Origin of the sequence: Micromonospora haikouensis, from assembly GCF_900091595.1 — a bacterium.
Classification (GTDB): Bacteria; Actinomycetota; Actinomycetes; order Mycobacteriales; family Micromonosporaceae; genus Micromonospora; species Micromonospora haikouensis.
This window is the reverse complement of sequence record NZ_FMCW01000012.1, coordinates 1-56,919: the sequence shown is the minus strand read 5'-3', so window position 1 is coordinate 56,919 and position 56,919 is coordinate 1. Positions and strand designations below refer to the sequence as shown.

Annotated in this window: 50 protein-coding genes, 1 tRNA gene and 1 pseudogene (1 of these 52 only partly in view); 32 read left to right on the top strand and 20 right to left on the bottom strand. The window is 73.1% G+C overall.

All coding sequences use genetic code 11. The features are described 5' to 3' along the window. Nucleotides 1–1,697, bottom strand: partial view of an acetate--CoA ligase gene (acs, locus tag GA0070558_RS13915; protein ID WP_091279461.1) — the 5' portion only. The gene continues 268 nt to the left of window position 1, outside the view; only the first 1,697 of its 1,965 coding nucleotides appear in the window; it begins with the start codon at nt 1,695–1,697; the stop codon falls past the left edge of the window. A gap of 213 nt (nt 1,698–1,910) precedes the next feature. Here acs and GA0070558_RS13910 point away from each other — a divergent pair, with 213 nt between their 5' ends. Next, nucleotides 1,911–2,657, top strand: a complete 747-nt coding sequence (locus GA0070558_RS13910; RefSeq protein ID WP_043961454.1) for a Fic family protein — start codon at nt 1,911–1,913, stop codon at nt 2,655–2,657. A gap of 60 nt (nt 2,658–2,717) precedes the next feature. Here GA0070558_RS13910 and GA0070558_RS13905 read toward each other — a convergent pair whose 3' ends face one another. The 3 genes from GA0070558_RS13905 to GA0070558_RS13890 all read right to left on the bottom strand — a co-directional run bounded on the left by GA0070558_RS13905 (nt 2,718) and on the right by GA0070558_RS13890 (nt 4,562). Beyond that, complete coding sequence (locus tag GA0070558_RS13905; RefSeq protein ID WP_077935689.1) at nt 2,718–3,521, bottom strand: HAD family hydrolase; 804 nt, start codon at nt 3,519–3,521, stop codon at nt 2,718–2,720. 437 nt (nt 3,522–3,958) lie between these two features. Next, entirely contained in the window at nt 3,959–4,168 is a 210-nt protein-coding gene (locus GA0070558_RS34320) for a PIN domain-containing protein (protein ID WP_256091927.1), read from the bottom strand. A gap of 193 nt (nt 4,169–4,361) precedes the next feature. Next, nucleotides 4,362–4,562 (bottom strand): hypothetical protein, encoded by a 201-nt coding sequence (locus GA0070558_RS13890; RefSeq protein WP_091279454.1) that lies wholly within the window; start codon nt 4,560–4,562, stop codon nt 4,362–4,364. A gap of 145 nt (nt 4,563–4,707) precedes the next feature. On the opposite strand from GA0070558_RS13890, the gene GA0070558_RS13885 reads away from it, so the two are divergent. Continuing rightward, nucleotides 4,708–5,178 (top strand): NUDIX hydrolase, encoded by a 471-nt coding sequence (locus tag GA0070558_RS13885; RefSeq protein WP_091279450.1) that lies wholly within the window; start codon nt 4,708–4,710, stop codon nt 5,176–5,178. On the opposite strand, the gene GA0070558_RS13880 is transcribed toward GA0070558_RS13885, so the two are convergent. The 3 genes from GA0070558_RS13880 to GA0070558_RS13870 all read right to left on the bottom strand — a co-directional run bounded on the left by GA0070558_RS13880 (nt 5,166) and on the right by GA0070558_RS13870 (nt 8,077). Beyond that, entirely contained in the window at nt 5,166–5,345 is a 180-nt protein-coding gene (locus GA0070558_RS13880; RefSeq protein ID WP_256091926.1) for a metal-dependent phosphohydrolase, read from the bottom strand. The two genes, GA0070558_RS13885 and GA0070558_RS13880, sit on opposite strands and share 13 nt — an antisense overlap. Nucleotides 5,346–5,843: 498 nt before the next feature. Then, the gene (locus tag GA0070558_RS13875) at nt 5,844–6,566 is read right to left on the bottom strand and encodes an NUDIX hydrolase (RefSeq protein WP_091279441.1); all 723 of its coding nucleotides are present in this window, start codon (nt 6,564–6,566) and stop codon (nt 5,844–5,846) included. After that, nucleotides 6,563–8,077 carry a hypothetical protein gene (locus GA0070558_RS13870; protein ID WP_091279437.1) on the bottom strand — a complete coding sequence of 505 codons (1,515 nt, stop codon included), beginning with the start codon at nt 8,075–8,077 and terminating at the stop codon, nt 6,563–6,565. Before GA0070558_RS13870 ends, GA0070558_RS13875 begins: the two co-directional genes overlap by 4 nt. Before the next feature lie 436 nt (nt 8,078–8,513). Here GA0070558_RS13870 and GA0070558_RS13865 point away from each other — a divergent pair, with 436 nt between their 5' ends. The 7 genes from GA0070558_RS13865 to GA0070558_RS13835 all read left to right on the top strand — a co-directional run bounded on the left by GA0070558_RS13865 (nt 8,514) and on the right by GA0070558_RS13835 (nt 18,328). Beyond that, on the top strand, nt 8,514–9,641 hold the full coding sequence (locus GA0070558_RS13865; protein WP_256091925.1) for an endonuclease domain-containing protein: 1,128 nt from the start codon (nt 8,514–8,516) through the stop codon (nt 9,639–9,641). Further along, the gene (locus tag GA0070558_RS13860; RefSeq protein WP_077935693.1) at nt 9,628–10,281 is read left to right on the top strand and encodes a hypothetical protein; all 654 of its coding nucleotides are present in this window, start codon (nt 9,628–9,630) and stop codon (nt 10,279–10,281) included. Before GA0070558_RS13865 ends, GA0070558_RS13860 begins: the two co-directional genes overlap by 14 nt. Beyond that, nucleotides 10,281–13,505, top strand: coding sequence for a helicase HerA domain-containing protein (locus tag GA0070558_RS13855; protein WP_091279433.1), 3,225 nt, complete (start codon nt 10,281–10,283; stop codon nt 13,503–13,505). Before GA0070558_RS13860 ends, GA0070558_RS13855 begins: the two co-directional genes overlap by 1 nt. A gap of 205 nt (nt 13,506–13,710) precedes the next feature. Further along, entirely contained in the window at nt 13,711–14,004 is a 294-nt protein-coding gene (locus GA0070558_RS13850; RefSeq protein WP_091279430.1) for a hypothetical protein, read from the top strand. Next, nucleotides 14,001–14,624, top strand: coding sequence for an RNA polymerase sigma factor (locus tag GA0070558_RS13845; RefSeq protein WP_256091924.1), 624 nt, complete (start codon nt 14,001–14,003; stop codon nt 14,622–14,624). The genes GA0070558_RS13850 and GA0070558_RS13845 overlap by 4 nt, the downstream gene beginning before the upstream one ends. Further along, on the top strand, nt 14,611–16,512 hold the full coding sequence (locus tag GA0070558_RS13840; protein WP_091279427.1) for an EAL domain-containing protein: 1,902 nt from the start codon (nt 14,611–14,613) through the stop codon (nt 16,510–16,512). The genes GA0070558_RS13845 and GA0070558_RS13840 overlap by 14 nt, the downstream gene beginning before the upstream one ends. A gap of 358 nt (nt 16,513–16,870) precedes the next feature. Further along, complete coding sequence (locus GA0070558_RS13835; protein ID WP_176734209.1) at nt 16,871–18,328, top strand: endo-1,4-beta-xylanase; 1,458 nt, start codon at nt 16,871–16,873, stop codon at nt 18,326–18,328. Between the two features lie 56 nt (nt 18,329–18,384). On the opposite strand, the gene GA0070558_RS33840 is transcribed toward GA0070558_RS13835, so the two are convergent. Further along, nucleotides 18,385–19,269 carry a VHL beta domain-containing protein gene (locus GA0070558_RS33840; protein ID WP_091279421.1) on the bottom strand — a complete coding sequence of 295 codons (885 nt, stop codon included), beginning with the start codon at nt 19,267–19,269 and terminating at the stop codon, nt 18,385–18,387. Nucleotides 19,270–19,674: 405 nt separating this feature from the next. Here GA0070558_RS33840 and ssd point away from each other — a divergent pair, with 405 nt between their 5' ends. The 8 genes from ssd to GA0070558_RS13790 all read left to right on the top strand — a co-directional run bounded on the left by ssd (nt 19,675) and on the right by GA0070558_RS13790 (nt 26,594). Beyond that, nucleotides 19,675–20,730 carry a septum site-determining protein Ssd gene (ssd, locus tag GA0070558_RS13825; RefSeq protein ID WP_176734214.1) on the top strand — a complete coding sequence of 352 codons (1,056 nt, stop codon included), beginning with the start codon at nt 19,675–19,677 and terminating at the stop codon, nt 20,728–20,730. After that, nucleotides 20,727–21,977, top strand: a complete 1,251-nt coding sequence (locus GA0070558_RS13820; protein ID WP_091279414.1) for a TadA family conjugal transfer-associated ATPase — start codon at nt 20,727–20,729, stop codon at nt 21,975–21,977. The genes ssd and GA0070558_RS13820 overlap by 4 nt, the downstream gene beginning before the upstream one ends. Beyond that, a complete protein-coding gene (locus GA0070558_RS13815) occupies nt 21,974–23,146 on the top strand; it encodes a type II secretion system F family protein (protein WP_439709597.1) in 1,173 nt (390 codons plus the stop codon). Before GA0070558_RS13820 ends, GA0070558_RS13815 begins: the two co-directional genes overlap by 4 nt. Next, nucleotides 23,146–23,883 (top strand): type II secretion system F family protein, encoded by a 738-nt coding sequence (locus GA0070558_RS13810; protein WP_091279411.1) that lies wholly within the window; start codon nt 23,146–23,148, stop codon nt 23,881–23,883. The genes GA0070558_RS13815 and GA0070558_RS13810 overlap by 1 nt, the downstream gene beginning before the upstream one ends. Nucleotides 23,884–23,933: 50 nt before the next feature. Beyond that, entirely contained in the window at nt 23,934–24,101 is a 168-nt protein-coding gene (locus tag GA0070558_RS13805) for a DUF4244 domain-containing protein (protein ID WP_077935702.1), read from the top strand. Between the two features lie 128 nt (nt 24,102–24,229). Further along, entirely contained in the window at nt 24,230–24,547 is a 318-nt protein-coding gene (locus GA0070558_RS13800) for a TadE family type IV pilus minor pilin (RefSeq protein ID WP_043961485.1), read from the top strand. Between the two features lie 91 nt (nt 24,548–24,638). Then, on the top strand, nt 24,639–25,037 hold the full coding sequence (locus GA0070558_RS13795) for an Rv3654c family TadE-like protein (RefSeq protein ID WP_091279409.1): 399 nt from the start codon (nt 24,639–24,641) through the stop codon (nt 25,035–25,037). A gap of 186 nt (nt 25,038–25,223) precedes the next feature. After that, the gene (locus tag GA0070558_RS13790; protein WP_091279777.1) at nt 25,224–26,594 is read left to right on the top strand and encodes an eCIS core domain-containing protein; all 1,371 of its coding nucleotides are present in this window, start codon (nt 25,224–25,226) and stop codon (nt 26,592–26,594) included. 337 nt (nt 26,595–26,931) lie between these two features. Here GA0070558_RS13790 and GA0070558_RS13785 read toward each other — a convergent pair whose 3' ends face one another. Then, on the bottom strand, nt 26,932–27,156 hold the full coding sequence (locus tag GA0070558_RS13785; RefSeq protein WP_091279774.1) for a helix-turn-helix transcriptional regulator: 225 nt from the start codon (nt 27,154–27,156) through the stop codon (nt 26,932–26,934). 420 nt (nt 27,157–27,576) lie between these two features. On the opposite strand from GA0070558_RS13785, the gene GA0070558_RS13775 reads away from it, so the two are divergent. Then, complete coding sequence (locus GA0070558_RS13775; protein WP_256091922.1) at nt 27,577–28,809, top strand: helix-turn-helix domain-containing protein; 1,233 nt, start codon at nt 27,577–27,579, stop codon at nt 28,807–28,809. A gap of 50 nt (nt 28,810–28,859) precedes the next feature. Here GA0070558_RS13775 and GA0070558_RS13770 read toward each other — a convergent pair whose 3' ends face one another. The 3 genes from GA0070558_RS13770 to GA0070558_RS13760 form a co-directional block, all read right to left on the bottom strand. After that, a complete protein-coding gene (locus tag GA0070558_RS13770) occupies nt 28,860–29,438 on the bottom strand; it encodes an LURP-one-related family protein (RefSeq protein WP_077935705.1) in 579 nt (192 codons plus the stop codon). Nucleotides 29,439–29,582: 144 nt separating this feature from the next. Further along, a complete protein-coding gene (locus tag GA0070558_RS13765; RefSeq protein ID WP_043961488.1) occupies nt 29,583–29,789 on the bottom strand; it encodes a hypothetical protein in 207 nt (68 codons plus the stop codon). A 140-nt stretch (nt 29,790–29,929) separates the two neighbouring features. Then, on the bottom strand, nt 29,930–32,347 hold the full coding sequence (locus GA0070558_RS13760; protein ID WP_091279405.1) for a DEAD/DEAH box helicase: 2,418 nt from the start codon (nt 32,345–32,347) through the stop codon (nt 29,930–29,932). Nucleotides 32,348–32,488: 141 nt separating this feature from the next. On the opposite strand from GA0070558_RS13760, the gene GA0070558_RS13755 reads away from it, so the two are divergent. The 6 genes from GA0070558_RS13755 (at nt 32,489) to topA (ending at nt 40,579) form a co-directional block, all read left to right on the top strand. After that, the gene (locus tag GA0070558_RS13755) at nt 32,489–32,845 is read left to right on the top strand and encodes an STAS domain-containing protein (RefSeq protein WP_043961490.1); all 357 of its coding nucleotides are present in this window, start codon (nt 32,489–32,491) and stop codon (nt 32,843–32,845) included. Beyond that, nucleotides 32,845–33,279, top strand: a complete 435-nt coding sequence (locus GA0070558_RS13750) for an ATP-binding protein (protein ID WP_043961491.1) — start codon at nt 32,845–32,847, stop codon at nt 33,277–33,279. Before GA0070558_RS13755 ends, GA0070558_RS13750 begins: the two co-directional genes overlap by 1 nt. 376 nt (nt 33,280–33,655) lie before the next feature. Beyond that, nucleotides 33,656–36,040 carry a sodium-translocating pyrophosphatase gene (locus tag GA0070558_RS13745; RefSeq protein WP_091279403.1) on the top strand — a complete coding sequence of 795 codons (2,385 nt, stop codon included), beginning with the start codon at nt 33,656–33,658 and terminating at the stop codon, nt 36,038–36,040. 125 nt (nt 36,041–36,165) lie between these two features. Next, nucleotides 36,166–36,708, top strand: a complete 543-nt coding sequence (locus GA0070558_RS13740) for a hypothetical protein (RefSeq protein ID WP_077935708.1) — start codon at nt 36,166–36,168, stop codon at nt 36,706–36,708. After that, nucleotides 36,699–37,370 (top strand): hypothetical protein, encoded by a 672-nt coding sequence (locus GA0070558_RS13735; protein ID WP_091279400.1) that lies wholly within the window; start codon nt 36,699–36,701, stop codon nt 37,368–37,370. The genes GA0070558_RS13740 and GA0070558_RS13735 overlap by 10 nt, the downstream gene beginning before the upstream one ends. A gap of 362 nt (nt 37,371–37,732) precedes the next feature. Beyond that, nucleotides 37,733–40,579 (top strand): type I DNA topoisomerase, encoded by a 2,847-nt coding sequence (topA, locus tag GA0070558_RS13730; protein ID WP_091279397.1) that lies wholly within the window; start codon nt 37,733–37,735, stop codon nt 40,577–40,579. 18 nt (nt 40,580–40,597) lie between these two features. On the opposite strand, the gene GA0070558_RS13725 is transcribed toward topA, so the two are convergent. Further along, the gene (locus GA0070558_RS13725; protein WP_256091921.1) at nt 40,598–41,464 is read right to left on the bottom strand and encodes a DUF559 domain-containing protein; all 867 of its coding nucleotides are present in this window, start codon (nt 41,462–41,464) and stop codon (nt 40,598–40,600) included. Between the two features lie 261 nt (nt 41,465–41,725). Next, the gene (locus GA0070558_RS13720; protein ID WP_091279394.1) at nt 41,726–43,042 is read right to left on the bottom strand and encodes a D-arabinono-1,4-lactone oxidase; all 1,317 of its coding nucleotides are present in this window, start codon (nt 43,040–43,042) and stop codon (nt 41,726–41,728) included. A 147-nt stretch (nt 43,043–43,189) separates the two neighbouring features. Between GA0070558_RS13720 and GA0070558_RS13715 the strand changes: the two genes are divergently transcribed. Next, nucleotides 43,190–43,864, top strand: a complete 675-nt coding sequence (locus tag GA0070558_RS13715; RefSeq protein WP_386969731.1) for a TetR/AcrR family transcriptional regulator — start codon at nt 43,190–43,192, stop codon at nt 43,862–43,864. A 16-nt stretch (nt 43,865–43,880) separates the two neighbouring features. Here GA0070558_RS13715 and GA0070558_RS13710 read toward each other — a convergent pair whose 3' ends face one another. Beyond that, nucleotides 43,881–45,089 (bottom strand): amino acid deaminase/aldolase, encoded by a 1,209-nt coding sequence (locus GA0070558_RS13710; protein WP_077935722.1) that lies wholly within the window; start codon nt 45,087–45,089, stop codon nt 43,881–43,883. Between the two features lie 179 nt (nt 45,090–45,268). Between GA0070558_RS13710 and tmk the strand changes: the two genes are divergently transcribed. The 6 genes from tmk (at nt 45,269) to GA0070558_RS13680 (ending at nt 51,160) form a co-directional block, all read left to right on the top strand. Then, nucleotides 45,269–47,554 carry a dTMP kinase gene (tmk, locus tag GA0070558_RS13705; protein WP_256091920.1) on the top strand — a complete coding sequence of 762 codons (2,286 nt, stop codon included), beginning with the start codon at nt 45,269–45,271 and terminating at the stop codon, nt 47,552–47,554. Next, the gene (locus tag GA0070558_RS13700; RefSeq protein WP_091279388.1) at nt 47,554–48,828 is read left to right on the top strand and encodes a DNA polymerase III subunit delta'; all 1,275 of its coding nucleotides are present in this window, start codon (nt 47,554–47,556) and stop codon (nt 48,826–48,828) included. The genes tmk and GA0070558_RS13700 overlap by 1 nt, the downstream gene beginning before the upstream one ends. Before the next feature lie 123 nt (nt 48,829–48,951). Then, entirely contained in the window at nt 48,952–49,281 is a 330-nt protein-coding gene (locus GA0070558_RS13695; protein ID WP_043961499.1) for a YbaB/EbfC family nucleoid-associated protein, read from the top strand. Nucleotide 49,282: 1 nt separating this feature from the next. Further along, a complete protein-coding gene (locus GA0070558_RS13690) occupies nt 49,283–49,588 on the top strand; it encodes a hypothetical protein (RefSeq protein ID WP_091279386.1) in 306 nt (101 codons plus the stop codon). Then, a complete protein-coding gene (locus GA0070558_RS13685) occupies nt 49,588–50,265 on the top strand; it encodes a hypothetical protein (RefSeq protein ID WP_091279383.1) in 678 nt (225 codons plus the stop codon). Before GA0070558_RS13690 ends, GA0070558_RS13685 begins: the two co-directional genes overlap by 1 nt. Nucleotides 50,266–50,320: 55 nt before the next feature. Continuing rightward, entirely contained in the window at nt 50,321–51,160 is an 840-nt protein-coding gene (locus tag GA0070558_RS13680; protein WP_077935724.1) for a PSP1 domain-containing protein, read from the top strand. A gap of 6 nt (nt 51,161–51,166) precedes the next feature. Here GA0070558_RS13680 and GA0070558_RS13675 read toward each other — a convergent pair whose 3' ends face one another. Continuing rightward, on the bottom strand, nt 51,167–52,921 hold the full coding sequence (locus GA0070558_RS13675) for a metallophosphoesterase family protein (protein WP_439709596.1): 1,755 nt from the start codon (nt 52,919–52,921) through the stop codon (nt 51,167–51,169). Nucleotides 52,922–53,074: 153 nt separating this feature from the next. Here GA0070558_RS13675 and GA0070558_RS13670 point away from each other — a divergent pair. Next, nucleotides 53,075–53,148 (top strand) — tRNA-Thr (locus GA0070558_RS13670). Nucleotides 53,149–53,261: 113 nt separating this feature from the next. Here the strand turns inward: GA0070558_RS13670 and GA0070558_RS13665 are convergent. The 4 genes and pseudogenes from GA0070558_RS13665 to GA0070558_RS13650 form a co-directional block, all read right to left on the bottom strand. Beyond that, nucleotides 53,262–53,906, bottom strand: a complete 645-nt coding sequence (locus GA0070558_RS13665) for a response regulator transcription factor (protein WP_091279380.1) — start codon at nt 53,904–53,906, stop codon at nt 53,262–53,264. Beyond that, the gene (locus tag GA0070558_RS13660; protein WP_091279377.1) at nt 53,894–55,249 is read right to left on the bottom strand and encodes a sensor histidine kinase; all 1,356 of its coding nucleotides are present in this window, start codon (nt 55,247–55,249) and stop codon (nt 53,894–53,896) included. Before GA0070558_RS13660 ends, GA0070558_RS13665 begins: the two co-directional genes overlap by 13 nt. Before the next feature lie 299 nt (nt 55,250–55,548). Further along, nucleotides 55,549–56,478 (bottom strand): alpha/beta fold hydrolase, encoded by a 930-nt coding sequence (locus GA0070558_RS13655; RefSeq protein ID WP_091279374.1) that lies wholly within the window; start codon nt 56,476–56,478, stop codon nt 55,549–55,551. A gap of 252 nt (nt 56,479–56,730) precedes the next feature. Continuing rightward, nucleotides 56,731–56,919: pseudogene (locus GA0070558_RS13650) on the bottom strand (IS1380 family transposase); the annotation flags it as partial.

Sequence of the window (56,919 nt, the reverse complement as noted above, 5' to 3'; positions counted from 1 at the left end):
CCGCGCGGGATGGCGAACGCCACGATCGCCTGCCCCGTCGTCGGGTCCGTCGCCCCCACCACCGCCGCCTCCGCCACCGACGGGTGCGACACCAGCGCCGACTCCACCTCCGTGGTGGAGATGTTGTGGCCCGACACCAGCATCACGTCGTCCACCCGGCCCAGCAGCCAGATGTGCCCGTCGTCGTCCTTCTTCGCCCCGTCCCCGGCGAAGTACATGCCCTCGAACCGCGACCAGTACGTCTCGACGAACCGGTTGTCGTCGCCCCAGATCGTGCGCAGCATCGACGGCCACGGCTCGCGCAGCACCAGGTAACCGCCGCCGCCGTTCGGCACCGACTGGCCCTGGTCGTCCACCACGTCGGCCACGACGCCCGGCAGCGGGGTCATCGCCGAACCCGGCTTGGTCTCCGTGACCCCGGGCAGCGGCGAGATCATGATCGCGCCCGTCTCGGTCTGCCACCACGTGTCCACGATCGGCAGCTCACCCCGGCCCACGTGCTGCCTGTACCACATCCACGCCTCGGGGTTGATCGGCTCGCCGACGCTGCCCAGCAGCCGCAGCGAGGACAGGTCGTGCCCGGCGGGGATGTCGTCGCCCCACTTCATCATCGTGCGGATCAGCGTCGGCGCGGTGTACAGGATGCTCACCCCGTACCGGTCGACGATCTCCCAGAACCGGCCCTTGTGCGGGGTGTCCGGGGTGCCCTCGTACATGACCTGGGTGACGCCGTTGGCCAGCGGCCCGTACACGATGTAGGAGTGCCCCGTCACCCAGCCGATGTCGGCGGTGCACCAGTAGACGTCCGTCTCTGGCTTCAGGTCGAACACCGCGTGCGCCGTGTACGCCGCCTGCGTCAGGTAGCCGCCCGTGGTGTGCAGGATGCCCTTCGGCCGGGCCGTCGTGCCCGAGGTGTAGAGGATGAACAGCGGGTGCTCGGCGTCGAACGGCTGCGCGGTGTGCTCCGCCGACGCGGTCTCCACCGTCTCGTGCCACCAGTGGTCCTTCGCCGACCAGGCGACCTCCTCACCGGTGCGGCGGACCACCAGCACGTGCTCCACCGACGGGCACTTCGCCACCGCCTCGTCCACGGTCGGCTTCAACGCCGACGGCTTCCCCCGGCGGTACCCGCCGTCGGCGGTGATCACCACCTTGGCGGTGGCGTCGGAGATGCGGTTGCTCAGCGAGTCGGCGGAGAAGCCGCCGAAGACCACGCTGTGCGTCGCGCCGATCCGGGCGCACGCCAGCATCGCCACCGCCGCCTCCGGCACCATCGGCAGGTAGATCGCCACCCGGTCACCGGCCACCACGCCCAGGTCGGTCAGCGCGTTCGCCGCCTGGCAGGTCATCCGGTGCAGGTCGGCGTACGTGATGGTGCGGGTGTCGCCCGGCTCGCCCTCCCAGTGGATGGCCACCCGGTCGCCGTTGCCCGCCTCCACGTGCCGGTCCAGGCAGTTGTACGCCACGTTCAGCCGGCCGCCGACGAACCACTTCGCGAACGGCGGGTTCGACCAGTCGAGCACCTGCTCCCACTGCTGCGCCCAGGCCAGTCGCCCGGCCTGCCGCTCCCAGAACGCCAGCCGGTCGGCGGCGGCCTCGGCGTACGCGTCGGCGGTCACGTTGGCGTTGGCGGCGAGTGCGGCCGGCGGCGGGAACTGCCGCGTCTCGTTCAGCAAGTTGGCCAGTGCCTCGCTCATGCCGTGACTCCCTCGTCGCTCGCGTGACCTGCGTCTCCTACCCCCGCAGAGGTTAGTCGGGGCGGCCGGAGGCCGCGACAGCTCCCCGAACCCACGCGCGCCGAGCGGCCCCCGCCACGCGCCGAGCTGTAAGGAAGGGCCCCCTGTTAACGCATATGGTAGAGAAGGGTCCCCTTCTTACCCGCCGTCCCCGCAGGTGGCTAGCGTGGCAGCGTGACCGCTGATCCGCTCGCGCCCCTGCTCGCGCTCGCCGACATCGCCCCCGCCGTCGAGCGGGCCCGCGACCGCGTCGACCAGGCGATGCGGCACCGCGCGCTGCGCCGGCACGGCGGCCAGGTCGCCGCCGAGGTCAGCCTCCGCTCCGCCGTGGCCAGCGCCGCCCTGGAGGGGTACGCCCACGACCGCGAGTCCGTCCGGGCTGGCACGGTCACCGACCCGGTGAGCCAGGGCGCGCTGCGGGTCGCCGGGGCGCTGCCCGGCCTGACCGAGCGCTGGCCGACGTCGCCCCGGCAGGTCCTCGCCCGGCTGCACGTGCTCGCCGCCCGGGACGTCGTACCCGAAAACGAGCTGGGGCGGCCGGTGGCCGACCCGGTCGTCGCCGCCCGGCTCGACGGCCTGGCCGGGCTCGTCGCCGGCGGCACCGCCGTGCCCCCGCTCGTGCTCGCCGCCGTCGTGCACGGCGAGCTGCTCAACCTGCGCCCGTTCGCCGGGCCGTCCGGCCTGGTGGCCCGGGGAGCCGCCCGGCTCGTCCTGATGTCCACCGGTTTCGACCCCCGCGGGCTCGTCGGTGTCGACGTCGGCCACCGCGAGCGCGAACCCGAGTACGTCGGCGCGGCCGGGGCGTTCGCCACCGGCACCCCCGACGGGCTGCGCTCCTGGCTGCGGCACTACATGGCCGCCGTCGAGCTCGGCGCCGACCAGCTCACCGCCGTCGGCGACGAGATCCTCGCCGCCGCCTGACCCGGCTGGCTGACCCGGCTGGCCTGGCCCGGCCGCCCTGACCGCTCGTGGGGCTGCCGGTCAGGCCACGGGAGTGGTGCGCGTGCGGCGGTGCCGGCCGTACCAGGCGATGCCGATCGCCACCCCGACCCCGACGCCCAGCGCCGCCGCGGCGACCGGCACCGCCGGGCGCTCCCGCAGCCGGCGGCCCAGCGGGATCGGGTGCCGGAACTCCAGCACCGGCCAGGCGTTCTCGGTGGCCAGCCTGCGTAGCGCCCGATCCGGGTTGACCACCGACGGATGCCCCACGCACTCCAGCAGCGGCCGGTCGCTCATCGAATCGGAGTACGCGTACGAGTCGGCCAGGTCGTAGCCGCGCTGCCGGGCCAGCTCGCTGACCGCCTCGACCTTGCTCGGACCGGCCGCGTAGAACTCCACCTCACCGCTGTACCGGCCGTTCGCCACCGCCATCCGCGTGGCGATCACGTCGGTGATCCCGAGCAGCTCGCCGATCGGCCGGACCATCTCCTCCCCGGAGGCGGAGACCAGCACGACGTCCCGCCCGGCGGCCTGGTGCTGCTCGATCAGGGCCGCCGCCTCGGCGTACACGTAGGGGTTGATCAGCTCGTGCAGTGTCTCCGCGACGATCTGGCGGACCTGCTCCACCTGCCAGCCCTTGCACAGCGCGGCCAGGTAGTCCCGGGTCTTGGCCATGGTCTGCTCGTCGGTGCCGCCCAGCCGGAACATCAGCTGCGCGTACGCCGACTTCACCACGTCCCGCCGGGTGATCAGCCCATCCCGGTAGAACGGCCGACCAAACGCCAAGGCGCTCGACTTGGCGATGACGGTCTTGTCCAGATCGAAAAAAGCGGCACTTCGGCCCACGGCGCGAAAGTCTAGCCGGATGGTCTATGGTCGGCGGGTGCCTGGGGTACGGACTCCGGCCCGGCCCCTACGGCGACCTCCTCCACCCCCTGCCGTCAGTGACGGCAGTCACACTCTCCGGCGATGATTTCGCAGGGAGTGGAGGCGACACCACTCGACGTATACCGGTTTGCTCAGGCATGCTTGTTCTTGCGACGCACATTCGCGTTGTCGTACGACAGCAGGCCCTCGGCGATCGCACCCCCCCGTGACCGCCGAGCCGGTTCGGCTCAACCCCCCCGGAGCCGAACCTCCCGACGACCCCCGTCTCCCCCCGACGGGGGTCGTCCCTTTCCCGGTCCCGTTTCGGCCGGGCCGAAGGTCGCCGGAGCTTGCTGGCTGGCGCGTACGAGGATCTGGGTTTGCGGAGCCCCGGCGGTCGTCCGCGTTGCCGGAAGCTAGGAGACGTCGAAGAGGCGAAGGCCGTCGTACTCGGCGAAGTCGGCATAGTCCTTGCCGTTGAACGTCGCCAACGGCAGCCGGTCGACCAGGCAGCACGCCGCAATCCAGGAGTCATTCGTCGGCCGGGGCCGCCCGCGATGCTGCGCCCGAGCCTGGAGCTGTCCCCAGGTTGTTGTCGCCACCGCCTCGTCGAAGGGCAGCAACACGACTCCGGACCGCCACTGGGCGAGATCGGCCAGCTTGCGTGGCCCCCAGCTCCGCAGCGCGGTCCATTTGTCAGCTCCCCGAGCGTCACGAAGGTGATGCAGAGGGTCTTACCGGCCAGACGAGCACGGAGACGGTCATGCAGCCGCCCCCGGAGGATCACCGACGCTACGCCGGTGTCCAGGACGACCAGGCTCACGCGGCGCCAGCTCGCCGGGAGGTGTAAAGGTCGGCGAGGAAGTCGTCCAACTCCTCGTCCGACTCGAACAGGCCGGGCCGCGCCAGGTCGTCGACGGAGGCGACAGGCCGAATCCCCTGGCGACGCGCCAGCTCCTCAGCCGGTACGTGCTCAGCGGTCGGCCACTCGGGCATCTGCTCAGCGCTACTCGACGTCACAGCTCACCTCCTGCGTCTCGAACCATCGTCAATTCTCGCACCTCCTACGCCGAGGCGGCGTACATCGTGAGTGCCTCCGGCCGTTTCCGGCGGGCGCAGCCCGTTACACGAGAGTCAGCCGGCGGCTAGGTGGCAGCCTCTGGCTGTGGCGAGAACCGAGCATTACCACGATCCGAACGCGCCGAAGGCCAACAGCATCGTCGTGGCCGTCTCCGTCTTCGTCCGTGACGAGGGCGGCCGGGTGCTGCTCATCCAGCGCACCGACAACGGCCTGTGGTCGCTGCCCGGCGGCGGCCAGGAGATCGGCGAGTCGGTCGCGGGGACGGCGGTCCGGGAGGCCCGGGAGGAGACCGGCGTACGGGTCGAGGTCACCGGGATGGTCGGGGTCTACTCCGACCCCGGTCACGTCATCGCCTACTCGGACGGCGAGGTGCGGCAGCAGTTCTCGCTCTGCCTGCGAGCCGAACCGGTCGGCGGCACTTTGACTCCGAGCGACGAATCAAGCGACGTCCGATGGGTCGCCCGCGACGAGCTGGGCGCGCTCGACATCCACCCGTCGACCCTGCTCCGCATCACCCACGGCTACGAGGACCGCCCCGAGCCCTACATCGGCTGAGCGACACTGCCGGAGAGCCGGCGCTGAGTCCGCTGCACGGCGGCGACCATCTCCGGCTCCGCCCGGCAGATGAACCGGGTCACCAGATGCTCCGGCCCGTACCGCGACCGGATCTCCGCCAGCCGCTCCAGCACCTCGAAGTCCTGGCCGTCGGGCCCGGTCGTCATGTCCGAGAAGCAGAGCGCGTCGGTTACCGGCGTCTCCTCCCGAGGAAACTCGGCGGCCAGGACGTCACCGAGTCCGCGTTCTTCCGCTTCCAACCAGGCACAGGAGTGTGCGCCGTCAGAACGGCGATCCGCTCGCGGCGGAGCCGTCGGCCACAGCCAAGGAGGCGGAAGCCGGTGTCGAGCAGGTCACGGCTGTAGCCGATGTCATGCAGCCACGCCGACGCTACGAGCACCTCCCGATCCTCGGCCGGGGCCCCGCGGATCCGGTCCGTCGGTGGCTTGCGGTCGGTGGGTGGTGGCGGTGGGAGCGGAGCCATCCCGCCCGCCGTCGACCCGGGCGAGCCGAGCAGACCGCCGCCCGACCCGCCAGCGTCCGTACGAGCCGTCAAGGCCGTCTTGACGTGGCGGGCCGGGCGCCGGCCCGCTCCACAGGAGTTCGGAGCGACGGCAGACAGTGGCAAAGGCGCCACGCGGCACTGCGCCTTCTGGTGACCAGCCCTACTCCGGTTCAAGCTGCGGACCGGTTCCGGGCAGCAGCCCTCGCAGCCAGGCTCGGGTCCAAGCGGCAATGGTGAATGAGTCGGTGATCACCCCGTCGCGGACAAGCTTGCCGACCTCGGCGGGCGTGCAGGTGTGCACGGCGCGGATGCCCTCCCCGGTCTGCGGCGCGCCTACGGCGGCGATCTCGACCAGATACAGCCGGACCTCGTTGGTGGAGGTGCCTGTGTCGGGATGGAACAGCCCGAGGTCGATCAGGCTGACCAGTTCGGCGGCGATTTCCTCTTGCAGTTCCAGGAGGGCCTGCTCGTCGGCCGGCACCCCGGGAACCCCGAAGCCGCGTGGGGCCTCCAGGTGCCAGCGCCGGGTTGCGTGCCGGAAGTGCTCGACCAGGACGACCGCGCCATTCAGAACGGGCAACAGCACCACCCCGGACGCGCCGCCTGCGGGGAACGAGCGGATGTAGGTGCCGAAAGTGCCGTCGGGAAAGCGAACCGGCTCGCGTACCAGGGTGAGGTACTGGTCCTGATACGCGACCCCTGTCCTGCTCCACTCCATCGGCAGGCCCTGTGCCGCCAGTTCCTCGGCCTTCGCCCGCTCCGCAGCCGCCACGTCCGTCGGGTCGTCGAGGATCTTCACAGCCGCGTCGGGTGGGTTGTCGAACAGTTCAGGCAACTGAGCACGGAGATCCTGGTAGCGGCTCCGATCCGGGCTGCCGTTCACTCATCGTCCCGGGGTTGGTCCATGTTCGGCTCGGCGTCGCGGACGGCGGGCCCCTCGGTGATCGGGAATCCGCCCTCGCGCATCCGGCGGACGAGTTCCGCCCACTCCTCGCGGGCCCGTTCCAGCCGCACCTTCATCACGTCGATCCCGGTGGACACTTCGTCCTCGGCCCGCCGCTGATCCCGACCGACGACGGCGAACCGGACGATCGCCTCAGCGCCCCGGGCGGCGACCTCGGTGGCCACCTCGCCGAGAACCTCCAACCGGGGATTGCCGTCGTAGATCAAAGAGACCGAGGCGCCCAGGACCTCGACGGTGATCCGGATCGCCGGTTCCCAGATCCGCATCTGACTGGTGCGGCGCCTTCCGACGATGTCAGCCAGCCGTCGAGCTAGCGCGACGTACTGGTCGAACACCTTCTGACCGCGGTCCACGAAGTCGGTCGGGTCGTCAAGGAGCGCTTCGAGAGCAGACAGATAGCTGCGCCACTCCTCCGTATTGCGGGCCTGGCGGATGTGGTCCAGCGTCAGGCCGGTTAGGTCGAGCCGCAGGGGTGACTGGGCTAGGTCGAAGGCTTGGGGCCGCAGTGCTGCAAGCAGGTCGAGCAGTTGGGGCAGGCCACCGGCCGGTGCGCCCGCCCCGGCGGCGGGCTTCCTTCTGATCGGTGGCCGTTCCTGCAGGGCCGTCCGGCGCAGGGAGTCGGTGGGGATCAGGGCATACCGCTCCACTGCGTCCGGGACGGTGGTGTTGTACCGCAAGTCGATCAGCTGCTTCAGCTCGGACACCAGGGGCTCCGAGCGGAACCTGCCCTGCGCCGGGAACGTGCCCGGTTCGACGAGGAACTCCCGATAGAAGCCCTCCCTGTCGGCGCGATCGATATCGGCGGCCCAGAGGGTCACCTCCCGCAGCCGCTGCTTGAGCAACGAAGTGCTCGCCTCATCGAGCCCCAGATCCCGCCGGAGGGCGTCGAGGTTGAATCCGCGTAGTTGCAGGAGGAAACGGTGAAACTCCTCGTACATCAGCCGCTGGGTGCACTCTTCGTTCTCGGCGTCGTCCCAGCTCAGCCTAAGACAAGAGATGGTGTCGAGATCACCGAGAAGTTTCCGCCAGGCCGGCCAGCCGACGCTGTCGAGGGTGAAACCTGGCTCGTCCTCGGGGGACCTCTCTCGCAGCAGGAAGGGAATCAGCGCTCTCTCGTTCATCAAGGTCCGGAAGGCGTCCCGCTGCACGTTGTATTTAAGGAAGTCCTGGTAGACGACGGGATTGTTGAAGAAGTAGGCCCGGTTGACGATCACCTGCTCGGCGTTTAGGAGTGAACGCAGGTACTCCGCCCGGGCGTCCTGTTGCCGTCGGCCCTCGACGTCTTCGTACGACAGCCGGCGCGTGACCATGTGGTCGAGCAGGTCCCGGGTGACCCACTGGTTGTCGAGGCATTGGGCGACGACGGTGATTTTCGCGAGGTTCCGATTGGTGAGAGGCTCGAAGCCGCCAATGACAGTCCTCTGGGACATCGCACTCCAACCATTCCAGAGCTGAGTGTCGGGCCCTCAGGGTAGTCACTCGATGCCAAGCGGTGCGTACCGCGAGCGGAGCGGGATTCTTGTGGGCGTCAAGCGAAACGTTAGGCGGGACCGAGGCAGCGGTAAGGCAGCTCTGACCTCGATGAGGGCCGATTCCGAGGGGTACCCGACGATGGCCGACACCTGCTCGCTGAGGTGAATCGAGGCCGGTTGGCAGCAGCCGACAGTCTGAGACCGCATCCCCGACGGGGTCCTTTCCCCCGAGCTCACCCCCCCACGGTCCGAAAGCCGACTCTGCGGCGGCACCTGAGCATTCCGCCGCTGGTGGGAGGGCCTTTCCGCCCTCCGACGCCCTACGTAGCGGTCGCGCGACGGTGTGGCGTCACCCGAGGCGCGTTCGTACTCTGTCCGGGACGTCCCGTCGACCGTGGGGGAGGGCCGGACGCTGCTGGTTAACCGGAGCCTCGCCGACGTCCCCTCCGACCGGGTCGTCGCGTTGCCCGACGCGGACACCGACGCGCTGGCCATGCTGATCGCGCGGGACCACGCGGTGCTGGCCGCCGTGGTGCACCGCCCGGCTGCCCGGATCACGCTGCCGGTGGACTTCGTGTACGCCGCGTTGGACCGGCTCGAACAGGTCGCCGTCGAGTTGCTGCCCGCCTGGCTGCCCGAGGCTGCGGACGGCGTACGCCCGGACACGTCCGGCCTGGCGGCGGTGCGGGCCGCCGCTGCGGTGCGGTCCCGCCGCGACCGTTATCCCGGTTCCTTCCTGCCGGACCTGGCCGTCTTCGCGGTGACGGCCCGGCGTCCCTCGGGCACGCAGTTGCCGTTGCGCACCCGGGCGGCGGCGCTGGCGCGGCTCGTCGCGGGGGCGTTCGGCCGGCGTCGGGTGGTGCTGCTCGTCGAGCCGGCCGCCGGAACCGGCGCGGTTTCCGCGGCGGGGGCCGCCTGGCTGGTGCAGCACGGCGGCCCGGTCACCTGGCTGCTCGGTGCCGGCGCGGCCGGGCTGGAGGCGGTGCCGGAGTTCTCGGTCGCGCTGCCGCCCGCGCCACGCGCCGCGTCGCTCGCGCCGCCACACACCGTGCCACCCGCGTCGCTCGCGCCGCCGCGCACAGCGCGCGCCGTGCCACCCGCGCCGCCAGCCGCGCCGCGCGGACTGTGGTCCGACGCGGGGGCGGTGGTGGGCCGGCCGCACCCGGCGAGCGAGGCCGAGAAGAGGCTGGAGGCGGCGCTCGCCGCCGAGAGTTGGGCCGTCGGGCGGCGGTGGAACCAGAGCTACCGGTCGCACGATCTGGCCACGCCTATCCGGCTGGATCTAGTGTGGCCCGACGAACGGTGCGTGGTGGAGATCGACGGGCCGGAGCACTGCCGTCCGGTCCACTTCGAGGCCGACCGGCAGCGCGACGTCCAGTTGCAACTGGATGGTTACGCCGTCCTGCGCTTCACCAACGCCCGGGTGACCCACGACGTCGGTGCCGTGGTCCGGCAGATCGGCACGTATCTGCGGGAGCGTCGGCGGGACATGGCGGAAGGACGGCAGCATGGCCGGCGATGATCTGACGGCATCGGAGAGCGCGATCCTCGTCGTGCTCATGGCCGAGGCGCGCGAGGTGCTGAACACCGAGCTCCGCGAGCGCTATAACCTCGACGTACGCAAGCCGCAGCGCGACAAGCTCACCCGCCTGCACTACGTCGCCAGCCGCAAGAGCGGATCGACGTACGCCCTCCAGCTCGACGACAAGGGCTGGGTGCGGATGCAGAGCGACCTCGACTTCGCGCTGCGCGGCGCGTCGGCGCTCGGCGCCGCGTTGACCGCCCTCCAGGCCAACCTGCGCGACCGGGTCCTGGCGCGCAGCGGCTGCGCCACGCTGGCCGAGCTGTTCGCCGTGACCGACGTACGCGCGTCGGCTCCCACGGCCGCCGCCGACCCGGCGGGTGCGCTGACGGCGCGCGTGGTCAGCGCGTACCGGGCGCTCGCCGACGCGCCGGGGGCCTGGGTGAGCCTGCGCCGCCTCCGCCCGTTCTTCGCCGACGTGCCGCGCGAGGACCTGGACGAGGCGCTGCGTCGGCTCAGCCGCTCCGAGGGCGTCGCCATCGCGCCGGAGTCGAACCAGAAGACGCTCACCGAGGCGGACATCGCGGCCGCGCTGCGCCTCGGCGGGCAGGACAATCATCTGCTGGCGATCGGCGTGTGATGGACGAGGCGGAGCGGAGCGCGCTGGCGGCCCTGCGGTTCGACTGGGCGCCGGTCCCCGACGACGTGTGGCGTCCGCTGCCCTTCCACGTCGAGGGCCTGCACGTCCCGGTCGTCCGGGAGGTGCTCGCCGGGGTGGACGAGGCCGCGTCGAACCCGCACGGCAGCCCGCTCGGCCTGGTCGTGCAGGGGCAGCGGGGGTCCGGCAAGACCCACCTGTTGGGCGTGGTCCGCCAGCGGGTGCAGGAGGCGGGCGGCTACTTCTTCCTGGTCGGCCTGCTCGACGCGGGCAGCTTCTGGGACAACGTCCTCGCCGCCCTGCTGGACGGCCTGGCCCGGCCGGTGCCCGGCAGCCCCGAGACGCAGCTCAAGCTGCTGCTGCGGCGGCTGTCGGCGCTGGTGGGCGCGCCCCGGACGGCCCGCCGGGCCGTGATGGGCGACACCGAGCTGACCCGGCCGGCGCTCGACGCCTTCCTCACGGGGCTCGGCGACTACGACCGGCACGCGGCCCGGACCTGCCAGGAGACCGCCCGCGCCCTCGCGCTGTCCGCCTCGGAGGACATCGCCCACCGCGACCTGGCGGAGAACTACTTCCTCTCCGGCGAGGAGGTGGTGGCCGGCGAACGCGCGGCCTGGGGGATGCGGCGCGCGCCCCGACCGGCCCAACAGATCGTGCAGGACCTGTCCTGGCTGCTGGCGCTGACCGGCCCCTCGGTGGTGGCGATCGACCAGGTCGACACGCTGATCGCCCAGTTGGCGATCCAGAGCGACCCCGCCGTGGTGGGTGCCGCCGCGATGAGCCCGGACCAGTCGCTCATGCTGGCCCGGATGGCGGACGGCCTGATGTCGCTGCGGCAGGCGACGCGGCGCACGTTGACCGTCCTCGCCTGCATCCCGAACTCGTGGACGATCATCCGGTCCACCGCCGCCGACACCGTCGCCGACCGGTTCCGGGAGACCCCGGTGCTGCGCCGGATCGACGATGCCGACCTCGCGCGGGCGATCATCGAGAAGCGGTTCTCCGTCCGCTACGGCGAGGTCGGGTACGTGCCGCCGTACCCCTCGTGGCCGGTGTCCCCGCGCGCCTTCTCCGAGGCCGGGGCCTTCACCCCGCGCCAGCTGCTGATCGAGATCGACCGGCACATCCGGGGCTGCCTCGCCGCCGACGAGGTGCGGGAGATGACCACGCTGGGCGAGCCGGCCGCCGCCGAGCCCCGGGCACCCCGGCCCGCCGCCCCGGTCACGGCCACCACCGAGGAGATGGACCGCTACGACGCCCGCTTCGCCGAGCTGCGGGACGCCGCCGACGTCGCCGCCCCGCTCGGGCGGGCCTCGGAGGACGAGGCGATGCCGCCGCTGCTCGCCGCCGGGCTCACCGCCTGGATCCTGGAACGCGGCGACGCGGGTGCGGCGTTCAGCGTCGACCCGCCCCCGAGCACCGACCCGCCGCTGCACGCCCGGCTGCGCCTGACGCTCGACGAGCGCACCGAGGACCAGGCGCACTGGTGTTTCCGGGCGATCAGCGACGATCACCACGGCAACGCGGCGCTGGCCCGGCTCCGCAAGGCGAGTGTGGCGGCCGCCCTCGACACCGGCTCGGCCAAGCGCACGCTGTTCCTGCTGCGCAACCGCGGCTGGTCGACCAGCGCCGCCACCCGGAAGGCCGTCTCCGCGTTCACCGCGGCGGGCGGGCAGACCATCGGCGTCGACGAGGAGGACCTGCGGATCCTCTCGGCGCTGCGGGTCATGCTCGCCGAGGCCACGATGGACTTCCAGGGCTGGCTGGTCGACCGCCGCCCGACCCGGGACCTGAAGTTCCTCCAGCACGCGCTGGCCGACGTCGACCGTTGGACGACGGACGCCGCGCCGACCCCGGTCACCCCGACCCCGGTCACTCCGGCCCCGGCCGCCAGCGAGCCGGCGCGGTCGGGCGAGCCGGCCCAGTCGGCCCCGGCTGCCGCCGTCCCGGCCGAGCCGGCATTCGTCGTCGGGTACGGGTACGACGACAACGCGCCCGTGCCGCTGGCCCTGGAGGCGCTCCGGAAGCACACCACGATCTTCGCCGGCTCGGGCTCGGGCAAGACGGTGCTCATCCGCCGCATCGTCGAGGAGTGCGCCCTCGCCGGTGTCTCCGCCATCGTGCTCGACCCGAACAACGACCTCGCCCGCCTCGGGGAGGAGTGGCCCGAGCATCCCGCAGGGTGGCGGCCGGGCGACGCGGCCCGGGCGGAGGACTATCTGACGTACACCGACGTGGTGGTCTGGACGCCGCGCCGCAACTCGGGCCGCCCGCTGAGCTTCCAGCCGCTGCCCGACTTCACCGGCGTGCGCGACGACCCGGACGAGTTCGGTGAGGCCGTCGAGGCGGCGGTCGCGGCCCTCGCGCCGCGCGCGATGGTCACCGGCCGGGCCACCAGGGCGCACCTGGGGCTGGCGGTGCTGCGCAAGGCCGTCGAGCACTACGGCCGGCGCGGCGGTTCCCGGCTGAGGGGCCTCGTCGACACGCTGGCCGACCTGCCGGACGGGATCATCGACCTCGACGACGCCGACAAGATCGGCCTCAGCCTGGCCCAGAACCTGACGGCGGCCATGGTCAACGATCCGCTCTTCGGGGGCGAGGGCACCCCGATGGATCCCGGCGTGCTGCTCACGCCCGCACCCGGCAAACGGGCCCGGGTGTCGGTGGTCAGCCTCGTGGGCCTGCCCTCCGACGACGTACGCCAGAGCTTCGTCAACCAGCTCCAGATGGCGCTGTTCGCCTGGATCAAGAGGAACCCGGCCGGCGACCGGCCGCTGCTGGGGCTGCTCGTCATGGACGAGGCGCAGACGTTCGCCCCGTCGGGGGCGATGACGGCCTGCACCCAGAGCACGCTGGCGCTGGCCGCCCAGGCGCGCAAGTACGGGCTCGGGCTGGTCTTCGCCACGCAGGCGCCGAAGGGGCTGCACAACCGCATCCCGGGGAACGCGGCGACGCAGTTGTACGGCCTGATGAACAGCCCGATCCAGATCGAGGCGGCCCGCGAGATGGCCCGCGCCAAGGGCGGGGACGTGCCGGACATCTCCCGGCTGACGGTGGGCGAGTTCTATCTCGCCGCCGAGGGCGCGGCACCGCGGAAGATCCGGACCCCGCTCTCGCTGACGCATCATCCCCGCAGCCCGCTCACCGTCGAGGAGGTGCTGGATCGGGCGCGCGGGACGGGCCGGTCCGGAGTGGCGGGACGATAGCTGAGAGTGATTTAGGGCGGTGTGCAAATTGCCCCGATGGGATTGTCACGCACCCTTCGCGCAGCGTCCCGCGACCACTACTTTGTGCCGTACTGCCAGGTAAAAGGCTTGATCATTGATCTTCCCGAACATTGTGGACGCTGGGGCGTCTACAACCGCTGCCCGCCACGGATAGTAATTGTCGACCGAGAGGGGCAGGGGAACGATGAACGAAGCGCTGGCGGAACCGCTCACCGGATTCCAGGTGATGGCCGTGGCCGTCACCGTCGCGGGGGTACTGGCCGGCCTGGTGCGCGCCTGCGTCGCGTACCGGGCCCGGATACAGCAGGAACGGGAGCTGACGACACGTACGACAGCCCGGGTCACGTGGCTGACCAGGCTCGCGGAGGCCGACCACGACGTGGTGCGGATCGTGGAGCGCGACCGCGACGGGCACCGCGAGGTGGAGCTGGGCGGCCGTGGCGGGCCGAACTCCGGGGTCGCCGGGGAGGCGGCGTGATCGAGTTCGAGGGCACCGCCGCCCTGACACCGGAGCAGGCCGACTGCGAGGCGACGCGCGAGGCGGAGGCCGCACGCATGAAGGCCGCGCACGACCAGGAGTTCGCCGCGTTCACCGAGGCCTCCTACCACCAGGTGGAGCGGATCCTCAGATCGGCGTGCCGGGACCGCGAGGTGGTCGAGGACGCGCTCAACGAGGCGTACCTGCACGGGCGCGTCCAGTGGTCCAAGCTGCGCGTCCACGACCGGCCGATCGGCTGGATCATCGTCACGGCGCGCCACAAGATCCGCAAGGACCGCCAGCGGCACCTGCGGGAGGCCGCGATGGCACCGGAGGACCTGCCGACGGCGCCGCACTCGAACATCGCCGACGTGTGGGAGGCGCAGGAGCTGCTGCGGGGCTGGTTGCACCGGCTCCCGGCACGGCACGCCGAGGTGTTCCAGATGGCGCAGGAGGGCTTCTCCAACCAGGAGATCGCCCGCATTCTCGGGCTGACCGAGAACAGCGTCCGCTCCTACAAGGTCGCCGCGAGGCGAGGGCTGCGCGAGCTGGCCGAGGAGGCCGGCTACGTCGCCCCGGACAGCCACCGGCGGCAGGGAGCCAGTCGTGGACCTCGATGACATCCTGGCGCTGGCCGAGACCAGGCCGAGCCCGCTGGAACTCGCCCGCGCGCGCCGCGTCGCGCGTGCGGCGCAGAGTCGGCACGACCTCTCGCTCGCCGAGGGCTACAAGATCATGGTCGACACCGCCCTCGTCGACCCGCTGACCTGGGACGTCGACGAGGCGACCAGGGTCGCGCGCGCCGCCCAGCTGGCGAAGTTGGGCACCATCACCTGGGTGGCCGGCGGGCGGGACGGCCTCGGCCGGATCCACTGGTCGGACGAGATGGCGATGATCTTCGGGCAGGCGCCGGGGACACTGCGCCTCACGCCCGAGACGTTGTTCGGGCTCGTCCATCCCGCCGACGCCGAGCGGGTCCGCAGGGCCGTCCGGACGGCGTGGACGCGGTGCCGGCCGGGCGAGGTCGGCTTCCGGGTGGTCCAGCCCGGCGGCAGCATCCGCCACGTGCACTGCCACCTGGAGATCACCACCCGCGAGGGCGGACCGTCGGGGATCATCGTGACCGGCGAAGACGTCACCGCGCTCGAACTCGCCCGGCAGGAACGCCGCCGGCTCGCCATCCGGAGCCAGATGCTCGGTGCCGACCTGGCCGTGCTGGACGGCCTCACCGGGCTGCCGAACCGCGGGTACGTCATCGACGAGGTCGACCGGGCCCGCCGTACCACCGGCGGAGCCCTGGTCGTGGTCGCGACCGAACCCGCCACCCGGCTGCCGGACGCGCTCACCGACGCCGACCGCGACCGCCTGACGGCGTCGGTCGCCCGGCTGCTGCGCACGGTCGTCGGCAACGACGTGACCGCAGGTCTGGTCGGCTCCGGACTGTGGGGGGTGCTTCTCGCACCGGCCGACGGGCGCACGGAGGCCGCCGAGAGCCTGGCGGCCCGGATCGTGGAGACGTTCCGGAACCACCTGTTCGGCATCCGGCAGAACACCCTGCGGCTCAACACCTCGGCGGGCGTGGTGCGCTTCGGCAGCGGCGTGCTCGCCACCGGCTTCGACCTGCTCGTCGACGGCGAGCACGCGGCCCGGGACGCGCGCCGCGACACCGCCTCCGTCGTCGTGCTCGACCAGCCGGTCGCGGACGGCGAGCGGACGGCCCGGTGCCGCTCCCGCGTCCGGCACGCGGTCTCGGCCAGCAGGTTCGCCCTCTACGCCCAGCCCATCGTCGACCTCAACCTCCACCAGGTCACCCGCCACGAGATCCTCCTGCGGGTGCGCAGCGACACCGGGGAGCCGGTCGCGCCGGTGGCCTTCCTCGACATGGCCGAACGCGTCGGCGAGATCCTCGCGGTCGACAAGTGGGTCGTCCACCACGCCCTGGAGTTCATCGGCCGGGGCGCGCAGACCTCCCACTACCAGGTCAACATCTCGGGGAAGTCCCTCGCCGACCCGGGACTGCTGACCTTCGTGACGGAGGCGATCGACCGGTACGGGGTCAAGCCGGAGCGCCTGACGTTCGAGATCACCGAAACGGCGCTCATCGAGAACCGGAACGAGGCGCTGGCCTTCGCCCGGGGGATCAGGGCGGCGGGCTGCCACCTGGCGCTCGACGACTTCGGCACCGGATACGGCGCGCTCGCGCACCTGAAGTACCTTCCGGTGGACCTCGTCAAGATCGATGGAACGTTCATCGTCGACCTCTGCCGGTCGCCGGCGGACCAGGCCGTGGTGTCGAAGCTGGTGGAGCTGTGCCAGACGCTCGGCATCCGCGTCGCGGCCGAGTACGTGCAGGACGACGCGACCGTCGAGCACCTAAAGAGCTACGGCGTCGACTTCGCCCAGGGCTACTGGACCGGCCGACCCGAGCCGATCACGGTGAGCCAGGACGCGGTGCAGACGGTCGAACTCGAACTGCGGTTCCCGCCGCAACACACCGCTCTCGGCTGAACCGAGGCGCGCGGCCCCGCGCCTTGCGTCTTGCGCCGCGCCGCATGGCCCCGCGTCTTGCGCCGCGCCGTGCGCCCCGCGCCGCGCGGCCTCGCGCCGAAAGTTTCGGATTCTGGCGGCGGGATCGCCGTGCCCGGCAGGGGTCGTGCCGCCTGTCGGGCTTCCGGCATGCCGTGAGCAAGGTGGAGCGGCTGCACCGCCCTGGACTCGCGGCGGGCCCCATCGACGTTGACCGATCATGTGGTTGCGGGTATGTTGCAGTCCAGTTACGGCAGTTTCCGAAAGTTTCGGAAACGGGCCGTGAATCCGCGCTTCCTTCCAACTTTGCGCATCGTCGATGGATATGCAAAGGAGTGTCATGAAACGTCTACTGAGCAACGGCCGCCGCCGCGCGGTGGTGGCCACCGCCGCCAGCGCGCTGGTGCTGGCCGGTGCGGCGCTGGTGGTGCCCAGCCTGGCCCAGGCCGCCACCACGCTGGGGGCCGCGGCGGCGCAGTCGGGCCGCTACTTCGGCACCGCCATCGCCGGGGGTCGGTTGAACGACTCCACGTACAGCACCATCGCGGCGCGTGAGTTCAACATGATCACGGCCGAGAACGAGATGAAGCCGGACGCGACGGAGCCCAACCAGGGCCAGTTCAACTTCTCGGCCGGCGACCAGATCTACAACTGGGCCACCCAACGTGGCCTGAAGGTCCGGGGGCACACCCTGGCCTGGCACGCCCAGCAGCCGGGCTGGATGCAGCGCCTGAGCGGCAGCGCGCTGCGCACCGCCATGATCAACCACATCAACGGCGTGATGGCCCACTACAAGGGCAAGCTCGCCGCGTGGGACGTGGTCAACGAGGCGTTCAACGAGGACGGCAGCCGCCGCAGCTCCAACCTCCAGGGCACCGGCAACGACTGGATCGAGGTGGCGTTCCGCACCGCCCGGGCCGCCGACCCGTCGGTCAAGCTCTGCTATAACGACTACAACATCGAGAACTGGAGCTACGGCAAGACGCAGGGCGTCTACCGGATGATCCAGGACTTCAAGTCCCGTGGCGTGCCGATCGACTGCGTCGGCCTGCAGACCCACTTCACCGGCGGCAGCTCCCTGCCGAGCAACTTCCAGACCACGCTGTCCAGCTTCGCCGCGCTCGGCGTCGACGTGGCGCTGACCGAGGTCGACGTCACCAACGCCTCCACCACCCAGTACGCCGGCCTCACCCAGGCCTGCCTGAACGTGCCCCGCTGTATCGGCATCACCGTCTGGGGCGTCCGCGACAGCGACTCCTGGCGCTCAGGCGAGAACCCGCTGCTGTTCGACGGCGGGGGCAACAAGAAGGCCGCGTACACCTCGGTCCTCAACGCCCTCAACGCCGCCGGCCCCGGCCCGACCGGCGGCCCGACGTCCACGCCGACCGCCACGCCGACCACGCCGCCGCCGTCCGGCGGTGCCAACCGGATCGTCGGCAGCCAGTCGGGCCGGTGCATCGACGTGCCCAACGTGTCGCAGAACGACGGCACCCGCGTGCAGCTCTACGACTGCCACGGCCAGAGCAACCAGCAGTGGACGTACACCGCGAGCAAGCAACTGACCGTCTACGGCAGCAAGTGCCTGGACGCCAACGGCTCCGGCAACGGCGCGGCTGTCCAGATCTACAGCTGCAACGGCCAGGCCAACCAGCAGTGGAACGTCAACTCCAACGGCACCATCTCGGGTGTCCAGTCCGGCCGCTGCCTCGACGTGTGGGGCACCGGCAACGGGCAGCAGGTCCAGCTCTACGACTGCCACGGGCAGGCCAACCAGCAGTTCCGCCTCGTCGCCAACTAGCGAGGTGCGGTGGCTCACCGCCGTGGCTGATGCCGCGACGGTGAGCCACCGTCGTTTCAGCGCACCACGGCCCGGCGCGTCTCGGGCTCCGGCTGGAAGCAGGCCAGCGCCCACCCCCGGTCGTTCGTGACCACCCACGGGTGCCCGACATAGGTCTGCTGCCGGTACGACTCGCCCGGCCCCAGCGTCCGGTACTGCCGGCGGCGGCCGTCCCAGTCGAGCCAGTACACGACGACCCGCTCGCGCCGGGCGTTGACGAAGTCGACGTACGTCGAGCGACCGCCGCTGGTCGACCGCAGGCGCGACTCCGCAGACGGCGGAAGCGCCTGCAGCTCCGCCGTACCCGCCTGGGTGGGCTGCGGCCGCGGCCCGGTCGTCGCCGGGGCGGGCCGGCTCGTGGTCGCGCGGGTGGTCGGGGTCGGGCCGGTGTCGCGGGGCCGCCCGGTCGACGGGCGGCTCGACGCGGAAGCCTGGGCCGACGACGAGGCCCGGTTCGACAGCGACCCCAACGCCGGCGAGAGGGTGGGGGTGGGCGTCGCGCTGTCGGTGGGCAGGCCCACCCGGATCGGCTCCTGGGCGATCGGCCCCGGCTGGTACGGCTGGTAGGCGTTGAACAACGGAAGCAGCGTGATGACCAGCGTGGCCACCAGCCCGACCGCCACGGAGGTCAGCACGAGGGCCAACTGCGGCCCCTCGCTGCCGTAGGCGCGTCTCGACGGCGCGGACGCCGGCTGGGCGGCCGGTGCCGCCCCCGGCCCCGCCCCGGTCCAGCCGTCCCCGACGGAAAACGCCTGGTAGGGCGCGGACGGCAGAGCCGCGCGCTCCACCGACGGCGGCACCCAGCCGCCGATGCGCAGGCGCGCCGCCGTCCCGGCGCCTTCCCCGGTGCCCCTGGAGATGTCGAGCCTGCGCCGATCGTCGAAATCGTTTGAGTGGGTCATGGCCCCGATCCGCGCACGGTGCCGCTCGAAACAGCGGCACGGAGGACCGAATTATGCGAAATGGGTTCCCCAAGGTCAATGGTTGCCGGGGGGAATTCTGCCCCGGCCGTCCATCGGGCACCCGGGCCGGCGGCATATTCGGGCGCGGGGCGTGCGACGGGGCCCACGCGCCTGCCACGGCCGACCCCTCCGACCTGCGCCGCTCCGGCCCGCCATAGCAGATCCACTGGGCTTTCGGGCGTTGTCCACAGTGCCCCCGGTTGTCCACAGGGAAGCCATCGTGGGCGGCCGGGCCGAGTCCCACCCGGGCACGCTCTCCGGCAGCACCCCCGAGCCCAACTGCTGGAGGCCGCGATGCCACCACCCCGTACCCCGCTCCCACCGCGCCGCCGACTGCCCCTGGTGGTGACCTCGGACGACGGCCTGCTCGACGACCTGCTCCGGCTCGCCGCCGCCGGCGGCACCGAGGTCGAGGTGGCCGCGGACCCGGCCGCCGCCCGGTCCCGGTGGTCACCGGCGCCGCTGGTGCTGGTGGGCGACGACCAGGCCCAGCCCTGCCTGCGGGCGCGGCTGCCGCGCCGGTCGCGCATGGTCCTGGTGGGCCGGACGGGGCAACTGGACCCCGGCTGGGAGATCGCCGAGCTGATCGGTGCCGAACACGTCGCCACGCTGCCGGCCGCCGAGCCGTGGCTGGTGGACCGGTTCGCCGAGTGCGCGCCGGACCGCGCCGGAGACGGCGTGGCCCGGGTGGTCGCGGTGCTCGGCGGCCGGGGCGGCGCCGGAGCCAGCATCCTCGCCGGCGGGTTGGCCGTCACCGCCGCCCGGGCCCGGCTGCGCACCCTCCTCGTCGACGCCGACCCGCTCGGCGGCGGACTCGACCTGGTGCTCGGCTGGGAACAACTGGACGGGCTGCGCTGGCCGGCGCTGACCGACGCCGACGGCCGGGTCGACCCGCCGGCGCTGGTGCGGGCCCTGCCCAGCCGCGGCGACCTGGTGGTGCTCTCCTGGGACCGGGGAGACCCCCTGCCGCTGCCCGCCCCGGCCATGGCGGCCACCCTCGACGCGGCCCGACGCGGGCGCGACTTCGTCGTGGTCGACGTGCCCCGGCACCTCGACGACCCGGCCGTGCTCGCGTTGCAGGCCGCCGACCAGGCGTTCCTCGTCGTGCCGGCCGAGCTGCGGGCCACCGCTGCGGCGGCCCGGGTGGCGGCGGCCGCCACCCCGCACTGCGCCCAACTGTCCGTCGTCGTGCGGGGCCCGGCGCCCGGCCGGCTCAAGGCCGTCGAAGTCGCCCGTGCGCTGGGCCTGCCGTTGGCCGGCACGCTCCGCCCCGAGCCGGGGCTGTGCCGGGGACTGGAGCGCGGGGAGGCCCCCGCCGCCGACGGGCGCGGCCCCCTCGCCGCGCTCTGCCAGCGGATCGTCGGCGAGCTGACCGGCGTCCCGATGCCGGGTGCGGCGTGAACGGCCACGCCGACGGTGAGGAGATCGCCAGCCGGGTGCGGCAGCGCTTCGCCGCCACGGCCGCCCCGGTCACGCCGGCGGCGGTGGTTTCCGCCGTCCGCGCCGAGCCGGCGGCGGCGGTCCTCGGCGACACCGCCGTGCTGCGCATCGCCGGCCGGGTGCACGACGACCTGGTCGGCGCGGGCCCGCTCGCACCCCTGCTCGCCGATCCGGAGGTGACCGACGTTCTCGTAAACGCCAACCGGGTGTGGGTCGACCGGGGCCAGGGCCTGCACCAGGTCGCGGTGCCGATGGGCACCGTCGACGACGTACGCCGCCTGGCGCAGCGCCTCGCCGCCGGAGCAGGCCGTCGCCTCGACGACGGCTCCCCGTATGCCGACGCCCGGCTGCCGGACGGCACCAGGCTGCACGCCGTGCTGCCCCCGGTGGCCACCGACGGGCCCTACCTGTCCCTGCGCACCTTCCGGCAGCGCCCGTTCACCCTGGACGACCTCGTGCGGCAGGGCACCGTGCCCCGGCCGGTCGCCCCGGTGCTCGCCGCCGTGGTGGCCGCCCGGCTCGCGTACCTGGTGGTGGGCGGCACCGGCTCCGGCAAGACGACCCTGCTCAACACCCTGCTCGGGCAGGTCCCCGGCAACGAGCGGATCGTGCTGGTCGAGGACGCCGCCGAGCTGCGCCCCCTGCATCCGCACGTGGTCGGACTGCAGGCCCGCACCTCCAACGTGGAGGGTGCCGGCGCGGTCGGGCTCAGCGACCTGGTGCGGCAGGCGCTCCGGATGCGCCCCGACCGGCTCGTCGTCGGGGAATGCCGGGGCGGGGAGGTCGTCGACCTGCTCGCCGCGCTGAACACCGGCCACGACGGCGGCGCGGGGACGCTGCACGCCAACGCGCCCTCGGACGTCCCGGCCCGGCTGGAGGCGCTCGGCATGCTGGGCGGGCTGCCCCGGGCCGCGCTGCACGCCCAGGTCGCCGCCGCGCTCCAGGTGCTGCTCCAGGTCCGCCGGGGCGCGCGGGGCCGCGTCCTGGAGTCGGTCTGCCTGCTGCTCCCCGACGGCCCGGACCGCCTCGTCACGGTCGTCCCCGCCTGGGTACGCGGCCACGGCCCCGGTCCCGCCGCGCAGGCCCTCGGCGTGTTGCTGCGGGAGCGGGACGTGCCCGTCCCGTCGGTCCTGGGTGAGGCGTGGCGGGGCGGCACCGAACGGGACGGCCGGGCCGGGGCCCCTGCCCGCCACGGGGAGCTCGGGTGACCACGACCGAGTGGCTGGTGGCCGCCCTCCTCGTCGCCGCCGCTGCGGCCGTGGTGTGGCCGATGCGCAGCAGCCGGGCCAGGAGACGCGCGCTGCTCGGGCAACCGCCCCCGCCCCCGGCGGGAGCCGGCTCGCCGGACGCCGGTCGGATCGACCACGGCGACCCGCCACCCCGGCCGGTGCGAGACCCCACGCCGTCCGGTGCCCGCCCGGCCTGGGCCACCGCCGGCCCCTGCACCCCGGGCCCGCCCTCCAGCCGGTCCGGCCCGACGGGTCACCGCCCCTCGCCCGGCCCGACCGGTCACCGCCCCTCGCCCGGCCCGACGGGTCACCGTCCCTCGGTCGGCCCCGCTGGCGCTTCCGGTCCGGCGGAGCCCGGCGGACGGTCCGGCCCGCCCGGTCGGCGTGATCCGCGCAGGCCGGCAGGCGCCCTGCTCCGATCCGAGACGCCGCCCCACCCGGGCCCGCCCACGGTTCCGCCGGGCGACGGGGCGGGCGACGGTGGGCGTGCCCGGCCGTCGGTGGCCGGTCTCCGGTCGCTGCACGTCCCGGCCTGGCTGTCGGCCTCGCCCCGGCGGGCCCCGCTGGTCGGGGGCGTGGCGGGCGCGGCATCCGGTGCCGTACTGGCCGGGCCGGTGGCCGCCGTGGTGGTCGGCGCGTACGGGGCGCTGGCCGTACGTGGTCTGCTCCGCAGGCGGCTGGCCCGGCAGGCGCAGCTCGCGCGGCGGCGCAGCCTGGACCAGCTCTGCGCCCTCGCCGCGGACCTGCGTGCCGGCGTTCCGGTGTTGACGGCCGCCGCCTCGCTGCCCGTCGACCCCGCCGCCGCCGACCGGCTCGGGCGGCTGGCCCGCGCGGCGGTTCAGCTCGCCGACCGGACCGGGGCGCCCCTCGCCGACCTGCTGGAACGCATCGAGGCCGACGCGCGGGCCACCGATCGGGGCCTCGCGGCCGCCGCAGCGCAGGCGGCCGGGAGCCGGGCCACCGCCTGGCTCCTCGCCGCGCTGCCCCTCGGCGGCATCGGGCTGGGGTACGGCGTCGGCGTCGACCCCGTCGCGGTCCTGCTGCACACCCCCGTCGGTGGTGGCTGCGCGGTGCTGGCCGTCGTCCTCCAGCTCGCCGGCCTGTTCTGGGCCGAACGGCTCGGCACGGCACCGGACGGGAGCCGCTGATGTCCCGCCATGCGCTGGCCGCCGGCTGTCTCGCCGTGGCGGCCGTGCTCGCCCTGTCCGTCCGTACGCGGGCCGACCCCGCCCGGCGGCTGCGCGGCCTGAGCCGGCGGAACGAGCCTGCCGGGCGGTCGCGCCCGGCGTGGTGGCCCGACCCGGTACGCCTCGGGGCAGGGCTGGCCGGGGCGGCGGTCCTGATCGTGCTGGGCGGCTGGTCGGGCCTGCTCGGCGGCGCCCTCGCCGCCGTCGCGGCGGACCGGGGACTGCGCCGGATCGAGCCGCGCGTCGCCCGGGAGCGGCGGCTGCGGGAGGCCGCCGACCTGCCCCTCGCCGCTGACCTTCTCGCGTCCGCGATGCGGGCCGGGGCACCCGTCGACCGTTCGGTGCTCGCGGTGGCCGAAGCGCTCGGCGGGCCGCTGGGAGACCGCCTCGGCCGGGTCGGCCGGACCCTGCTCCTCGGCGGCGGCTCCGAGGAGGCGTGGGCGCATCTCGCGCCGGTGCCGGGGGCCGAGCGGCTGGCCGGGGCGGCGCTGCGCTCGTCGAGCAGCGGTGCCGCCCTCGCCGGCGCGCTGACCCGCCTGGCCGACGACCTGCGCGCCGACCGCTCGACCGCCGCCGAGGCGTCCGCCCGCCGGGCCGGTGTCCTCATCGTGCTGCCGCTGGGGCTCTGCTTCCTGCCGGCCTTCATTCTCGCCGGCCTGGTGCCGGTGATCGTCGCCGTCCTCGGCGACGTGCTCTGAGCGCCGTCGGCCGACCGGCCGCGCGGCGACAAGTCGAGAAAGGAACACACATGCGAAAGCTGCTCGTCCGCCTGCGCGGCGACGCCGGCATGAACACCGCCGAGTACGCCGTCGGCACCCTCGCCGCCGTCGCGTTCGCCGGCATCCTGCTCAAGGTGCTGACCTCGGGCAACGTCCAGTCCGCGCTGACCGCCGTGATCGACCGGGCGCTGAAGTGACGCCCCGCCGGCAGGCCGTGCGCGATCGGGGTACGCCGGAGCGGCAGCCAGCATCCGGTCGACGTGGTCGTCGGGCGCGGCGGCGTCGACTCCGGCGGCCCCGGGAGCGTGGGTCGTTCACGGCCGAAATGGCCGCCGGCCTGCCGGCGTTGCTGCTGCTCCTGCTCGCCGGTCTCACCGCCGTCAACGCGGTGGCGACGCAGGCCGGCTGCCTTGGGGCGGCCCGGGAGGCGGCGCTCGCCGCCTCCCGGGGCCAGCCCGGCGTCGCGGCGGGCGAGGCGGCGGCGCCCGCCGGAGCCGACGTCTCGGTCTCGGTGGGCGGCGAAAGGGTCACCGCGTCGGTACGGGCACCCGTGCGCGCCCTCGGCGCTCGGCTGCCCCTCATCACCGTGACCGCTACGGCGGTGGCCGCCGTCGAGCCCGGCGCTCCGGGCCCGCAGCCGTGAGGACCCGCGCAGTCACCCTGGCGCACCGGCCCGCGCAGCGAGCGCTCCGGGCAACGGGCGATCCGGCGGGGCCGAGACGAGCGGGGCGACCGTGGGCCGGTGGTGTGGCGGCGGTCGGGGTGGGGTGGCGGTGAGTCGGCGGTGCGGCGGCGATCGGGGCGGGGCGACCGTGTGTCTGCTGGCCGTCGGGCTGGTGTTCGTGATCGTCGGCGTCTTCGGCGCGGCCGTCGAGGCTGCCCGGGTCGCGCGCCAGCGGGCCGCCGTGGCGGCGGACTTCGCCGCGCTCGCCGCAGCGGCGCAGGCGCTCGCCGGCGGCGAGGTGGCCTGCGCGTCCGCCGACGCCGTCGCGCGGGCCAACGGGGCGCGGCTGGCCGGCTGCCGGCTCGACGGGCTGGATGCCGTGGTGGCGACGGAGGTGACCGTCACGCCGGTGCCCGGCCTCACCCGGGTCGCCATGGCGACCGCCCGCGCCGGCCCGGTCAGGGCATGACGCATCGACGGCGCGGTGCGCGCCCTCAGGGGCAACGGGTGTGCCCCGGCGGCTCTCGCGGGGCGGCGTTCCGCGCGCTTAGGTGGGATGACGAAGATCGCCCGGCTCGTCCCGGCCGGCTCGTCGCCCGAGCCCGGCCCCACCCGTCCGAACCGGTCCCGCGGAGCCCGTCGAACGGAGACGATCATGCACGCACGGCAGGACCCGGATCGACAGCGCCGGCTGGGCTCAGCGTCCCTGACGGGACCCGTCCGGGACGCGGAACCGGCGGCAGCCCACCCGGCCCACGCCGACCTGGGGCCGGAGGCCCTCACGCCGGCCGCGCTGCCGGCGCTCCAGCGCGCCATCGGCAACGCCGAGGTCGGCCGCCTGCTGGCCGGAGGGCAGCCGGTCCAACGGTCGACGGTGCCGGAGGTGCTGCGTTCCGCGGGGACACCGCTCGACGAGACGACCAGGGCCGACATGGAGGCCAGGCTCGGCGCCGACTTCTCCGACGTCCGGCTGCACACCGGCACGGCGGCGGAGCAGTCGGCAGGCGAGATCGGGGCCCGGGCCTACACCTCGGGCAACCACGTGGTGATCGGCCAGGGCGGTGCCGACCGGCACACCCTCGCCCACGAGCTGACCCACGTCGTCCAGCAGCGCCTGGGCGCGGTGGACGGCACGGATCACGGCGACGGGCTGCGGATCAGCGACCCGTCCGACCGGTTCGAGCGGGAGGCCGAGGAGACCGCGGCCAGGGCGCTGTCAGCGGCACCTCCGTCCCCGGCCGCCGAATCGGAGCAGCACGACGCGGACACCGGCGGGCACGAGGTCCCAGCGCCGGCGGTCCAGCGGATGATCGCTGCGGGGGACCCGGCGGACCCCACCCTGCTGGAGTCGAACGATGTCCCCACCTATCCGGCGTTCGCGGGCCTTCCCCAGACGATGATCGCCCAGTTGCAGACGCTGGCCGACGACGACGAGTGGTACCACGTCGAGGAGGCGCTGGCGGTGGTGCGGAACACGTTGACCGGTGGGATCAACGTGGTCAGCCGGGGAGAGGCCAACTTCCTGCGTGACCTCGCGAGCCAGCGCGGTCAGGTGTCGGCCTACGACCCGGACATGACGCCGACGGCGCAATCCACGCTTGCGAGCGTCGGCGTGCCCGCCAACGCGGTGACGCTTCACCAGGCATCCATCACCGCGTTCGGCAACCACGTGCCGCACACCGACATCTTCGTGCCGCACCCGGGGCCGTGGACGAAGCTGGCGCCGCCGAACGACCTCGCTTCCTGCCTCGACGAGGTGATGGGGGCCGCAAGCCATGCCTATGTGCTGACCGACAACGAGCCCGGCCAGGGGTTCGCGCAGAGCGTCATCGACGGCATCAACAGGGTCAACAGCGGCAACGCCAGCGTGCCCGGCTACGTGCCCCTGACCTTCACCGTCAGGGAGTTCAACGTGCCGGAGGGCACCGAGGTCGAGCTCGGAAACCCGGACTTCGACCGGACCCGTGTGCCGCTCCAGACCCGGCACAGCCCCAACTACCGGCTGATCCACATCTCCCGCGCCTGAACGCCGCCGCTGCCGGTGCTTTCCTTGCCGGAGCCGGCCTACCGATCTGCGTGAACGTTGACCGACCTCCTCCTGGCACCTGTGTCAAAGTCGCTCACCCGGCCTCGGCGTAGGCGTAGGTGTAAGCGGGGCGGGCAGGCAGCAAGATCGTGCTCGATCAGGGAATGTGCTGCCTCCTACCCGCAGCGAGGCCCCGCCTTCCGGTCTGCGGTGCTCCTCAGGAAGCCACTGCCCCGACAAGCTTCGAAGCTGCGAGATCTTGGAAGCGCATGGCCCCTCCAGGGGCCGGAATCTTCCAAGATCTCCCTGATTCCCCACCCTCGTCGAGGCCCGGGGCCTAGCCCGGGGTGTCCTCGTCTTCCGCAGGACGGGCGCGGCGGTGGTCGCGGATGTACGCCTCAACGTCTGACCTCAGCCAGACCGAGCCGCCCTGCAGAGTCTGGAACGGGGGCGGGAACTTCGGATGGGCGATGATCTGGCGCAGCCGAGAGCGTCCCACGCCGAGCATTGCCATCATCTCCGCCGGGCCAACGAGCGGCCCCGGTACTTCCGGCTCACCCATGCGAAACAAGGTAGGCATAGGCATGCCTACCCAATTAGGTAGCGCACAATCAGGCCCTGCCAAATTAGGTCTACCAAACTTGACGGGACTGTATGTGGCCTGCCAAAGTTGGCATGTCGTTGCTGTGAGTGGGTGATTGGTGACGCGTCGCCTCCGCCCTTGGTAGAGGCGGAGCCCGGCGGGACGGGGTGCCGCAACAGCCGGAACTCCGGAGGTGGAGATGCGAGAGCGCCGTGAGGTGCCCCGTTCGATCCGATACGAGGAGTACCTGCTGGCCATCGCCCAGACCTTGACGCGTCGGCATCGGCCCATGTGGTCGTGGACCAGGTGGCGGTACGTCTGCAAGTGCGGAAACGAGCTGCCCTGTCGCCAGCGGCACCGTGTCCCGATCAACCGGGGCCACTGGCCGGGTGAGGGGGAGTGACCTCGCGCCGGTCGTCCACGGACACGCTGCCGATCGGTCGCCGGGTCGCGTACTGGCGCTTTCGGCGGCGCATGTCGCAGCAGCAGTTCGCCGACACCATCGGCAAGTCGAAGAGCTGGGTCGACAAGGTCGAGCGGGGTGTCCGCGCGCTGGACAAGCTGTCTACCCTGCAGGATGTCGCCGACGGGCTCCGGGTCGACGTGCGCTTGCTGCTCGGCCGGGACGGTGGGGAGCGGGCACAGATTGGTCTGCTTGACGAGGCCGGCGTCGACGCCCTCCGGGGCGCGCTGGCCCGCTGGGACGCCACCTTCCTCGGTCCTGCCCAGCCGGCGCCGGCCCTCGGCGACCTGCGGAAGGCGGTCAACCACTCCTGGCTGAGTTTCCAGCATGCCCGGTACGCCGAACTGGTCCGGGCGCTGCCGAAGCTGCTGCTCGACGCCCAGCAGTCCCGAAACTCCCACCCCGACGTCCCGGAGAGCGCACGCCACCTGGCCGAGGCGTACCAGATCGTATCGGCGGTGATGCGCAAACTCGGGGTCGACGACCTGGCATGGCTGGCCGCGGACCGGGCCCTGGTGGTCGGCCAGGCCGCCGGCGATCGTCTTCTGACGGGGGCCGCCGCCGTGCAGCTCGGGTACGCGTTGCTGGCCCAGGGGCAGGCCCGGCATGCGATGGAGATCAGCATCGCGGTGGCTTACCAGATCGCGCCGCCGGACCCGCTCGCCAGCCGCGCCGACCACCTCTCCGTCTACGGGACGCTGCTCGTCGTGGCCGCGCGCGGGGCCGCCACCCTCGGGCACGTCGACAGCGTCGACGAACTGCTCGGCCAGGCCGGCGCGGCGGCGGAGGCCGTCGGCGACGGGCAGGACCACTATCGGACGTCGTTCGGTCCCATGGCCGTCGAGTTGGCCCGGGTGGCGGCGATGGTCGACCTCGGCGCGGGCCTCGTCGACTCCGCCGCGCATTGGCGGCTCGTGGCGGGCACCGCGTTCCGAAGGCTGCCGCCGGAGCGCCGGGCGGCCCACCTGCTCGACGCGGCGAACGGGTTCCTGCAGGTCGGTGACCTGACCGGCGCGGCCGAGGCGGTGGTGAGCGCCGACCGGGTGGCGACGGCGGAGGTCCGCATCCGGCCGGTGGGGCATGCGCTGGTGGCGGCCGTCCTACGCCGGTCACCGGCGGCGAGCACCGACGTCCTGCGCCTGGCCGAGCAGATGGGAGTGGTGGTGTGAGCCGGCCCGGCCCCGGCCTCTCGAAGAAGCTCGGGGCCGGGTCCGCCGGGTCAGCGGCCCTGGAGGGCGTCCAGGCCGATCGCCATGGCGATCACGAGCCGCCGGTCGATCTGCGGGTTGTGCACCTCGACGACGTACCGGTCGCGCAGGCCCCACTTCTTGATGACCGAGAACACCGGCTGGCCGCCGGCGGTGAAGTCGAAGTGGTACGGCAGCCAGGACAGCGAGTCGACGAACCGGCGCAGCAGCGCCACCGGCATGCTGCGTTCCTGGCCGGTGATCTGCGGCAGGCCGGCCTGCTCGACGTGCCACGTGGACCGCAGCAGCGACTGGGCGAAGTCCTTGCGGAACAGCCCGATCGGGGTGCCGGCGTGGTCGGTCACGTCGTACGTGGCGCCGAGGTCCAGCCGCTGCCGGGCCTTGAAGCCGAGCAGCGGCTGCTGCTTGCTGTCGTCGGTGTAGATGGTGACCTGTTCCTTGAACGCCAGCCGCTTCTGCTGTGCGAACGCCAGCAGTCCGCCTTCCGAGCCGTCGGGGGCGACGGAGTGGACCTCGTACTGGTTGACCATCATCCGGATTCGCTGCCGGACGTGGAACTGCTGCTGGTGCTGCAAGGTGTCGAGCTGCATGAGATTTCCTCCAAAGGGTCGCCGGAGTCTCGCACAGCCCGCCGACAACCGCCCGGCGGCCGACAACCGCCCGCGAAACCGACACTCGCACAGCCCGCCGGCACCCGCCCCGCCGGCTGACGGCCGCCGGCCCGCTGGCAGCCGTCAGCGCCCGCCGTCGACGGTGGCCTTGAGCGCCCACGCGTTGAGCACCTGGTGGATGCCGCGCAGCCGCTCGTTGATCTGTTCCAGCCGCTCCGCCTGGGCGAGCGTGGCCATGGCGGCACCGAGGGCGATCTGCTGGTCGGGGGTGAGGTGTTCCTGGTCGATGGTGTAGAGCAGGTCGACGGTCTCGGCGATGGTGTCGGCCACGACTCCTCCTCCGGCGGCTGGAAACGGCGATCTCAGGGTAGTGGGGCGGGTGCCTGACATGGAAGCGCTCCCATGCATCAATGCCCACTAGGCCTTTCGGTCATGCACGCCTTCCGATACCGGCCCGTCCGGCACGCCGGCTATTCGGAGCGCCGGTCACCCTGCCGGGGCAGCGCGGCCCCCGGCGCGGGCAGGTTGGCCAGCACCACGTCGAGCACCCGGAGGGCGCCCGGCTTGGACAGCGGGTTGTTGCCGTTGCCGCACTTCGGGGACTGGACGCAGGACGGGCACCCCGCCTCGCAGCCGCACTCGGCGATCGCGTCGCGGGTGGCCCGCAGCCACTGTGCGGCCGTGCCGTACGCCCGCTCGGCGAAACCCGCCCCGCCGGGGTGCCCGTCGTAGACGAAGACGGTGGGGGCCTCGGTGTCCGGGTGCAGCGCCGTCGACAGCCCGCCGATGTCCCACCGGTCGCAGGTGGCCATCAGCGGCAGCAGCCCGATGGCGGCGTGCTCGGCGGCGTGCAGCGCCCCGGGCACGTCCGCCGGCTCGACCCCGGCCGCCGCCAGCGACTCCGGGGAGAGGGTGAACCAGACGGCGACGGTGCGCAGCTCGCGGGCCGGCAGGTCCAGCGGGCGGGTGTCGATGACCTCGCCGGAGGAGATCCGGCGTCGCTGGTACGACACGACCTGGCTGGTCACGTCCACCTCGCCGAGGAAGAGCCCGACGGGCCCGGCGTCGACGTACGAGCGGACCGACGCCACGGTGAGGGAGGTGATGTCCCGGGCGTGGGTGGACCAGTCGGGCTCCTCCGGGTGCACCAGCGCGCACCCGTCGTCGAGGTCCAGCGAGTCGACCACGTAGGACACGCCCTGGTGCAGGTGGACCGCGCCGGCGTGGACGAGGAAGTGGGCCGATCCGCCGTCGACGGTGCCGAGCAGCCGCCCGGTGGCCGCCTCGACCACGCAGACCGGGGCGCCGCCCTCGCCGCGCAGGTCCACGTCGGGGCGCTCCCGGTGCCGCCAGTACCAGCCGGTCGGCCGCTGCCGCAGCGCGCCCGCCGCGACGAGCGAGTCGACGGCCTCCTTCGCGCCGTCGCCGAAGAGGTCCAGGTCGGCGGGGGTGAGCGGGGCCTCGGCCGCCGCGCAGGCGAGCTGCGGGGCGAGCACGTACGGGTTGGCCGGGTCGAGCACGGTGGCCTCGACGGGGCGGCCGAACAGGGCCTCCGGGTGGTGCACGAGGTAGGTGTCCAGCGGGTCGTCCCGGGCGACGAGCACGGCGAGCGCCTCGTCGCCGGAGCGCCCCGCCCGCCCGGCCTGCTGCCACAGCGACGCCCGGGTGCCCGGCCAGCCGCAGATCAGCACGGCGTCGAGGCCGACCAGGTCGACGCCGAGTTCCAGGGCGTTGGTCGAGGCGAGCCCGAGCAGGTCGCCGTGCAGCAGGGCGCGTTCCAGCTCGCGCCGCTCCTCGCGCAGGTAGCCGGCCCGGTAGGCGGCCACCCGGTCGCCGAGCCCGGGGACGGCCTCGTCGAGGGCGCGGCGCGCGGTGGCGGCCACCACCTCGGCGCCCTTGCGGGACCGGACGAAGGCGAGGGTGCGCACGCCGGAGGCGACCGCGTCGGCGAGCAGGTCGGCGGTCTCCCGCAGCGCCGACCGGCGCACCGGCGCGAGGTCGCCGGCCCCGCCCGCCTGGCCGCCGGCCCCGGGAGCCTGGTCGCCGGGCAGCAGCGGCGGCTCCCACAGGGCGAAGGTCACCCCGCCGCGCGGCGAGGCGTCGTCGGTGACGGCCGCGACGGGCAGGCCGGTGAGCCGCCCGGCCGCCGTCGCCGGGTCACCCGACGTGGCCGAGGCCAGCAGGAACACGGGGGTACGCCCGAAGCGCGCGCACTGGCGGCGCAGCCGGCGCAGCACGTGCGCGACGTGGGAGCCGAACACGCCCCGGTAGGTGTGGCACTCGTCGACGACCACGTACGCCAGCCGGCGCAGGAACCCCGACCAGTGGGCGTGCCCGGGTAGGACGCCGTGGTGCAGCATGTCGGGGTTGGTCAGCACGAACCGGGAGTGCCGGCGGATCCACTCCCGCTCGGCGCGCGGGGTGTCCCCGTCGTAGGTGGCGGGGCGTACCCCGTCGAGTTCCAGGCTGGCGACGGCGCGCAGCTGGTCGGCGGCGAGCGCCTTGGTCGGCGCGAGGTAGAGCACGGTGGCCCGGGGGTCGGCGAGCAGGGTGGCCAGCGCGGGAAGCTGGTACGCCAGGGACTTGCCGGACGCCGTGCCGGTGGCGACGACGACGTGCGTGCCCGCGTACGCCAGGTCGGCGGCCTCGGCCTGGTGCCGCCACGGCGCGACGACGCCGCGGCGGGCGAACGCCGCGCGCAGTTCCTCGGGGGTCCACTGCGGCCACGGTGCCTGTTCGCCGGGCCGGGCCGGCACCCGCTCGACGTGGGTGACCGGGTCGGCGTCGCCGCCGGTGCGCGCGCGCAGCCGACGCAGCAGCTCGGCCGGGGCCGCGCCGGGCGGGCGGTCGGGGCCGTGGCCTGCGGCTACGGTGGCTGCGGGGGGCATGTCTGCACTCTCGCACAAGTGTTCGGAGTTGACCGGCGGGGGTGTGGGTATGGGGGAGCCCTTCGCCGGTGACCTCGCGGACGGCCCCGGCGGGGATGGTTAGATGCCCAGGAGAGTTTACGACTCTTGCGAGGAGGACCGATGGAGCTGTCGCTGGCGACCCGTGCCGTGGGGGAGCACACGGTGCTCGAGGTCGGCGGTGAGGTCGACGTCTACACGGCCCCTCGGCTGCGGGAACGGCTGCTGGAGCTGATCGACGGCGGGGACCGGCACGTCGTGGTGGACCTGGGCCGGGTCGACTTCCTGGACTCCACGGGGCTGGGCGTGCTGGTGGGCGCGCTGAAGCGGCTGCGCGCGGCCGGCGGCAGCTTCGCGCTGGTCTGTGGCAAGGAACCCCTGCTCAAGATCTTCCGGATCACCGCCCTGGATCAGGTCTTCCCGCTGTACCCGACCGTCGACGCGGCGATCGGGGCCGATCCGACCGGCTCCGGCGCCTGATGGCGACGGTCCGGCTCTCCTTCTCGCCGGCCCCGGTGCACGTGCGCACCGCCCGGCTGGTCGGTGTCGCGGTGGCTCGCCGCGCCGGCGTCCGCGAGGACCTGCTCGACGAGGTGCGGCTGGCCATCGGTGAGGCGTGCACCCGGGCGGTGGCGCTGCACCGGCAGTACAACGTGCCGGATCCGGTGCTCGTGGAGATGTCCGACAGCGGTGCGTACGCGGTGCGGGTGGTGGACCGGGCGCCGATCGAGGCGAGCATCGGCCTGGCCGCGCTGGACGCCGACCAGCTCGCCAACGAGTCGCTCAACGAGGACGACCTGACCACCGGCGTGGGCTTCGCGCTGCTGGCCGGTTTCGTCGAGGATCTTCAGGTGCGCCCCGTCGAGGAGGGCGTCGGCACGGAGGTCCGCATGGTATGGCCGGTGGGTCGCTGACTCCCGGATCAACCCCCGCTGATCGCATGGTCAGTCGTCCCGGCTGACTCGGCGCTCAACCCATTGATTGGCTGCTCAGGGCCGCACTCCCGACCGGGAGGGCGGCCCGTTCGTCGTGGTCGGGGCTTATATCAGAATTCTTCTCGTAACACAGCGACGAAGATCATCCGAAGAGGGTGCCCCTCAATGTGACCTCTGGCACTACAGAGGGCTACAGTACGCGGGTTGTCAGCAAGTGATCCTTCCCGCAGCCAGCGGGTATGGGTGTTCATCGCTGGTCCGCTGGAGTGGGTTGGCGCGCTTGCGAGTCCGCATCCAGGCGTCGGTCCGTGCGTCTCCACCGGCCGGCGCGAGTGTTCGGTACAGGAGGACACAGATGTCCGGGACCATGGCCGCCGACGGCGGCGCACTGTCCCTTACCGGAGCCAACCTGACGTACGTCGTCATCGCCGCGGTCATCGCGCTGGTGGCACTCGTCTTCGCCGCCGCCTTGACCAAGGCCGTGCTGGCAGCCGGTAAGGGCACCACCAACATGCAGGAGATCTCCGGAGCGGTGCAGGAGGGGGCCTCGGCCTACCTGTTCCGGCAGTTCAGGACCCTCGCGATCTTCGTGGTGATCGCCGTGGTGCTGCTCTTCCTGCTGCCGGTGCACGACACCGACGGCAGCGAGCTGGCGGTGAAGATCGGCCGGTCCGCCTTCTTCGTGGTGGGCGCCCTGTTCAGCGCGTTCATCGGCGGCGCCGGCATGTGGCTGGCCACCCGCGCGAACCTGCGGGTCGCCGCCGCGGCCCGGGAGGCGACCGGCGGCCGGGAGGGCGCCATGAAGATCGCCTTCCGCACCGGCGGCGTGGTCGGCTTCCTCACCGTCGGTCTCGGCCTGTTCGGCGCGGCGCTGGTCGTCCTGCTGTTCAAGGGCGACGCGCCGACCGTGCTGGAGGGCTTCGGCTTCGGCGCGGCCCTGCTCGCCATGTTCATGCGGGTCGGCGGCGGCATCTTCACCAAGGCCGCCGACGTCGGCGCCGACCTGGTCGGCAAGGTCGAGCAGGGCATCCCCGAGGACGACCCGCGCAACGCCGCCACCATCGCCGACAACGTGGGCGACAACGTCGGCGACTGCGCCGGCATGGCCGCCGACCTCTTCGAGTCGTACGCCGTCACCCTCGTCGCCGCGCTGATCCTCGGCCGCGCCGCGTTCGGCAACGACGGTCTCGTCCTCCCGCTGATCATCTCCACGATCGGCGTGCTGGTGGCGATCGTCGGCGTCTTCATCACCCGGCTGCGCGCCTCCGACCGCAACGGTCTCACCGCGATCAACCGGGCGTTCTACCTCTCCGCCCTGTTCTCCGCGGTGCTGGTGGCGGTCGCCTCCTTCGTCTACCTCAAGCCGACCTGGGCCGACCTGCTCGGGCCGGAGTGGCGGGCCAGCCTCGGCGTCGACGGCGGCGACCCGCCGCTGGGCCCGCGCGGCGTGACCATCGCCGCCGTGATCATCGGCATCGTGCTGGCCGCCGCGATCCAGGCCCTCACCGGCTACTTCACCGAGACCAACCGCCGCCCGGTGCAGGACATCGGCAAGAGCTCGCAGACCGGCCCGGCGACCGTCATCCTCGCCGGCATCAGCGTCGGCCTGGAGTCGGCCGTCTACTCGGCGCTGCTGATCGGCGCGGGCGTCTTCGGCGCGTTCCTGCTGGGCGGCGGCTCCATCACGCTGTCGCTGTTCGCGGTGGCGCTGGCCGGCACCGGCCTGCTCACCACCGTCGGCGTGATCGTCGCGATGGACACCTTCGGCCCGATCTCCGACAACGCGCAGGGCGTGGCCGAGATGTCCGGCGACATCGACGAGAACGGCGCCCGGATCCTCACCGAACTGGACGCGGTCGGCAACACCACCAAGGCGATCACCAAGGGCATCGCGATCGCCACCGCCGTCCTCGCGGCGACGGCGCTGTTCGGCTCGTACACCGACACGCTGCGCACGGCGTACTCGGACGCGGGCGTCGGCGACGTCGGCGCGGAGATCCTCAACTCGCTGAACGTGGCGAACCCGCGCAACCTCGTCGGCCTGATCATCGGCGCGGCCGTGGTGTTCCTCTTCTCCGGGCTGGCCATCAACGCGGTGTCCCGCTCGGCGGGCGCGGTGGTGATGGAGGTGCGCCGGCAGTTCCGCGAGCTGCCCGGGATCATGGACCGCACCCAGCGCCCCGAGTACGGCAAGGTCGTCGACATCTGCACCCGGGACGCGCAGCGCGAGCTGATGACCCCCGGCCTGCTCGCCATCCTCGCCCCGATCGCCGTCGGCTTCGGCCTCGGGCCGGGCGCGCTGGCGGCGTACCTGGCCGGGGCGATCGGCGCCGGCACCCTGATGGCGGTCTTCCTGTCCAACTCCGGCGGCGCGTGGGACAACGCCAAGAAGCTCGTCGAGGACGGCGCGTTCGGCGGCAAGGGCTCCGACTCGCACGCCGCCACGGTCATCGGCGACACCGTCGGCGACCCGTTCAAGGACACCGCCGGCCCGGCGATCAACCCGCTGATCAAGGTGATGAACCTGGTCTCGCTGCTGATCGCGCCGGCCGTCGTGGCGTGGAGCGTCGGCGACGACCGCAACGTCGGCCTCCGCGTCGGCATCGCGGTGGTGGCCACGCTGATCGTCGTGGCGGCGGTGGTGTTCAGCAAGCGCAAGGGCATCGCGATGGGCGACTCCGACGACAGCGGCACCGGCGCCGGCAGCGCCGACCAGCGGCCGGAGACGGTCAACGCCTGAGCGGTGACACAGCGGGTTCCCGGCCGGTCCACCACCGCCGGCCGGGAACCCGCACACCCCGTGGCGGGCCCGGGGCGGCAAACCGACCCGTGGCACAACGGCGCTGAGGCCGTACGCTGCAACGCATGCGCACGTGCCGGGCGGCGACCGCCGGAAAGCTGACGGCGGTCCTCGCCACGCTGGTCCTGGCGCTGGCCGCGTGCGGCGGCGGCCCCAGCCCCCGGGCGTGGGCGGCGTCGGTCTGCGAGGCGCTCACCCCGTGGCGGGCCGAGATCAACAAGCTGACCAGCAGCACCCAGCAGCAGATGACCGCGCAGACCACCCCGGCGCAGGCGAAGGAGAACCTGGTGCGGCTCTTTGCCGGCGCGGAGGACGCCAGCGAGACCGCCCGCCGCAAGATCGACCAGGCCGGCGTCCCCGAGACCGAGAACGGCGAGGAGGTCTCGGCCCGCTTCCAGGCGTCCCTGGGCAAGGTGCGCGACGCGTACGGCCGGGCCCGGGACACCATCGACGGGCTCGGCACCGGCGAGGCCACCGCCTTCTACGACGGGGTGCGCACGGCCGTGGAGACCCTCAACAAGGAGTACGACGCCAGCGCGCTGGACACCAGCCGGCTCGACTCCGAAGAACTCAGGCAGGCCTTCGACGAGGTCCCGGAGTGCCGCTGACGTCCCCCGACCGACCACCCGACCCGGTGCGGCAGCTCTCCCTGTTCGGCGCCGAGGCGGCGGACCCGTCCGTCGCCGACCTGGCCGGGCTGCTCGCCGGGCCCGGTGAGGTGTCCCGGATGGGCGGCACCGCCCGGCTGTCGATCGTGCTGGACGCCGCCTGGCGGGTGCACGTGCTCGTCGCCGAGCTGTCCCGGCGCGGCGTCGCCGCGACCTGGGAGGCGACCGCCGACGGGCGGCACCTCGTGCGCACCTCGTACGCGAGCACCCTCGCGCCGCTCGCGTTGGCCTGGCTGCGCGACCCGCCGTCGTCCGTCGCCCCGCCCTCGTCCGTCGAGCCGGCGTCCTGCGTCGAGTCTGCGGGTGAGGTGAAACGGCCGCCCGCGGGGTTCCACCTCAACGGCCGCCGGCTGCGGCTCTGGGTCGCCGCCGCCGGGGCGGCCGACCCGCCCGGGTTCCTGCTCCGCCTCGGCGCGGCGGACGAGCACTGCCGGGAACCGGTCGGCGCGGCCCTGGCCGCCGTCGGCCTGCCGGCGGTGCTGCTCGACGCGCAGGCGGGCGGGCCGGCGTACCGGATCACGGGCCGCCGCCGGCTGGCCCGCCTCGCCGACCTCATCGGCGACCGCCCGCCCGCCGCCGCCGACTGGCCCGCCGCGCCCTGAGCCGGGTGCCGCGGCACGTCCTGGGCCGGGCGGGGCGTCGCCGGTCGGCCTCCTCCGGGTGTCCGATCAAGGACACTCCGGCCGTCCGACGGCGGCGGCGGAGCGGCTGGTCGGACCTCCACCGAGAGGCGGCGTCGTCACAGTGGCCCGCCCGAGGGCCTACCCACGGTGTACGGTGGCGCCGTCCGGCAAGACCGTCGCCGGTGCCCGGGGAAGCGGCGTGGGCGGTTTGCCGCCCGCGAAACCCGGAACGCGGACGGCGCGTTACGTTGGACATCCGGACCGCCGGCGGTTCCGGCGGACCGCGGGTGGTCCGCGCCCCGGATCGGCCGGCCACGAGCAGGAGTGAGGTCGCAGGAGACGTGCCGAGCAACGCCAGGACCACCCGTCTGGTCATCGTCGAGTCACCGGCGAAGGCCAAGACGATCTCGGGCTATCTCGGCCCGGGGTACGTCGTGGAGGCCAGCTTCGGTCACGTCCGCGACCTGCCGCGCAACGCCGCCGACGTGCCCGCCAAGTACAAGGGCGAGCCGTGGGCCCGGCTCGGGGTGGACGTCGACAACGGCTTCCACGCCCTCTACGTGGTCTCGCCCGACCGCCGCCAGCAGATCAGCAAGCTGGTCAAGCTGGCCAAGGAGGTCGACGAGATCTTCCTGGCCACCGACGAGGACCGCGAGGGCGAGGCGATCGCCTGGCACCTGGTGGAGACGCTGAAGCCCAAGGTGCCGGTCAAGCGGATGGTCTTCCACGAGATCACCAAGCCGGCGATCCAGGCGGCGGTGGCCAACCCCCGCGAGATCGACCGGGACCTGGTCGACGCCCAGGAGGCCCGGCGCATCCTCGACCGGCTCTACGGCTACGAGGTCTCCCCGGTGCTGTGGAAGAAGGTCATGCCGAAGCTCTCGGCGGGCCGGGTGCAGTCCGTGGCGACCCGGATCGTGGTCGAGCGGGAGCGGCAGCGGATGGCCTTCCGCACCGCCGAATACTGGGACATCCTGGCCACCCTCGCCGTGGCGAAGCCGGGCGAGGGGCCGCGCACCTTCAACGCCACCCTCGTCGCGCTGAACGGCGACCGGATCGCCACCGGCAAGGACTTCGAGCCGACCACCGGCCGGGTGCGGCCCGGCGCGGGCGTCGTGCACCTCGACGAGGGCGGCGCGCGCGGCCTGGCTGCCCGCCTGCAGGGGCGGCCGTTCACGGTCACCCGGGTCGAGGAGAAGCCCTACCGCCGCCGCCCGTACGCGCCGTTCATCACCTCCACCCTCCAGCAGGAGGCGGCCCGCAAGCTGCGGTTCTCGTCGCAGCAGACGATGCGCACCGCGCAGCGGCTCTACGAGAACGGCTACATCACCTACATGCGTACCGACTCGGTGAACCTGTCGGAGACCGCCATCGCGGCGGCCCGCCGGCAGATCGTCGAGCTGTACGGCGAGCGCAGCGTGCCGCCGGAGCCGCGCCGCTACACCGGCAAGGTGAAGAACGCGCAGGAGGCGCACGAGGCGATCCGCCCGGCGGGCGACAACTTCCGCACCCCGGGCGAGGTGGCCCGGGAGCTGTCCGGCGACGAGTTCAAGCTCTACGAGCTGATCTGGCGGCGCACCATCGCCTCCCAGATGACCGACGCGGTCGGCTCCAGCGTCTCGGTGCGGATCCGGGCCGTCTCCTCCGCCAGCGAGGAGGCCGACTTCGGCGCGACCGGCAAGACGATCACCGACCCGGGCTTCCTGCGCGCGTACGTCGAGTCGTCCGACGACGAGAACGCCGAGGCCGAGGACGCCGAGCGCCGGCTGCCCAACCTGGTCAAGGACCAGCCGCTGACCGCCGACGCGCTGGCCGCCCAGGGCCACCACACCCAGCCGCCGTCGCGCTACACGGAGGCGTCGCTGGTCAAGGCCCTGGAGGAGCTGGGCATCGGCCGCCCCTCCACCTACGCGTCGATCATGCAGACGATCCAGGACCGGGGGTACGTCAGCAAGCGCGGCCAGGCGCTCATCCCGTCGTTCCTGGCGTTCGCGGTGATCGGCCTGCTGGAGCGGCACTACCCCCGCCTGGTCGACTACAACTTCACCGCCAGCATGGAGAACGAGCTGGACGAGATCGCCGGTGGCGACCACGCCGCCGTCGACTTCCTCACCGCGTTCTACTTCGGCAGCGCCAACGGGGCCGGCGACCAGACCATCGCCCACGCCGGCGGGCTGAAGAAGCTGGTCACGGAGAACCTCAGCGAGATCGACGCGCGCAGCGTCAACTCGATCCCCCTGCACACCGACGACGAGGGCCGCGAGGTCGTCGTCCGGGTGGGGCGCTACGGGCCGTACCTCCAGCGGGGCGTGCCCGGCGAGGAGCCGGCGGCCCACGGGGAGGGCGAGGAGGGCGGTGCCCAGGGCGACCGGGCGCCGATCCCCGAGGGGCTGGCCCCCGACGAGCTGACCCCGGAGAAGGTGCACGAGTTGTTCCTCGGCGGGGGCGGCGAGCGCAAGCTCGGCGACGACCCGTCGACCGGCGAGCCGATCCTGCTCAAGTCCGGCCGGTTCGGCCCGTACGTGGCCAGCGGCGAGCGCAAGTCGTCGCTGCTGCGCACGCAGTCGCCGGACTCGCTCACCCTCGACGAGGCGCTGAAGCTGCTCAGCCTGCCCCGGCTGGTCGGGGTGGCCCCCGACGGCGTGGAGGTCTTCGCCAACAACGGCCGCTACGGCCCGTACGTCAAGCAGGGCGACGAGTTCCGCTCGCTGGACTCGGAAGACAAGATGTTCACCGTCACGCTGGACGAGGCGCTGGCCCTGCTGGCCGCCCCGAAGACCCGCCAGCGTCGGACCGCCGCGCCGCCGCTGCGGGAGATGGGCAACGACCCGCTCACCGAGAAGCCGCTGGTGATCAAGGACGGCCGGTTCGGCCCGTACGTGACGGACGGCGAGTTCAACGCGTCCCTGCGGCGGGGGCAGACCCCGGAGGCGCTGACCGTCGAGGAAGCCTCCGAGATGCTCGCCGAGAAGCGCGCGAAGGGCCCGGCCCCGAAGAAGAAGGCGGCGGCGAAGAAGGCCCCGGCCGCGAAGAAGACGACGGCGAAGAAGACGACGGCCGCGAAGAAGACCACCGCCGCCACGAAGACGACGGCGGCTGCGAAGTCCACGGCGGCTGCGAAGTCCACGGCGACCAAGAAGGCGACCCCGGCCAAGAAGGCGACACCCCCCAAGAAGGCCACCACCTGAACAAGGGCGGCGGCTGGCTCAACCGGGCCAGCCTGCCGCGCGGAGAGCGGCGCGGACCTGTGCCACCACCTCGTCAGGAGTGTGGCGCACCGCCCAGGCCGGGAACCGCAGCACCCGGTCGCCCTCGATCCAGAGGTCGTTCTGTCGTCGCATGTCCGCCCAGGCGGCCCGCGGGTCGAGGTGCTGTCCGCCGTCGATCTCCACGTGCACGCGCCACTCGTCGAACCAGACGTCCAGGTACCGACGACGCCCGCTGGCGTCGCATCGCACCGCCTGCCGGGACGGCTCGGGCAGGCCGGCGCGGCGTGTCAGCCTGAGGAAGTCCAGCTCGGGCAGGGAGTGGGAGCCGCCTGCCGCATCGGCGGCTGTTTGGCGGATGAGGCTGCGGCGTCGCGCCCGCGGTAGCCGGTCGAGCACGCGGTGCAGGTCGTCGCCGGCGACGAGCCGCTGCTGGAACCCGGCCGCGATGATCGCCCGCGCGTCCTCGTCGGTGGCTGCCCACTGCGCGGCGTCCACCAGCGAACGTGCTGGCATGGTGCGACACGGCTGACCCACCCGTAGCACGTCCTCCTCGGGCAGGTGGGTGGTGCGGTGCAGCAGGACGCCGGGCGGAAGCGATCGGGTCTGGTGCGCGGCGGGCAGGAGCAGGTGCACGGCTCGGCTGTCGTACCGGCGCAGGCCCCAGGCGCCGGCAGCGGTAGGGCCGGCGAGTACCGCCGCCGGACCTGCGGCCAGCACGGCTATCCAGCGGCGCTGGTCTGCGCTCACGGGGCCGTTGTGGGTGACGAAGACGGCGCGGTGCACCTGTCGCCACCGTTGGACGGTGACCCGGTGCCGGATCGCCTTGGGAGTCAGGAACTGCCGTGCCTGCGCCAGGCTGATCACATCGTCCTGATGGAAAAGCAACCAGGTCAGTTCGTCGGCGTCGTCTCCTGGCAGTGCTCGCGCCAACCGGGCCCAACCCCTACCGCTACCCCCACCCTGCCCCAGGCTCCCGCCCCTACTCTCGCCCCTCACCCCACCACTCTCCCCACAGAGGGATCACCTCTCCACCCCCTGTGGACAACCTCCGGATCTTGGTACGAATCCGCCCCCCTGAGGGCAATTTCGTACCAAGATTCGCGAGGCCCGTTCGCGTGGCGCGCGTCAGGGGCCCAGGAGAGTGGTCAGGTGGGGGTTTGCGAAGACTTTCTGCGGGTCCAGGTGGTGGCGGAGGGACTGGAAGTCGGCGAACTTCGGGTACGCCGGGGCGAGCGACTCCGCGTCGCGCCAGTGCAGCTTGCCCCAGTGGGGGCGACCGCCCAGCCCGGCGGTGACCTCCTCGACGGCCCGGAAGTACGGCTCGTACGGCGCGCCGACGTACTGGTGGACGGCGATGTACGCGGAGTCGCGCCCGTACCCGTGGGAGAGCCAGATGTCGTCGGCGGCGGTGAAGCGCACCTCGACCGGGAACTGCACCTTGAACGGGAGCCTGTCGACGATGCGGCGCACCTCGGCCAGGGCCTCGGGGAGGGCGGCGCGCGGCAGGCCGTACTCCATCTCCATGAAGCGGACCCGGCGCGGCGTGCAGAAGACCGCGTCCGAGCGGCCGGTGTAGGTGCGTTCGCTGAGCGCCCGGGCGGAGGCCGCGTTGATCGCGGGCACCAGGCCCGGCGCGGCGCGGCCGAGCCGGCAGAGGCCGGCGAAGACGGTGTTGGAGAGGAAGTCGTCGTCGAGCCAGGCCCGCCAGCGGGGCAGCGGCCGGTCGTCGGCGGGCACCCGGTCGTTGGTCTTGAGCTGCACCCGGTCGGTGTAGGGGAACCAGAAGAACTCGGCGTGGTCGTGCGCGGCGACCAGCGACGGCAGGTCGGCGAGGACGTCGTCGAGGGCGGCGGGGCGCTCGTGGGCGCGCAGCACGAAGGCGTCCACGACGCGCAGGGTCACCTCGGTGAGCACGCCGAGGGCGCCGAGGGAGACGCGGGCGGCGGCGAAGACGTCCGGGTGCTCGTCGGCGGAGCAGCGCAGCACCTCCCCGGTGCCGGTGACCAGGGTGAGCGCCTCGACGAAGGTCGACAGGCAGCCGTACGCGGCGCCGGTGCCGTGGGTGCCGGTGGAGATCGCCCCGGCGACGGTCTGCGCGTCGATGTCGCCGAGGTTGGGCAGCGCCAGCCCGTGCCCGGCGAGCAGGGCGTTGAGTCGGTGCAGCGGCAGCCCTGCCGGTACGGTGACCAGGCGTCGGTCGCGGTCGACCCGGATTTCGGTGTCGAGGTCGGTCAGCTCCATCCGGTGGCCGTCGGCGCACGCCACGGCCGTGAAGGAGTGGCCGCTGCCGACAGGCCGGATCCGCTCGCCGGCGTCGGCGGCGGCCTGGACGGCGGCGGTGACGTCGGCGATCGTACGGGGGCGGAGGATGGTGGTGGCGGTGCTGCGCTGGTTGCCGGCCCAGTTGCTCCAGTGGTGGCTCGGCGGGGTCGTGCTGCCCATGCGCGCTCCTCGACGTGAACGTGAGATGTCTTCATATCAGGAACGTTGTGCCTGGTAAATACCGCAATCCAGGTCCGCTCGTTGTACCGGTAGTCACGTACTCGTGACGTGCAGATATGTTCATCCGTCGAAGGGGGGTGGCGCCGAGTGTCCACACCAGCCGCCACGACCGGGCCGTTGCGCCGGGTGCCGGTCCAGGGTCGAAGCGTCGCGCGGGTCCAGCGGATGCTGGACGCCTGCGCCGAACTCGTCGACGAGGTGGGGTACGAGGGACTGACCACGACCCTGCTCGCCGAGCGCGCCGAGGTGGCGATCGGGTCGGTCTACCAGTTTTTCCCGGACAAGCGGGCGATCGTGCAGGCGCTGACCCTGCGCACGATGGAATCCTACCTCCAGCGGCTCGACGAGCGGTTCGCCTCGGACGACCTCACGCACTGGTGGGACGGCGTCGACGCGGGGATCGACGAATACATCACGATGCACCGCACCGTCCCCGGGTTCCGTACCCTGCACTTCGGCGACGTGGTCGACCTGCACCTGCTGGACGAGCAGCGGGACAACAACGGCGTGATCGCCGACCAGCTCGCCCGGGTGCTCACCGAGCGGTTCGGGATGGTCGACGAGCCGCGCCTGCGGTTCTGCCTGGAGATCGCCGTCGAGGCCGCCGACGCCCTGATCAAGCTGGCGTTCCGGCGCAACGCCGAGGGCGACGAGCGGGTGCTCGCCGAGGCGAAGGCGCTCATCCGCGAATACCTGCACCGGCACGTGGAGGCGTCGGCCGCCGCCGCTGGCACCACCCCGGCCCCCGCCCCCGCCTCCTGAACCGGCGGCGGCGAGGCTAGAGGAAGGCGTGGCCCTCCCCCCGGTAGGTGGGGACGGTCCCGACCACCCGGTCGCCGTCGACCAGGTGCAGCTCGTTGACGCGCTCGCACAGCTCGCCGGCCTTGGCGTGCCGGAACCACACCCGGTCGCCGACGCGCAGGCCGGCGGCCGCCGGGCCGGTCAGCGGGGTCTGCACCTCGCCGGCGCCCTCGGCGCCGAGGAGCTTGAGCCCGGTCGGCAGCCAGGGGGTGGGCAGCCGGCTGGCGGCGGGCGGGCCGGAGGCGATCCAGCCGCCGCCGAGCACGGTCGCCAGCTCCGGCGTCGGCCGGCGGACCACCGCGCAGGCGAAGAACGCCGCCGGGGTGGGCCGCCAGGCCCGGTACGCGTCGAACAGCGTCGGCCCGTACAGGCCCGATCCCGCGGTGACCTCGGTGACCGCGGGATCGGCGCTGGTCGCCGCCACGCTGCCGGTGCCGCCGCCGTTGACGAACTCCAGGTCGGCGTGCTCGCGTACCGCCGACACCGCCGCGCCCCGGCGGGCCAGCAACTCGCGGTACGACCCGCGCTGGGCGGCCCGGATCGCGGCGGCGAGGGCCGCCCGCCCCGGCGGGGCGTCGCCCAGCCCGGCGATCTGCGCCTCGTACGACATGAGCCCGACCAGCCGGAAGCCCGGCCGGGCGGCGATCGCGGCGGCGAGCGCGCCGGCCGCCCGGGCGCTGTGCACCGGTGAGCGGCGCACCCCGACGTGCACCCGCCTGCCCAGGGGCCGCCAGGACGCGTCGAGGTCGATGCAGACCCGCAGCGCGGGCCGGCGGCCCGGCGGGCACACCGCGTCGACGAGGTCGAGCTGGTCGGTCCCGTCGACCATCAGCGTGACCGCCCCGGCCAGCCCCTCGTCGGCGGCCAGCTCGGCGAGCGCCCCCCGGTCGGCCGTCGGGTACGCCACCAGCGCGTCGTCGGTCACGCCGGCCCGGACGAGCCAGCTCGCCTCGGGCAGGGTGAACGCCATCACCCCCCGCCAGCCGGGGCGGCCCAGCACGCGGCGGAGCAGCTCGCGGGACCGGACGGACTTGCTGGCGACCCGGATCGGCTTGCCGCCGGCCCGGGTGGGCAGCGCCGCCGCGTTGGCGTCGAACGCCGCCAGGTCGACCACCGCGTACGGCGGGTCGAGGTGGGCGGTCGCCCGTTCCAGGCGTACGCGCAGTTTGTCGCCTTCGCTGGTCACGTGTGCACGCTAACTGTCGATCGGTCAATTGTGAAAGAGCCTCGCGTCTGCCGGACCGTCTTCCTCCCGGCGGCCCGGGGACACGGGCGGCGGCGGGTGGCGTCTGCGGCCTAGGCTCGGCGAGCAGGCACTGTCACGGGCGGGAAGTCCCCCGGCCGGGACTAGAGTGTTGCACCGGGATGCCCAACGTTGGGCCGGCACGTGGAGGTACGGCCATCGAAAGCCAGAACAGCGGCGAGTCGCCCGGCGAGTCGCCGTCGGCCGGCCCGCCCGGCGCCGAGGACACCGGCCGCACCGGCACCCAGGCGGGCACGCAGCCGGCCGGGACGCAGCCGGCCGACCGGTCCGGGGCCGCCGCGATCCGCTCCGTGCTGCGCATCCGACCGTTCCGCCGGCTCTGGATCGTGCTCGGCGCCGCGTCCTTCGGCGACTGGCTCGGCCTGCTCGCCACCTCGGTCTTCGCCGCCGCCCAGGTCTCCGGCAGCACCGCCCAGGGTGCCGCGTTCGGCACCCTGATCGCGATCCGGCTGCTGCCCGCGCTGATCCTCGGCCCGGTGGCCGGCGTGCTCGCCGACCGGTTCGACCGGCGCTGGACCATGGTCATCTGCGACGTGCTGCGCTTCCTGCTGTTCGCCTCCATCCCGCTGTTCGCGCTCACCGGGGCCAGCGGCGGGCTGGTGGTCGGCTGGGCGGCGATCGCCACCTTCCTGATCGAGACGATCACCCTGCTCTGGATCCCGGCCAAGGAGGCCGCGGTCCCCAACCTCATCCCGCGCGCCCGGCTGGAGGCGGCCAACCAGCTCACCCTGATCACCACGTACGGGCTGACCCCGATCGCCGCCGCGCTCGGCCTCGCCCTGCTCGACCGCAGCGTCCGGGCGGCCACCGGCGGCGAGATGCCGTCCTGGGCCGAGCCGGCGCAGCTCGCGCTGTGGTTCAACGCGTTCTCCCGGCTCGCCACCGCCCTGGTCGTCGCCTTCGGGATCAAGGAGATCAGCCAGGCGCAGGCCGGCGAGGCGGCGCGCACCGAACAGGGCGTCATGCGCCAGTTCACCGAGGGCTGGAAATACATCGGCCAGACCCCGCTGGTCCGTGGCCTGGTGCTCGGCATCTTCGGCGCGTTCGCCGGCGGCGGCATCGTGATCGGCACGGCCAAGTTCTTCGCCGCCTCGCTCGGTGCCGGTGACGCCGCCTTCTACCTGCTCTTCGGCGCGATGTTCATCGGCCTCGCCCTGGGCATCGGGCTCGGCCCGATGATCGTCCGGGACATGTCCCGGCGGCGCTGGTTCGGCATGAGCATCGTGCTGGCCAGCGCGTCGGTGCTGGTGCTCGCGTTCGCCGTGCACCTGTCCATGGCGATGCTCGGCGCGATCCTGGTCGGGGCGGGCGCGGGGATGGCCTTCCTCGCCGGCACCACGCTGCTCGGCGGCGAGGTCGCCGACGAGGTGCGCGGCCGGGTCTTCGCGGTGGTGCAGATCGGCACCCGGCTGGTGTTGATCCTCGCCATCGCGCTGAGCAGCCTCCTCGTCGGCGTCGGCGGCTCCCGCAAGCTGACCATCGCCGACCTCGGCATCTCCGTCTCCTCCACCCGGCTGCTGCTGCTCGCCGCCGGTGCCGCCGGCATCTTCGCCGGCATCAGCGCCTTCGGCCAGATGGACGACAAGAAGGGCGTGCCGGTCCTCGCCGACCTGTGGGGGTCGATCCGGGGCCGCCCGCTGATGCCGGCCGAGCACTTCGTCTCCAGCGGGCTCTTCGTGGTCTTCGAGGGCGGCGAGGGGGCCGGCAAGTCCACCCAGCTCGCCGCGCTCGCCGAGCGGCTGCGCGGGCAGGGGCGCGAGGTGGTGGTCACCCGGGAGCCGGGCGCCACGGAGGTCGGCGCGCGGATCCGCGCCCTGCTGCTCGACGCGACCGCCGAGGGGCCGTCCCCGCGCGCGGAGGCCCTGCTCTACGCCGCCGACCGGGCGCACCACGTCGCCACCGTCGTCCGGCCGGCGCTCGTCCGGGGCGCGGTGGTGATCAGCGACCGGTACGTCGACTCGTCCCTGGCCTACCAGGGGGCCGGGCGGACGCTCCCCGTCGACGAGGTCTCCTGGCTCTCCTCCTGGGCCACCGGCGGGCTCAAGCCCGACCTGGTGGTGCTGCTCGACGTGGAGCCGCACACCGGCCTGTCCCGGGTCGCCGCCCGCAACGAGGGGCCCGACCGGCTGGAGGCCGAGTCCGTCGCCTTCCACGAGCGGGTCCGGTACGCCTTCCTCGACCTCGCCGCGAACGACCCGAAGCGCTACCTGGTGCTGGACGCCTCCCGCCCGGTCGAGGAGACCGCCGCGCTGGTCGCCCGCCGGGTGGAGGAGTTCCTGGTCGACCCGGCCGGGATCGTGCACCCCCGGCCCGCCCAGGGGCCCGACACCTCGGTGCAGCCCGAGTTATCCGACTCGGAGCTGGTGACGATGGAGCACCGCACCTGATGCCGGACGTCTCCGCAGCCGCCGCGCCGGAAACCGCCGCCCCGTCGGGAGCCCCCGCCAGCCCGCCGGGCGTCTTCGCCGACCTCGTCGGGCAGGACGACGCGGTCGCCACGCTGCGCCGGGCCGCCGCGGCGGCCGCCGCCCAGCTCCGGCAGGCCACCCCCGGCGGTGAGCCCGCCGCCGACCCCGGGGCCGGGATGACCCACGCGTGGATCTTCACCGGGCCGCCCGGCTCGGGCCGCTCGCTGGCCGCCCACGCCTTCGCCGCCGCCCTCCAGTGTGCGTACGGCACCGGCTGCGGCACCTGCCCCGGCTGCCACACCACGATGGCCGGCACCCACGCCGACGTGCGGCTCGTCGCGCCCGAGGGGCTCAGCATCGGCGTCGGCGAGATGCGTGCCCTGGTGCTGCGGGCGGCCAGCACCCCGTCCGGCGGGCGCTGGCAGGTGGTGATCATCTCCGACGCCGACCGGCTCACCGAGGCGGCCGGCAACGCGCTGCTCAAGGCCGTCGAGGAGCCACCGCCGCGCACGGTGTTCCTGCTCTGCGCCCCGTCCACCCACCCCGACGACGTGTCGGTGACCATCCGGTCGCGCTGCCGGGTCGTACCGCTGCGGCAGCCCGCGCCCGAGGCGGTGGCCGAGGTGCTGGTCCGCCGGGACGGGATCGCGCCGGACGTGGCGCGGTGGGCGGCGGCCGCCGCGCAGGGGCACGTGGGTCGGGCCCGGCGGCTCGCCGGCGACCCGCAGGCCCGCAGCCGGCGCGACGCCGTGCTCGCCGTGCCCCGCCGGCTCACCGGGGTGGGCGCCGCCTTCGACGCGGCGTCCGCGCTGATCGAGGCCGCCGAGGCGGAGGCCGCCGCGTCCGTCGCCGAACTCGACGAGGCGGAGAAGGCCGCGTTGCAGACGGCGCTCGGCGCGGGCGGCACGGGCCGGGGCGCGGCCGGCGCGATGCGCGGCGCCGCCGGCCAGCTCAAGGACCTGGAGAAGCGGCAGAAGTCGCGGGCCACCCGCGCCCAGCGCGACGCCCTGGACCGGGCCCTGGTCGACCTCGCCGGCTTCTACCGCGACGCCCTCGTCGCGGCGCTGCGCGCGCCGGTAGCCCCCGTGCACACCGACGCCGCCGCGCTGGCCGAGGCGGGCGGGCAGAAGTGGCACGCCGAGGGGGCGCTGCGCCGACTGGAGGCCGTGCTGGAGTGCCGGTCCGCCATCGAGTCCAACGTCAAGCCGCGCATCGCCGTGGAGGCGATGATGCTGGCCCTCTGGAAGGGCTGAACCGCCCACCCCTGCTCCGTCCACAGGGCATCGACAGGCCCGATTGGTGTGCGGTACGGTCCGGTGATGCCGTGGTGACCGTGGCGGCACACTCAGTGAGTGCACTGCCGGGAGGAGTCCGCGATGCCTCGGGGGGAGATCGACGAGGCCTGGATCGAGGAGGCGGTGCGGCGCTACCGCCGCATCGAGGCGTTGCAGGCCGAGTTCGACCAGGCGGTGGCAACCGTGGAGGTCACCGTGCGTTCCCCGGACGGCCTGGTCGAGGTCGCGGTCACCGCCGACGGCCGGATCACCGACGTGCGCTTCCTCGGCCCGCTGCACCAGCGCCACCACCGCGACGTGGCCGCCTCCGTGCGCGCCGCCGTGGCCGCCGCCGCCGACGCGGCCCAGTGGGCCCGGGAGAAGCTGCACAACGAGACGTTCGCCGCCTACCGGCCCCTCGCGGGGGCCTGACGTGGACGAGCTGCGCGCCCTCGCCGCCCGGCTGGACGAGGCGAGCGCCACCCTGGAGACGCTGGCCCGCGCCGTGACCGCCACCGACCCGCCGCACCCGGCGTTCGGCGCGCACGTCCCCGGGCGGCCCGGCGAGATCGGCCAGGCCCTGCACCGGCGGTGGACCGACGCCACCGGCGACCGGGCCCGGGAGGCGACCGTCGCCGCGTCCCGCCTCGCCGCCGCCGCGTCCGCGGTGCGCACCGCCGCCGACCGCTACGCGGGGGTCGACGACGCCGTCCGCCGCCGGCTGGGCCGGGAGTTCTGATGGACGCCCTCGACCGCCTCGCCGAGCCGGGGCTCGACCTGCTCGACCGCGTCGACACGCTGCTCGCCGACGGGGCACCCGAGGGGCACCGGCTCTGGCCGCTGCTGCGCCGCATGCAGGTGCTTCCCGGCGACGCCGTGCGGGGCTTCCTCGACCTGCACCCGGCCCCGCTGGCCGGCGCCGGCCACGCGGTGCGCGGGCTCGTCCGGGCGTACGACGAGGTCAGCCGCACCCTCACCGACCCCGCCGCCTGGTCCGGGCCGGCCGCCTCGGCGTACGACCAGGCGCGCGCGGTCCTGCTGCGCCACCTCGACGAGGGCCCCGAGAGCCTGGTGGGCCGGCTGGAGGCCACGGCCGGCTACGCCGACGCCCTCGCCGACTGGGTGGAGGGCAGCCGCCTCGCGCTGGCCCGCGCGCTCGCCGACGTGCTCGGCTCCGCCGAGGCGGTCCGGGTGCGCGCCGCCACCGCCACCGCCACCACAGGCGGGGCCGGGCCGGGCGGGGCGGGGCTGCTCGCGGCGGCCGACATCGCCCACCGGGTGCTGGCCGTGCTCGGCGTGGCCTACGACGGGGCGGAGACGCTGCTGCGCCAGTGGTCGCCGAGCCTCGCGGAGACCACCTGGCGCGGGTCGACGGTCGGCGGCCCCTACCACGGCTCCCCGCTGCGGGTCCGGTGACCGGGCGGTGACGCGGGGGTGGGTGCCGGGCCGCGCCGCGTCGTAGGGTGAAGGCATGGGCATGCTCTGCGCGGTCAGCTTCAACCGGTACGGGCGCCTCTACTACCTCGACCCGGGCGAGTTCCGCCCGCAGGTGGGCGACCGGGTGCTGGTCCCCACCGACGACGGCCCCGAGGTGGCGGAGTGCGTCTGGGCCGCGCAGTGGGTCGGTGAGGACACCGACGGCTTTCCCCGGCTCGCCGGCCTCGCCACCGACGACGACCTGCGCCGCGACGAGCTGCTGCGGCGGCGCAAGGCCGAGGCGAAGGTGGCCGCGAAGCGGCTGATCCGCGAGCACGGCCTGCCGATGAAGGTGGTCGCCGTCGACCACGTGCTCGCCACCGCCGACGGCGGCGGTGACCGCACCACCGTCTACTTCACCGCCCCGCACCGGGTCGACTTCCGGTCCCTCGTGCGCGACCTGGGGGCCACCCTGCACTGCCGGGTCGAGCTGCGCCAGCTCTCCGCCCGCGACTCCGCGCGGGTGCAGGGCGGCATCGGCTCCTGCGGGCGCGACCTGTGCTGCGCCACCTTCCTCACCGACTTCGAGCCGGTGACGATCCGGATGGCGAAAGACCAGGACCTGCCGCTCAACCCGCTGCGCATCTCCGGGGCCTGCGGCCGGCTGATGTGCTGCCTGAAGTACGAGCACCCGCTCTACCAGAAGTTCCAGGAGTCGGCCCCGCCCGTCGGCAGCCGGGTGTCGACCCCCGAGGGCGACGGCCGGGTCGTCGGGCACAGCGTCCCCCGCGACGCGGTCACCGTCCGGCTGGACGCCGACGGCTCGCGCTCCATGTGCTCCCGCGCCGCCGTCTGCGGCTCCCGCCAGGCCCACGACCAGCGCTACAACGCCTGAGCCGGCTCAGGGCTCCAGCACGATCGGCGGCTCGGCCAGGCGCGGGGTCAGTGGCTCCTTCGGGGTCAGCCAGGAGGCGGTCGGGGACCCGTCGGGGTTCGGCCGCCAGTCGCGGGCGACCCGGTCCACGGCGACCGGGTAGACGGTGAGCGTGCCGTCCGGGTCGATGCGCATCCGCAGGAACGCCTTCGCGTCGTCGATGCCCTGGCCGGCGAACAGCTCGTTGACGTTGACCCCGAACGCTGCCGCCACCAGCAGGTACGCCGCCACCAGTTCGGTGGCGAGGAGGCCGATCAGCGGGCCGTACACCACCGCCGCGGCGGCCACGGGCAGCGGCCACGGCCAGTCGTGCAGGGGCACTGACAGCCAGGCCCAGGTGCCGGCGGCGGCGAGCGCCACCTGCGCCAGCCCGTGCGTGACGCCGAGGATCCAGTGCCGCACGTGCCGCTTGCCGCCCGCGCTCGGCGGCTTCGCGAAGAAGACCGCACCGATCATCGTCACCAGCAGCATCGCCACCAGGGGGACGCTCAGCAGCCGCTGCTCGGTGCCGCCGGCCCGGCCCGCCGCCACCCCGGCCATGGCCAGCATGAGCAGGGTGTGCACGGTGCCCAGCAGGGTGCCGAAGCCCGGGTTGCGTCTCGGCAGCCGGGCGAAGACGCCCCAGCCGTACCGGCGGGAGCGGGCCCGGTCGGGGAAGGTGGCCGCGAGGTCGTACGGGAGGCTGCGGCTGGCCCGCCGGGACAGGGTGTCGCGCGGGGGCACCTCGATCCGCTCCGGCAGGTGGTGGGTCGGGTACAGGTAGGCCCCGCCGCTGCCGCAGGTGACGAGCTGCCGGTCCGGGCCGGCGTACCGGGCGTAGTGGTGCAGGTCGCCGGAGACCAGCAGCCGCACCCGCGCCCCGGTCGGCGCGACGATGGTGCGGATGAAGTAGTCGATCGAGTCGTACGCCGTCGGGTGGTCGACGGCCTTGACCCACGTCGGCGCCGGCACGGCCAGGATCACCCGGCTGCCCGGCCCCAGCCGCTTCGCGACCGTGTCGAAGTAGGTGAGCTGCGGGTCGTCCAGGTACGAGCCGGACTGGTCGTCGAGGCCCAGCAGCCACCATTCGGCGGGCAGCTCGACGGCGAAGTACGAGCGGGACTGGCCGGTGCCCCAGCCGCCGAAGTGCCGGTCCCGGGAGCGGACGAACAACCGCAGGAAGGCGGTCAGCCCGTCGTACCAGTCGTGGTTGCCGGGGACCGCGAACAGCGTGGGCCGCTCGGGCGGCGTGACCGGCAGCGCGGCCTGGTACGGCCCCTTGCAGCGGTCCTCGTACGCCTCGTAGGAGGCCGACGGGTAGACCTGGTCGCCCCCCATCACCAGGGTCTGCGCGCGGGGCAGCCGGTGCCCGTCGACGGTCAGCTCCGGCTGGGCGAGCAGGTACGCGACCGAATAGGTGGCGTCGAAGCCGTCGCCGAGGTCGGCCACGTAGTCCAGCCACAGCCCGCCGTCCGGCCCGACCTGGCGCTCGATGCGGGCCTCCAGCGAGTTCTGCAGCTCCCGCTTGTCCAGGTACGCCCCGAACAGCATCGCCAGCAGCGTACGCAGGCCGGTGCTGATCAGCAGGAGCGGCGCGAGCCACGGCACGGGCCTGCGCGGGGTGAAGCCCAACTCCGGCGGGTCGATGCTGCGCGGCCGGCGGGCCGTGCGGGCGAAGGCGCGCTCGTCGTCGGGATCATCGAGAGGGGCCGGGCCGTCGACGGGGGTGCGATCGTCGGTCACCAGCCGCAGCGTAGTCCGGGTGGGGCCGATCCGCTGTCGGGTGTGAGCAGGGACGGGCCGGATGTCCGGTTGCTGCCGCTGCCGCTGCGGTCGCCGTTGCGGGGCATCCCGCTGTGGCGATGGCCGGGGCGTGCCGTACACTCGACGATTGTTGCCGCCTTAGCTCAGTCGGCTAGAGCGACGCACTCGTAATGCGTAGGTCGACGGTTCGATTCCGTCAGGCGGCTCAGAGGATGCCCTGACCAGCGGAGACGCAGGTCAGGGCATCGTTTGTATCGATGAGGATTCGAATCGCCCCCCCCCGAAAGCCAGGTCAGGTGGCCGATGTGAACTCCGCTTCTCAGCTCTGCAGGTAGGCCAGGACCGCCAGGATCCGGCGGTTGTCGTCCTCGGAGGGCTTGAGACCGAGCTTGTTGAAAATGTTGTAGCTGTGCTTGCTGACAGTCTTCTCGGTGACGAAGATCCGGGTGGCGATCGCAGCGTTCGACCGACCCTGGGCCATCAGAGCGAGGACCTCATGCTCGCGCGGGCTCAGCTTCAGGAGCTTAGGGTCGGCGGCGCGGTGGGTGAGCAGTGCACTCACCACGTCGGGGTCCATGACGGTGCTGCCGGCAGCGACCTGCCGGACATTGTCGATGAACTGGCCGACGTCCGTAACCCGATCCTTCAACAGATAGCCCACCGCGCCCGCGCGATCCGACATCAGCTCCCGGGCGTAGATCTGCTCGACATACTGCGAGAGCACCAGAATGGGAAGCCCTGGAATCTGCCGGCGGGCTTCTACGGCGGAACGCAGTCCCTCGTCGGTGAAGGTCGGCGGCAACCGCACGTCGACGATGGCGACGTCAGGACGGTGCGTCATCAGCGCCCGGATCAGGGCGGCCCCGTTGTCAACGGCTTCCACAACCTCGAACCCATTGGCCCGCAAGATCCTGATCAGGCCCTCGCGGAGCAGGGCGAGGTCCTCGGCTATCACGATACGCACGGCAGCGACATCCTCACCTCGGTAGGTCCGTCCGGCGGACTGTCAACGGTCAGCGTGCCGTCGAAGGCCGCCAGCCGACGCTGGATGCCACGCAGGCCGGTGCCGGAATCGATCGAAGCACCCCCACGGCCGTCGTCGGACACCAGCATCGTCAACTCTCCTGCAGCGCCGTCCCGATGGGGTGCGAACTCCACGGTGATCCGGATCTGCCGGGCCTGGGCGTGCTTGATGGCGTTCGACAAGGCCTCGGCGACGGCGAAGTAGGCCGCGGACTCGATCGGGGCCGGCAGCCGTCCGGGTAGGCGGGTCACCACCGTGGTCGGGGTCGGATTGACCAGGGCCAGGGCCTTGAGGGCGCCCTCCAGGCCACGGTCGGCCAGTACCGGCGGATGGATGCCTCGTACCAGGTCGCGCAGCTCGGTCAGGGCGCTGGAGGTCGACTCGCGGGCCTCAGCCAGCAGTTGCTGGGCTGCCTGCGGATCCTTGGGCAGTAACTGTTCGGCCAAGCCCAGGCTCATACCCAGCGACACCAGCCGGGCCTGCGCGCCGTCGTGCAGGTCGCGTTCGATTCGGCGCAGCTCGCCGGCCTGGGTGTCGACGGTCTCAGCTCGCGAGGTCGCCAACTGTTGAACGCGGGCCCGCAGGCGCGCCTGCTCGGTGGGGCCGAGCAGAGCGCGGATCACCCGAGCGTTGAGGTTCGCCAGGCGTGCCGCAGTGGTGTACCAGAGCAGAAGGAAAACCGGACCGAGCGGTACCAGCGCGAAAGACTGCGCGACGCTGTGCAGCCGGAATGCCTCCCCCATCGGGGTGCGGAACACCTGAGGAGGCGTCAGTTGATAGATGAGCGGATAGGTCAGGTAGACGACTCCGAAGGCGAAGAACAGCAGCGATAGTCCGCTACTCAACCAGATGGTGATCGAGTTGACCACCAACCAGATCCAGTCCCGCCACGTCGCCGGGTCGCGCAGGATCGTCCAGAGCCGCGCCAGCCACCCGGCGTCCGGCGTCGGCTGATAGGGGTGGGCGGGCACCGGTACGCCGAGCCGGTCGGCGGCCCACTGGCGGTGCAGGTCGGCAAGCCAGCGCACCAGTGCGGTGGTGAGCAGAATCAAGGGGATCCCGACGCCGAGAGCGGCGATTGACACCGAGGTGATCCAGACCGTGGCCAGCACGGCACCCAGGACCGAACCTGTCAGCAGCACCAGCGACCAGCCCAACAGGCTCATCCGCAAGGCCAGCGCGGAGCGCGCAGCCGGACCGCTGCGTGCGACGGGATCAGGCCCAGAGCGCTCCCGCGAGGGCGAGGAGCCGCCGGGAAGTGTGGTTCCGCTGGAATCGGTCATCTCACTCCCTCATCGCGCATCGTGCCGAATCGACGGGATTGGCGGTCGGTCCATATCGGCTCCGGGCGATCCGCAATTCCCGCGGTGGGGTTTCCTTCACTCCCTGCGGGGCCAGCACCCAGGTTGTCAGTCCTCGGCCATGGAAGCTGGTATCGCCGGTCGACGGCTCAGCCGGCTGAGCCGTCGACCGGCGCACACCTTACCCGCCGCGCAAGCAGTGTCGGCCCGCTCCCGGAATCTCTGCCCCGACCTCGCCGTCATCGAGATCGGGGCCCCTCCCACCCGCTGGCACGATGCCGTTACTTGACGGTGGCGGTCATCTGTGCGATTTCGTTGAGCACCAGGACGGGATTGTCCTGGGGAACGTCGTGCGAGCTGCCCTTGGCGGCGACGAGGGTGTGGTCGGGCCCCGCCTTGACGAACGCGGCGGCCGCGTCGCGCCAGGCCTGAGCGTCCTGCGGAGAACCGTCGAAGGGTGTCTTGTCCGACACGATGTAGGTGACGGGGACGCTGTCGGGCCAGGAGACCTTGTGGTACGCCTGGTGCGTGGGACCGAAGTTGTCGGCCGTGGCGATGAGCTGGCGGTTCGCCTTCGTCGACGGCGCCTTCTTGAGCTCTTCGATCTGCGGCGCGGTCAGCGTGACAATGCGTTGGATCTGGGTGTCGGTGAAGAATTGCGGCACGTTGGCATCGATCAGCACCGCCCCGGAGACAACGCCGGGGTTCGCGAGGACGAAGTAGTGGGCCACCTCCCCTGCCTGCGAGTGGCCCGCGAGGACCACGTTCTGGGTGACGCCGAGCTCACGCAGACCGGCCTGCAGGTCGGAGGCGGCGGCCTGGGGGTCCCATGGGCCCTGCACCTCCTCGCTGGCGCCCATACCGGCCCGATCGTAGGTGATGATCTGCGATCCAGTTGCCTGCGACAGCTGCGGCACCAGGGCATCCCAGTACGAGGAGTCCTCGCCGCCGCCGGCATCCAGCACGATGGTGGGAGAACTTCCGGGCGTGACGTGGAAGGCAAGTTGATGCCCGCTGTTGGTGATCATATGCAAGCCCGCTGCGGGCGCCGCGCTTGTCGAGGTCGAGGGAACCGCGGCTTCCGGACTGGCTGCTGGCGCGGCCTGCGGCGCCGCCGAGTCATCACACGCGGCGAGTGCACCTATCACGGCGACGGGAAGGACGAGGGCCAGGGCGGCCCGATGGAACCGGGAGATTTTCTGTGTGGTCATGGAATGAGCTTCCACGGTTTCTGGATCTTGTGCGATCGTGCTATCCCCCCAGTCGGGTTGGGAGTTATCTCTACCCCCCGGAGGAGAGTTAGCCTCGATCGTTCATGGGTGGCGTCGGATGTGCCGACCCCTGGTTAGTTGATCGGTTATCACCGATGGATGCTGTCTGGGGGCGTGGTGGTGGGCCGTCTGTCGCGGCGGTGGGCGTGGTCTCCTGGGTTTCTCCGGTCGGTGGGATGGCGGCTGTGCTGGTCAGCCGGGGGCGGGGATGGCCGCGATCCGGGTGAACGCGGTGGTGATCTGGTCGGCCCAGGGCCAGGTCGTGGGGATGCGTAGCCGTCGGCGGCGTTGGCCGTGGACCAGGCGCGCGGCGGTGTGCAGCACGCGGTAGCGCAGCTGTTTCGGTTCGCAGCGGGCCAGGTCGCCGTCGAAGGCGAGGAG

Excerpts from the sequence above, each read along its gene's own strand:
- GA0070558_RS13660 (WP_091279377.1), bottom strand. The coding sequence starts at position 55,249 with ATGACCGATTCCAGCGGAACCACACTTCCCGGCGGCTCCTCGCCCTCG.
- GA0070558_RS13740 (WP_077935708.1), top strand. The coding sequence starts at position 36,166 with ATGCGCACGTGCCGGGCGGCGACCGCCGGAAAGCTGACGGCGGTCCTC.
- GA0070558_RS33840 (WP_091279421.1), bottom strand. The coding sequence starts at position 19,269 with ATGACCCACTCAAACGATTTCGACGATCGGCGCAGGCTCGACATCTCC.
- GA0070558_RS13785 (WP_091279774.1), bottom strand. The coding sequence starts at position 27,156 with ATGGGTGAGCCGGAAGTACCGGGGCCGCTCGTTGGCCCGGCGGAGATG.
- GA0070558_RS13810 (WP_091279411.1), top strand. The coding sequence starts at position 23,146 with ATGTCCCGCCATGCGCTGGCCGCCGGCTGTCTCGCCGTGGCGGCCGTG.
- tmk (WP_256091920.1), top strand. The coding sequence starts at position 45,269 with ATGCCCAACGTTGGGCCGGCACGTGGAGGTACGGCCATCGAAAGCCAG.
- GA0070558_RS13800 (WP_043961485.1), top strand. The coding sequence starts at position 24,230 with ATGGCCGCCGGCCTGCCGGCGTTGCTGCTGCTCCTGCTCGCCGGTCTC.
- GA0070558_RS13700 (WP_091279388.1), top strand. The coding sequence starts at position 47,554 with ATGCCGGACGTCTCCGCAGCCGCCGCGCCGGAAACCGCCGCCCCGTCG.
- GA0070558_RS13880 (WP_256091926.1), bottom strand. The coding sequence starts at position 5,345 with ATGACGACCGGGCCCGACGGCCAGGACTTCGAGGTGCTGGAGCGGCTG.
- GA0070558_RS13760 (WP_091279405.1), bottom strand. The coding sequence starts at position 32,347 with ATGCCCCCCGCAGCCACCGTAGCCGCAGGCCACGGCCCCGACCGCCCG.
- GA0070558_RS13860 (WP_077935693.1), top strand. The coding sequence starts at position 9,628 with ATGGCCGGCGATGATCTGACGGCATCGGAGAGCGCGATCCTCGTCGTG.
- GA0070558_RS13755 (WP_043961490.1), top strand. The coding sequence starts at position 32,489 with ATGGAGCTGTCGCTGGCGACCCGTGCCGTGGGGGAGCACACGGTGCTC.
- GA0070558_RS13835 (WP_176734209.1), top strand. The coding sequence starts at position 16,871 with ATGAAACGTCTACTGAGCAACGGCCGCCGCCGCGCGGTGGTGGCCACC.
- GA0070558_RS13750 (WP_043961491.1), top strand. The coding sequence starts at position 32,845 with ATGGCGACGGTCCGGCTCTCCTTCTCGCCGGCCCCGGTGCACGTGCGC.
- GA0070558_RS13870 (WP_091279437.1), bottom strand. The coding sequence starts at position 8,077 with ATGTCCCAGAGGACTGTCATTGGCGGCTTCGAGCCTCTCACCAATCGG.
- GA0070558_RS13745 (WP_091279403.1), top strand. The coding sequence starts at position 33,656 with ATGTCCGGGACCATGGCCGCCGACGGCGGCGCACTGTCCCTTACCGGA.
- GA0070558_RS13685 (WP_091279383.1), top strand. The coding sequence starts at position 49,588 with ATGGACGCCCTCGACCGCCTCGCCGAGCCGGGGCTCGACCTGCTCGAC.
- GA0070558_RS13655 (WP_091279374.1), bottom strand. The coding sequence starts at position 56,478 with ATGACCACACAGAAAATCTCCCGGTTCCATCGGGCCGCCCTGGCCCTC.
- GA0070558_RS13850 (WP_091279430.1), top strand. The coding sequence starts at position 13,711 with ATGAACGAAGCGCTGGCGGAACCGCTCACCGGATTCCAGGTGATGGCC.
- GA0070558_RS13680 (WP_077935724.1), top strand. The coding sequence starts at position 50,321 with ATGGGCATGCTCTGCGCGGTCAGCTTCAACCGGTACGGGCGCCTCTAC.
- GA0070558_RS13855 (WP_091279433.1), top strand. The coding sequence starts at position 10,281 with ATGGACGAGGCGGAGCGGAGCGCGCTGGCGGCCCTGCGGTTCGACTGG.
- GA0070558_RS13770 (WP_077935705.1), bottom strand. The coding sequence starts at position 29,438 with ATGCAGCTCGACACCTTGCAGCACCAGCAGCAGTTCCACGTCCGGCAG.
- GA0070558_RS13790 (WP_091279777.1), top strand. The coding sequence starts at position 25,224 with ATGCACGCACGGCAGGACCCGGATCGACAGCGCCGGCTGGGCTCAGCG.
- GA0070558_RS13805 (WP_077935702.1), top strand. The coding sequence starts at position 23,934 with ATGCGAAAGCTGCTCGTCCGCCTGCGCGGCGACGCCGGCATGAACACC.
- GA0070558_RS13695 (WP_043961499.1), top strand. The coding sequence starts at position 48,952 with ATGCCTCGGGGGGAGATCGACGAGGCCTGGATCGAGGAGGCGGTGCGG.
- GA0070558_RS13720 (WP_091279394.1), bottom strand. The coding sequence starts at position 43,042 with ATGGGCAGCACGACCCCGCCGAGCCACCACTGGAGCAACTGGGCCGGC.